At 41.7% G+C, this 57,671-nt stretch carries 49 protein-coding genes and 2 pseudogenes (1 of these 51 running past the window's edge); 26 read left to right on the top strand and 25 right to left on the bottom strand.

All coding sequences use genetic code 11. The features are described from left to right. Positions 1-203, top strand: a pseudogene (locus tag V7K44_RS18015) (hypothetical protein); the annotation flags it as partial. Between the two features lie 111 nt (positions 204-314). Here the strand turns inward: V7K44_RS18015 and V7K44_RS18020 are convergent. Both V7K44_RS18020 and V7K44_RS18025 read right to left on the bottom strand, forming a co-directional pair. Further along, a complete protein-coding gene (locus V7K44_RS18020) occupies positions 315-1,958 on the bottom strand; it encodes an acetolactate synthase large subunit (protein WP_334933339.1) in 1,644 nt (547 codons plus the stop codon). 145 nt (positions 1,959-2,103) lie between these two features. Beyond that, a complete protein-coding gene (locus V7K44_RS18025; protein WP_334933296.1) occupies positions 2,104-3,471 on the bottom strand; it encodes an NAD-dependent succinate-semialdehyde dehydrogenase in 1,368 nt (455 codons plus the stop codon). A 227-nt stretch (positions 3,472-3,698) separates the two neighbouring features. Here V7K44_RS18025 and V7K44_RS18030 point away from each other — a divergent pair, with 227 nt between their 5' ends. After that, complete coding sequence (locus V7K44_RS18030; RefSeq protein WP_334933297.1) at positions 3,699-4,322, top strand: Uma2 family endonuclease; 624 nt, start codon at positions 3,699-3,701, stop codon at positions 4,320-4,322. 83 nt (positions 4,323-4,405) lie between these two features. Here V7K44_RS18030 and V7K44_RS18035 read toward each other — a convergent pair whose 3' ends face one another. Together V7K44_RS18035 and V7K44_RS18040 are read right to left on the bottom strand one after the other, a co-directional pair. After that, positions 4,406-6,058: an adenylate/guanylate cyclase domain-containing protein gene (locus V7K44_RS18035; protein ID WP_334933298.1), complete on the bottom strand. Its 1,653-nt coding sequence runs from the start codon at positions 6,056-6,058 to the stop codon at positions 4,406-4,408. A gap of 185 nt (positions 6,059-6,243) precedes the next feature. Further along, complete coding sequence (locus V7K44_RS18040; RefSeq protein ID WP_334933299.1) at positions 6,244-7,584, bottom strand: DEAD/DEAH box helicase; 1,341 nt, start codon at positions 7,582-7,584, stop codon at positions 6,244-6,246. Between the two features lie 215 nt (positions 7,585-7,799). Between V7K44_RS18040 and infC the strand changes: the two genes are divergently transcribed. Continuing rightward, positions 7,800-8,312, top strand: a complete 513-nt coding sequence (infC, locus tag V7K44_RS18045) for a translation initiation factor IF-3 (protein WP_094352543.1) — start codon at positions 7,800-7,802, stop codon at positions 8,310-8,312. Positions 8,313-8,471: 159 nt separating this feature from the next. On the opposite strand, the gene V7K44_RS18050 is transcribed toward infC, so the two are convergent. Beyond that, positions 8,472-9,086: a TetR/AcrR family transcriptional regulator gene (locus V7K44_RS18050; RefSeq protein ID WP_334933300.1), complete on the bottom strand. Its 615-nt coding sequence runs from the start codon at positions 9,084-9,086 to the stop codon at positions 8,472-8,474. 404 nt (positions 9,087-9,490) lie between these two features. On the opposite strand from V7K44_RS18050, the gene V7K44_RS18055 reads away from it, so the two are divergent. From V7K44_RS18055 to V7K44_RS18065, 3 genes are all read left to right on the top strand, one after another. Next, complete coding sequence (locus tag V7K44_RS18055) at positions 9,491-10,798, top strand: ABC exporter membrane fusion protein (protein ID WP_334933301.1); 1,308 nt, start codon at positions 9,491-9,493, stop codon at positions 10,796-10,798. Next, positions 10,795-11,970 carry an ABC transporter permease DevC gene (devC, locus tag V7K44_RS18060; protein ID WP_334933302.1) on the top strand — a complete coding sequence of 392 codons (1,176 nt, stop codon included), beginning with the start codon at positions 10,795-10,797 and terminating at the stop codon, positions 11,968-11,970. Before V7K44_RS18055 ends, devC (V7K44_RS18060) begins: the two co-directional genes overlap by 4 nt. 72 nt (positions 11,971-12,042) lie before the next feature. Then, positions 12,043-12,741 (top strand): DevA family ABC transporter ATP-binding protein, encoded by a 699-nt coding sequence (locus tag V7K44_RS18065; protein ID WP_334933303.1) that lies wholly within the window; start codon positions 12,043-12,045, stop codon positions 12,739-12,741. A 102-nt stretch (positions 12,742-12,843) separates the two neighbouring features. Here the strand turns inward: V7K44_RS18065 and V7K44_RS18070 are convergent, their stop codons facing one another. The 4 genes from V7K44_RS18070 to V7K44_RS18085 all read right to left on the bottom strand — a co-directional run bounded on the left by V7K44_RS18070 (position 12,844) and on the right by V7K44_RS18085 (position 18,311). After that, positions 12,844-13,113: a hypothetical protein gene (locus V7K44_RS18070; RefSeq protein ID WP_334933304.1), complete on the bottom strand. Its 270-nt coding sequence runs from the start codon at positions 13,111-13,113 to the stop codon at positions 12,844-12,846. Between the two features lie 87 nt (positions 13,114-13,200). Continuing rightward, positions 13,201-13,764: a hypothetical protein gene (locus tag V7K44_RS18075; protein WP_334933305.1), complete on the bottom strand. Its 564-nt coding sequence runs from the start codon at positions 13,762-13,764 to the stop codon at positions 13,201-13,203. A 31-nt stretch (positions 13,765-13,795) separates the two neighbouring features. After that, on the bottom strand, positions 13,796-14,746 hold the full coding sequence (locus V7K44_RS18080) for a nuclease A inhibitor family protein (RefSeq protein ID WP_334933306.1): 951 nt from the start codon (positions 14,744-14,746) through the stop codon (positions 13,796-13,798). A gap of 112 nt (positions 14,747-14,858) precedes the next feature. Continuing rightward, a complete protein-coding gene (locus V7K44_RS18085; RefSeq protein ID WP_334933307.1) occupies positions 14,859-18,311 on the bottom strand; it encodes a HEAT repeat domain-containing protein in 3,453 nt (1,150 codons plus the stop codon). A 625-nt stretch (positions 18,312-18,936) separates the two neighbouring features. Here V7K44_RS18085 and V7K44_RS18090 point away from each other — a divergent pair. The 5 genes from V7K44_RS18090 to V7K44_RS18110 all read left to right on the top strand — a co-directional run bounded on the left by V7K44_RS18090 (position 18,937) and on the right by V7K44_RS18110 (position 24,280). Further along, entirely contained in the window at positions 18,937-20,136 is a 1,200-nt protein-coding gene (locus V7K44_RS18090) for an ABC exporter membrane fusion protein (RefSeq protein ID WP_334933308.1), read from the top strand. Between the two features lie 122 nt (positions 20,137-20,258). Continuing rightward, positions 20,259-21,431, top strand: coding sequence for an ABC transporter permease DevC (gene devC / locus V7K44_RS18095; protein WP_334933309.1), 1,173 nt, complete (start codon positions 20,259-20,261; stop codon positions 21,429-21,431). A 30-nt stretch (positions 21,432-21,461) separates the two neighbouring features. After that, entirely contained in the window at positions 21,462-22,160 is a 699-nt protein-coding gene (locus tag V7K44_RS18100) for a DevA family ABC transporter ATP-binding protein (RefSeq protein ID WP_334933310.1), read from the top strand. A 524-nt stretch (positions 22,161-22,684) separates the two neighbouring features. Then, entirely contained in the window at positions 22,685-23,620 is a 936-nt protein-coding gene (locus V7K44_RS18105) for a M23 family metallopeptidase (protein WP_334933311.1), read from the top strand. Between the two features lie 120 nt (positions 23,621-23,740). Further along, positions 23,741-24,280: a late competence development ComFB family protein gene (locus tag V7K44_RS18110; protein WP_334933312.1), complete on the top strand. Its 540-nt coding sequence runs from the start codon at positions 23,741-23,743 to the stop codon at positions 24,278-24,280. Positions 24,281-24,378: 98 nt separating this feature from the next. Here V7K44_RS18110 and V7K44_RS18115 read toward each other — a convergent pair whose 3' ends face one another. After that, entirely contained in the window at positions 24,379-25,023 is a 645-nt protein-coding gene (locus V7K44_RS18115) for a L,D-transpeptidase (RefSeq protein ID WP_334933340.1), read from the bottom strand. Between the two features lie 666 nt (positions 25,024-25,689). On the opposite strand from V7K44_RS18115, the gene V7K44_RS18120 reads away from it, so the two are divergent. From V7K44_RS18120 to V7K44_RS18130, 3 genes are all read left to right on the top strand, one after another. Beyond that, complete coding sequence (locus V7K44_RS18120; protein WP_334933313.1) at positions 25,690-25,842, top strand: hypothetical protein; 153 nt, start codon at positions 25,690-25,692, stop codon at positions 25,840-25,842. 365 nt (positions 25,843-26,207) lie between these two features. Continuing rightward, the gene (locus V7K44_RS18125; RefSeq protein WP_099101330.1) at positions 26,208-26,864 is read left to right on the top strand and encodes a sigma-70 family RNA polymerase sigma factor; all 657 of its coding nucleotides are present in this window, start codon (positions 26,208-26,210) and stop codon (positions 26,862-26,864) included. 166 nt (positions 26,865-27,030) lie between these two features. After that, positions 27,031-27,645, top strand: a complete 615-nt coding sequence (locus V7K44_RS18130) for an anti-sigma factor family protein (RefSeq protein WP_334933314.1) — start codon at positions 27,031-27,033, stop codon at positions 27,643-27,645. A gap of 16 nt (positions 27,646-27,661) precedes the next feature. Here the strand turns inward: V7K44_RS18130 and V7K44_RS18135 are convergent, their stop codons facing one another. Then, positions 27,662-28,117 (bottom strand): gamma-glutamylcyclotransferase family protein, encoded by a 456-nt coding sequence (locus V7K44_RS18135; protein ID WP_334933315.1) that lies wholly within the window; start codon positions 28,115-28,117, stop codon positions 27,662-27,664. Between the two features lie 186 nt (positions 28,118-28,303). On the opposite strand from V7K44_RS18135, the gene leuS reads away from it, so the two are divergent. From leuS to V7K44_RS18150, 3 genes are all read left to right on the top strand, one after another. Further along, complete coding sequence (gene leuS, locus V7K44_RS18140; protein WP_334933316.1) at positions 28,304-30,925, top strand: leucine--tRNA ligase; 2,622 nt, start codon at positions 28,304-28,306, stop codon at positions 30,923-30,925. Positions 30,926-31,178: 253 nt separating this feature from the next. Continuing rightward, the gene (locus V7K44_RS18145; protein ID WP_334933341.1) at positions 31,179-31,460 is read left to right on the top strand and encodes a DUF5615 family PIN-like protein; all 282 of its coding nucleotides are present in this window, start codon (positions 31,179-31,181) and stop codon (positions 31,458-31,460) included. Between the two features lie 1,218 nt (positions 31,461-32,678). Then, positions 32,679-33,833 carry a pyridoxal-phosphate-dependent aminotransferase family protein gene (locus tag V7K44_RS18150; protein ID WP_334933317.1) on the top strand — a complete coding sequence of 385 codons (1,155 nt, stop codon included), beginning with the start codon at positions 32,679-32,681 and terminating at the stop codon, positions 33,831-33,833. 312 nt (positions 33,834-34,145) lie between these two features. Here the strand turns inward: V7K44_RS18150 and V7K44_RS18155 are convergent, their stop codons facing one another. The 6 genes from V7K44_RS18155 to petM form a co-directional block, all read right to left on the bottom strand. Beyond that, entirely contained in the window at positions 34,146-34,373 is a 228-nt protein-coding gene (locus tag V7K44_RS18155) for a DUF2949 domain-containing protein (RefSeq protein ID WP_094352561.1), read from the bottom strand. A gap of 509 nt (positions 34,374-34,882) precedes the next feature. Continuing rightward, positions 34,883-35,389, bottom strand: coding sequence for a DUF192 domain-containing protein (locus V7K44_RS18160; protein ID WP_334933318.1), 507 nt, complete (start codon positions 35,387-35,389; stop codon positions 34,883-34,885). Positions 35,390-35,536: 147 nt separating this feature from the next. Continuing rightward, positions 35,537-36,223, bottom strand: a complete 687-nt coding sequence (gene nblR / locus V7K44_RS18165; RefSeq protein ID WP_334933319.1) for a response regulator transcription factor NblR — start codon at positions 36,221-36,223, stop codon at positions 35,537-35,539. 317 nt (positions 36,224-36,540) lie between these two features. Further along, positions 36,541-37,458 carry an NAD(+) kinase gene (locus V7K44_RS18170; protein ID WP_334933320.1) on the bottom strand — a complete coding sequence of 306 codons (918 nt, stop codon included), beginning with the start codon at positions 37,456-37,458 and terminating at the stop codon, positions 36,541-36,543. Positions 37,459-37,588: 130 nt separating this feature from the next. Next, the gene (locus tag V7K44_RS18175; protein ID WP_334933321.1) at positions 37,589-38,587 is read right to left on the bottom strand and encodes an SDR family oxidoreductase; all 999 of its coding nucleotides are present in this window, start codon (positions 38,585-38,587) and stop codon (positions 37,589-37,591) included. A 211-nt stretch (positions 38,588-38,798) separates the two neighbouring features. Beyond that, positions 38,799-38,903 (bottom strand): cytochrome b6-f complex subunit PetM, encoded by a 105-nt coding sequence (gene petM, locus V7K44_RS18180; protein ID WP_094344256.1) that lies wholly within the window; start codon positions 38,901-38,903, stop codon positions 38,799-38,801. Between the two features lie 205 nt (positions 38,904-39,108). Between petM and pdxA the strand changes: the two genes are divergently transcribed. Then, a complete protein-coding gene (gene pdxA / locus V7K44_RS18185; RefSeq protein ID WP_334933322.1) occupies positions 39,109-40,203 on the top strand; it encodes a 4-hydroxythreonine-4-phosphate dehydrogenase PdxA in 1,095 nt (364 codons plus the stop codon). 114 nt (positions 40,204-40,317) lie between these two features. On the opposite strand, the gene V7K44_RS18190 is transcribed toward pdxA, so the two are convergent. Then, complete coding sequence (locus tag V7K44_RS18190; protein WP_334933323.1) at positions 40,318-41,037, bottom strand: response regulator transcription factor; 720 nt, start codon at positions 41,035-41,037, stop codon at positions 40,318-40,320. Position 41,038: 1 nt separating this feature from the next. On the opposite strand from V7K44_RS18190, the gene V7K44_RS18195 reads away from it, so the two are divergent. The 3 genes and pseudogenes from V7K44_RS18195 to V7K44_RS18205 form a co-directional block, all read left to right on the top strand. Further along, positions 41,039-41,215, top strand: a complete 177-nt coding sequence (locus V7K44_RS18195; RefSeq protein WP_334933324.1) for a hypothetical protein — start codon at positions 41,039-41,041, stop codon at positions 41,213-41,215. A 520-nt stretch (positions 41,216-41,735) separates the two neighbouring features. Further along, positions 41,736-41,936 carry a hypothetical protein gene (locus tag V7K44_RS18200; RefSeq protein ID WP_334933325.1) on the top strand — a complete coding sequence of 67 codons (201 nt, stop codon included), beginning with the start codon at positions 41,736-41,738 and terminating at the stop codon, positions 41,934-41,936. 245 nt (positions 41,937-42,181) lie between these two features. Further along, positions 42,182-42,628: pseudogene (locus V7K44_RS18205) on the top strand (rhodanese-like domain-containing protein); the annotation flags it as partial. Positions 42,629-43,144: 516 nt separating this feature from the next. Here the strand turns inward: V7K44_RS18205 and V7K44_RS18210 are convergent. From V7K44_RS18210 to alaS, 7 genes are all read right to left on the bottom strand, one after another. Beyond that, positions 43,145-43,774, bottom strand: coding sequence for a ribonuclease H-like domain-containing protein (locus V7K44_RS18210; RefSeq protein WP_334933326.1), 630 nt, complete (start codon positions 43,772-43,774; stop codon positions 43,145-43,147). An 89-nt stretch (positions 43,775-43,863) separates the two neighbouring features. After that, entirely contained in the window at positions 43,864-44,412 is a 549-nt protein-coding gene (locus tag V7K44_RS18215) for a CAP domain-containing protein (RefSeq protein ID WP_334933327.1), read from the bottom strand. Positions 44,413-44,849: 437 nt separating this feature from the next. Then, positions 44,850-45,377: a CAP domain-containing protein gene (locus tag V7K44_RS18220; RefSeq protein ID WP_334933328.1), complete on the bottom strand. Its 528-nt coding sequence runs from the start codon at positions 45,375-45,377 to the stop codon at positions 44,850-44,852. A 427-nt stretch (positions 45,378-45,804) separates the two neighbouring features. Then, positions 45,805-46,092 carry a hypothetical protein gene (locus V7K44_RS18225; RefSeq protein WP_334933329.1) on the bottom strand — a complete coding sequence of 96 codons (288 nt, stop codon included), beginning with the start codon at positions 46,090-46,092 and terminating at the stop codon, positions 45,805-45,807. 134 nt (positions 46,093-46,226) lie between these two features. After that, entirely contained in the window at positions 46,227-47,384 is a 1,158-nt protein-coding gene (locus tag V7K44_RS18230; RefSeq protein WP_334933330.1) for a class I SAM-dependent methyltransferase, read from the bottom strand. A gap of 32 nt (positions 47,385-47,416) precedes the next feature. Continuing rightward, positions 47,417-48,652, bottom strand: coding sequence for a tryptophan synthase subunit beta (gene trpB, locus V7K44_RS18235; RefSeq protein ID WP_334933331.1), 1,236 nt, complete (start codon positions 48,650-48,652; stop codon positions 47,417-47,419). Positions 48,653-49,493: 841 nt separating this feature from the next. Then, positions 49,494-52,136, bottom strand: coding sequence for an alanine--tRNA ligase (alaS, locus tag V7K44_RS18240; protein WP_334933332.1), 2,643 nt, complete (start codon positions 52,134-52,136; stop codon positions 49,494-49,496). A 244-nt stretch (positions 52,137-52,380) separates the two neighbouring features. Here alaS and V7K44_RS18245 point away from each other — a divergent pair, with 244 nt between their 5' ends. From V7K44_RS18245 to V7K44_RS18265, 5 genes are all read left to right on the top strand, one after another. After that, positions 52,381-52,581: a heavy-metal-associated domain-containing protein gene (locus tag V7K44_RS18245; protein WP_334933333.1), complete on the top strand. Its 201-nt coding sequence runs from the start codon at positions 52,381-52,383 to the stop codon at positions 52,579-52,581. A 932-nt stretch (positions 52,582-53,513) separates the two neighbouring features. After that, positions 53,514-54,539 (top strand): GGDEF domain-containing protein, encoded by a 1,026-nt coding sequence (locus tag V7K44_RS18250; RefSeq protein WP_334933334.1) that lies wholly within the window; start codon positions 53,514-53,516, stop codon positions 54,537-54,539. A 291-nt stretch (positions 54,540-54,830) separates the two neighbouring features. Next, positions 54,831-57,092 (top strand): DEAD/DEAH box helicase family protein, encoded by a 2,262-nt coding sequence (locus V7K44_RS18255; protein WP_334933335.1) that lies wholly within the window; start codon positions 54,831-54,833, stop codon positions 57,090-57,092. A 261-nt stretch (positions 57,093-57,353) separates the two neighbouring features. Beyond that, entirely contained in the window at positions 57,354-57,572 is a 219-nt protein-coding gene (locus V7K44_RS18260) for a hypothetical protein (protein WP_334933336.1), read from the top strand. Beyond that, positions 57,565-57,671, top strand: partial view of a hypothetical protein gene (locus V7K44_RS18265; RefSeq protein WP_334933342.1) — the 5' portion only. The gene runs 76 nt beyond the window's last position; the window shows 107 of its 183 coding nt (coding positions 1-107); the start codon lies at positions 57,565-57,567; its stop codon lies beyond the right edge, outside the window. The genes V7K44_RS18260 and V7K44_RS18265 overlap by 8 nt, the downstream gene beginning before the upstream one ends.

Consider the following 57,671-nt stretch of genomic DNA (forward strand, 5'->3'; position numbering starts at 1 on the left):
CTTTGAGCTTCGTTGATGAACCTTTGAGCTTCGTTGATGAACCTTTGAGCTTCGTTGATGAACCTTTGAGCTTCGTTGATGAACCTTTGAGCTTCGTTGATGAACCTTTGAGCTTCATGGTTTTTTTTACGAACCGCAAAGGACGCATTCGCGTAGCGTCTCGTAGAGAAGAACGCAAAGAAAGAGAAGAAATATGTCTATAGTAAAGCGGTGTGTTATGCCAAAGGCTAACGCACTCTACCAAAACACTAAAAAAGTTAGGAATAAATAACTCCTAACTATTGTACAGACACGATTAATCTCGTCTCTAATTTTTACAACGCACAAGTCAACTCGCCGGCTTTTTGACTAAAGCGGTGATTTTCCCGATAATCTACGGGACAATCTATCACGGCGGGCACATCTTGAGCGAGGGCTTCTTTCAAAGTGGGAATCAAATCTAAAGCCGATTCAACTCGGTAGCCTTTTAAACCCATGCTTTCGGCGAATTTAACAAAATCAGGATTGCTAAAATGCACAAAAGATGAGTTTCCTTTGCCAAATTGATTTTCTTGCTTCCACTCAATTAACCCATAACCACCATCATTGAAAATTATGGTGACAAAGGGCGTACCGACACGCAAGGCTGTTTCTAATTCTTGAGAATTCATCATAAAGCCGCCATCGCCTGTGACAGCAACGACTTTGCGCTTGGGATGAACGAGTTTTGCTGCTAAAGCGCCAGGAATAGCAATACCCATAGCTGCGAAGCCGTTGGAAATTATGCAAGTATTAGGACTATGGCAATGATAATGACGAGCCATCCACATTTTATGTGCGCCAACATCAGAGATGACGATATCATCTGGGCCCATCACTTGGCGTAAGTCATAAATTAACTTTTGCGGCTTAATGGGAAATCCATCATCATGGGCATACTGTTCGTAATCAGCCCGAATCTCTGACCTTAAGCTGATAGCAAAGGGATCGGGTTTACCTTGTCGATCTGCTAATTTTAAGATTTCATAGAGGGAATCTGAAATATCTCCCACAACTTCGGCGTTGGGAATATAACTACTATCAATCTCCGCTGGACTTACCCCAATATGCACAATGGGAATTTCACCATTCCGATTCCATTTCTTGGGGGAAAACTCAATCAAATCGTAGCCGATCGCAATTACTAAATCTGTGTTATCAAAGGCACAGGTAATAAAGTCTCTTTGCTGTAATCCCACTGACCACAAAGCTAGTTGATGTGTGTAGGGAATCACGCCTTTACCCATGAAGGTATTGGCAACAGGTATATTCAGCAAGGTGGCAAATTGCGTTACGGCATCACTAGCATGAGTGCGAATTGCTCCATTTCCTACTAAAATTAATGGGTTTACTGCTTGGCAAATTGCGGCGGCTGCTGCCCGAATGCTAGCAAAAGATGCATAAGTTTTTTCGCTATTATCCTTACGCAAAGGTTTGCCTTCGACGGGCATGGCAGCAATATTTTCTGGTAAATCAATGTGAACTGCACCAGGTTTTTCCGATTGCGATCGCTTAAACGCTTTTCGTACTACTTCGGGTGTAATACTCGGTCGCACAATCTGCTTATTCCACTTGGTAACAGGTGCAAACATTGCCACCAAATCTAAATATTGATGGGATTCGATGTGCATTCTATCTGTTCCCACTTGACCGGTAATCGCCACTAAAGGCGCACCATCAAGGTTGGCATCTGCTACTCCAGTCATCAAGTTGGTTGCCCCAGGGCCAAGAGTAGAAAGGCACACTCCGGCTTTTCCTGTTAAGCGTCCGTAGACATCGGCCATGAATGCTGCACCCTGTTCATGACGAGTCGTAATAAATTTAATCGAAGAATGTTTTAAGGCTTCCAAAACGTGCAGGTTTTCTTCGCCAGGGAGTCCAAAAATATATTGCACTCCTTCATTTTCTAGGCACTGCACCAATAATTCTGCTGTATTCATTTTATTTTCCGACAACTCTATTAACGAATAAGACTTTTGTTTTTTGTCATTAGTCATTTGTCCTTTGTCTTTTGTCTTTTGTACTTTGACTAATACTTTGACTACGCTCAGTACAAGTGACTAATGACCAATGACCAATGACTAATCATTTAACCCACACGGTTTTAACATTGACAAACTCATGTATACCTTGGATACTCAATTCTCTGCCATATCCAGAACGCTTGATGCCACCAAAGGGCAACCGAGGATCGGATTTGACCATGCTGTTGATAAACACGGCACCGGCTTCAATTTCCTCAACCAAGCGATCGCTCTCTTGTTTATTGGTTGTCCAAGCACTTGCACCTAAGCCAAAGGGGCTGTCATTAGCAAGTTTGATGGCAGCATCGATATCTGGAACCCGGAATAACAAGGCTACTGGGCCAAAGAATTCTTCTTTTGCAATTGTTGTGTCGGTGGGGATATCTATGATAATCGTTGGCGGATAAAAGTTTCCAGGACGATCTGATAAAGGATGTCCGCCGATGATGACTTTACCACCGCTGCTAATAGCACCTTGCACTTGTTTATCTAAATCCTGGAGAATACCAGGTGTTGCCAGTGGCCCTAAATCGGTATCTGGTTGCATGGGATCGCCTACTTTTAGCGCCTCGAATTTTTCTAAAAGCAATTTTTCAAATTTATCTGCGATCGCATCTGCGACAATAAAACGTTTCGCTGCAATACATGATTGCCCGTTATTTAACATCCGCGCTGTAGTAGCTGTGACAACTGCTGTCTCTAAGTCAGCACTTTCTAACACAATAAACGGGTCACTTCCTCCTAATTCCAAAACTGTTTTTTTAATTTGTTTGCCGGCAGCGACGGCGAGGGATATACCTGCTGGTTCGCTTCCGGTCAAGGTAGCAGCTTTTACGCGGTCATCAGCCATTAAATCGGCAACTTTGGCAGCGCCGATTAATAGAGTTTGAAACGCACCTTCAGGAAAACCTGCCCGTCGGATAATCTCTTCGATTGCCAAGGCACACTGCGGCACGTTGGAAGCGTGTTTGAGTAAGCCGACATTCCCCGCCATCAGTGCTGGTGCAGCAAAGCGGAAGACTTGCCAAAAGGGGAAATTCCACGGCATCACCGCGAGAATCGCACCCATTGGTTGATAACGTACAAAACTCTGGCTGGCATCAGTTTTTACACTGACATTAGCCAAGAAACCAGGGGCGTGTTCGGCATAGTAGCGACAGACGGCGGCGCATTTTTCGACTTCTGCGATCGCAGCTTTAAATGGCTTACCCATTTCTAGAGTCATTAACTTAGCAAATTCTGCTTTGTCTTGCTCTAAAATGTCGGCAGCTTTTTGCAGCCATTGCGATCGTTGAGAAAAACTAGTCTGACGATACTTTTCAAAAGCCTGATTCGCCAAATCGAGTTTAGCGGCAATTTCTATATCATTGAGCGCCTCAAAGGTTTTGAGCGTCTCCCCAGTGGCGGGATTAATGGTGGCGATCGCCATTACCTGACCTCCCGTTAAAAAATAGCTTGAAGTTGGCTTCCTAATGTTATACATATAAACTAAGGAAGCTACCACCCAAATTCTAGTCTTTTAGCCAAAAATTAGCTGCTGAATATTACAATTTCGCAATTTTAATTGAATCAAACTATACCAATCAATAAGTATTAATATTGATGAATTAAATACAAATAAAGTTGCTATAATTTGCACAATTGAGGAATCAAGCTATGACTCAAGTCTTAGGCAAAGTAGTTACATTCGATGAGTTCGTTGCTAAATATCCAGATAACAGGGGACAACGTTACGAACTATATGATGGAGTAGTAGTAGAAATGCCTCAACCAACAGGCGACCATGAAGAGATTGTTGTATTTTTATCAACAAAAATTACTTTAGAATATAGTCGCCTCAGTCTAAGCTATGGTATACCAAAAACAGTATTAGTTAAACCACTTGAAAACGAATCAGCTTACTCGCCAGATTTGCTGCTCCTAAATCTTACTAATTTAGTTAATGAACCTCTGTGGAAAAAAGCATCAACTGTTACTAAAGCAGCATCAATTCTTTTAGTAATTGAGGTGGTAAGTACAAACTGGCGTGATGATTATCTGAAAAAATACGCTGATTATGAAGAAATGGGAATTCCTGAATACTGGATTGTCGATTATGGTGCATTGGGCGGTAGGGAATTTATTGGCAAACCCAAACAACCGACTATTTTAGTTTGTTGTTTAGAAGAAGGTGAGTATCGCGTTAGTAAATTTCGAGGAAATGACCGTATCCAGTCACCAATATTTCCAGAGTTAGATTTGACAGCAGAGCAAATTTTTAGTGCTGGCACAGTCAGGTAATTCGTAATTGCTAGCATTCATCTTTATAGGAGTATGTCACTAGATGGATTACAGAATCTAGACCTCAAAGCCCATGCTAATCCCTAAAGATTAATAATTGGAGCAATGATTGTTGGCACTGGCTGCAATTTTGTCTGATAAACCTTAACTAATCGCTCAATACCTTTGAAACGATAATCTCCCATTTCTTGGAAGTCTGAGGGTTCTGAAAGCATTTTATGGGTGGCTTCACTAATCACACATTCACTAGGGGGACAAACTGCTTCCATCCGAGCAGCAAGGTTAATCGTTGCGCCTAATGCTGTATAATCTACCCTTTGGGAACTACCGACATCTCCCACAACAGCCTTACCGCTATTAATCGCAATGCGTAATTGCAGGGGTTCGTGCCAAAAACCATTGGCATTAAGATGTTCGAGACGAGTGAGCATTCCCTTGGCAGCAGTAACAGCGCGATCGGCATGATCTGCTTGCGGTTCTGGAGCGCCAAAAAATGCCATAATACAATCGCCAATATACTTATCTAAAGTGCCGCCGCAACCAAACACTTCTTTTAGCATTTCTTCAAATAGTTTATTTAATAGTTGAGCGATCGCAGTTGGTGTTAACCTTTCAGAAATTGCCGTAAAGCCAACCAAATCCGCAAACAAAATACTGATTTCGCTCTCGGCGGGAGCTAAACGACCACCCGGTAATCCGCCTACAGATATCAACTGCTGTACAACTGCTGGAGAATGATAGCGTTCTAGTCGGTGACGAATCATCTCTTCAGTTTTGAGTTTTTCTACTAATAGCCAACGCTGCACGCTAGAAGCTACAAGGTTTGCCAAAGCTGAAAAAAAGCTCAATTCTTCTTCACCTTCATTTGCCCAATGGTAAGAAGAAAAATTGGCATCGGCATACAATACGCCCACAACTTTATTTTCATCCCATAAAGGCACTGCCATCGCGCTACGAATGCCTTTGACTAAAATACTCTGTTCGCTAGCAAACCTTTCGTCCTGATGAGTATCACCGGTTTGAATGACTACTTTTTCATCAAATACTTTTTGACAGATACTACGACTAATCCAACTACCATCAGAAGGGAGATGTTTCTGTTGAGAAATATTTCTAGTGGCAGCATTCATTAATTCTAACTGGCCACAACCATTGACATCAATCAATAATGCCAAGCGATCGATACTATCAAGGTAACGAAAAACTACTTGCTGTACCTGTGAAAAAATCTCTTCTATAGATGCGGCTGCACAAAGATTTTTCGCTATGTCCACTAAGTCTTTGAGACGGGCAATGGTTTTGTCCTTATTGCTGATGTTGCCATCCTTACTATCAGCTGCAATCCATTGCTGTTGTAATTGTTCGACATTGTGAAGGATGGTTCTTTGCTCATTAATGTCCGAAATTCCGGCATACTCTGGTGTCGGTTGAGAAACAGGGGTTGTGAGCAGCACTACCAAGCTCACATTGCCCAGCCAAACGATATCGCCGTGATGTAACTCTTGAGGATAGTTAACCAGATATTTATTGACTTGCGTCCCGTTTTTGCTGCCCAGATCCTCAATAGTCCACACACCGTCAGCCGTTTTTACTAGGCGAGCATGGTTGCGGGATACTCCACCAAAAGGTAAGTACAAGTTACATTCCGGCAAACGACCAATTGTAAATATATCTTGGTCAACTGCGATCGTGGTCTCGATATCTCCCTCTTGTAGGCGTAGCGTCAGTTCAGTCATGAGTGTGATAGATCCATCGAAGCTAGGGGTCAAGCAAGTCTAAGGTAAGTTATACCCTACAGGTTAACCTTCACCTTTTCTTTATGGCACTGTTAACTGCATTCCGACAACTGTATGTGACAGATATTACATTGAATGTTTTCCAGAACCCGTGAAAAATCAATCTATTGAACAGCTAACGAATATTAGCGATCGCGTTTAGCAGAACGACGCGATGCCGACGAACGAGCGCTAGGTTTCTCGCCATTGGTGGCAGGTGGCGCTGCTTTACGTTTAGCCGATGTCTGTGGTAACGGTTTAGGAGTACGAGCCGGACGCTTATCACTTCCGGGCTTGGCTCTATGTTGCCGTACATTTGCGATTGGTTCTGGGTTGGTATCGGGGTTGGGCGCAAAACCAGCAACCACTTCCTTCGGCAAGCGTTGCTCAATCAGTTTTTCGATATCTGTTAATAGATGCTGTTCATCGATACACACCAGCGATACAGCTTCACCTGATGCGCCAGCGCGACCGGTGCGACCAATACGGTGAACATAATCTTCTGGTACATTGGGCAAATCAAAGTTAACTACATGGGGTAGTTCGCTGATATCAAGACCCCTAGCAGCAATGTCTGTCGCCACCAATACTTGTAAGGTGCCATTTTTGAACTTGGCCAGAGCGTTAGTACGCACAGGCTGGCTCTTATTACCGTGGATTGCCAAGGCTTGAATGCGGTCTTCGCCCAACTGCTTCACCAAACGGTCAGCGCCATACTTGGTGCGAGTGAATACTAATACTTGATACCAATTATCTCGCCGAATCAGATGAGCCAGTAATTGGCGTTTCTTGTCACGGTCTACTTGGTAAACTTTCTGTGCGATCGTATCGGCGGTAACGTTGCGGCGTGCTACCTCAATCATTGTTGGGTTATTGAGTAACCCGGCGGCCAGTGCCTTAATTTTGTCTGAGAAAGTAGCGAAGAATAGCAAATTCTGTCGCTGTTTGGGCAGGAGTGAGAGGATGCGGCGGATATCATTAATAAAACCCATGTCTAGCATCCGATCGGCTTCATCCAGCACCAAAACCTCAATCTGCGATAGGTTCAGCGTACCCTGCTGTACGTGGTCTAGGAGTCGCCCTGGAGTCGCGACCAAAATATCCACTCGACTCCTCAAACGCTGTTTTTGCAGATTAATACTGACTCCGCCAAACATTACCATCGAGTTAAGATTTAAGTACTTGCCGTACTCGCGCACGCTTTCTTCCACTTGGGCAGCGAGTTCGCGAGTCGGCGTGAGAATCAGCGCCCGGATTGGTGGGTATCCATTAGGCGTACCTTTGCTCTTGTTAGACGACAATCGATGCAAGAGCGGCAGTGTAAAACTAGCGGTCTTGCCAGTGCCAGTTTGTGCCCCAGCTAATAAATCTTTACCCGACAAGACAGCAGGAATGGACTGCATCTGGATTGGCGTGGGTTCCGTGTACCCTCGTTCGGTAACAGCACGGATAATTTCATTGGACAAGCCGAGATCGGAAAAAGACATAAGACTCCAAAAATAACATCGGCCTGTCGCCAATGATGGCGTCAGTCTTAGGCGGACGGATAAAAATTATTGAAAAGCTGGATGGGCAGTAGCGCAAAGACTGAGAGCGAGTGCCGCAGTCCCTCATTCTATCAGATTGCCGTCTATTGTGTTGTTAAAGTTGCTCTGATTCAGTGTTGTGTTAAATTGGCATTACCTGCTTGTAAAGCAAAGTATTGAACAAATGGGAGAAATTCATTATCGCAATCCAAAAGCAACTGATTAATTCACAAATCAAATCACCTAGCGTCTTCTTGATTGACCATGAGAATAACAATCGTGGTCTGATCGACACCAATGAGGCGTTACAGCTAGCTGAAAGCTTAGAGCTTGACTTAGTTGTAGTCTCTCAAGGTAAAGACGCTCCAATCGCGAAGATTCTCAACTATGGGAAACTTCAGTATCAAAAGAAAAAACGTCAGAGCCAGAGTGCTAGACCCACGGTAAAAGAAGTTCGATTCGGTCTAAACGTGGGTATGGCTGATTACAATTTACGCATCGAACAAGCAGGTCAGTGGTTGAGTAAAGGCGATTCTGTTAAGTTTGCCATTCGTTTACGAGGCCGAGAACATCAATATCGTGACAAAGCGGGAGAACTGCTAGACCGAATTGCAAACGATCTCAGTCAAGTAGGTAAAATCCAGTCACTGGATAAACGCGCACTAGTTGTTCAAGTTATTCCTGCTTAGTTATCTGGCGATCGCTAGAGGATGTATTGGTGGCAGCTTGTAAGGAACGAAAAAAGCCGGACACAGTACTGTAGCTTCTATGGAAAAAACAGTCAACTGTTATTCAAGGTGAATTTGACTTTCCGACCAAACAAGCGCCACGCGCCGGGATATAACCAATCAATCGGCGCATTTTGCGATCAGGTGTGTCAAGGCATCAATCAAGCGATCGCTTTCCATTGGTACAATGTCTTGTCCATGCATCACATTTTGAGTAATATGAAAATGCACTAATGCTCCTAAGAGAATTCTCGCTGTCGCCTCTGGATCGGGTATCTTTAATTCTGGAGCCGCCAAGTAGTGGGTGAGAGTTTCCGCTACTGGCTTAATCATCACCCGAATACAAATTTGAGCTAACTCAGGAAAACGCCCAGATTCCCCGATTAGTACTCGCATAAATGCACTATGTTCTTCGTCGTTAAGCATCTGATCTAATGCTTTGGTTGCTACCTGGCGCAGTATGGTGGCTGGTTCTCCCTCAATCGGTTCTGTGCCAAAAATGGAGCTATTCTTTTTACTTGTTAGTTGCTCTAACAGTACTTTAAAAAGTCCTTCTTTATCTTGAAAGTGGCTGTAGACTGTCGCTTTAGAAACACCTGCTGCTACTGCTACCCGATCCATGCTTGTACCAGCATAGCCATTTTGGAGAAACTCTTGCATTGCACCTTGCAGAATTTGCTCTACTTTATCAACAGAATTATCTCGATCGATTTCGTCAGTTTTGATGCGTACCATTTATTAATTATCCTTTCTTCTCAACAATATTAATAGATGCGGCAAAATGCTTAAGTACAAAATTGCGAAAATAAATATACCCTTTGATAAAGCCCCAAACCCTCTATTATCAGCTTTCCTGTCCTCTACTTTTTTGTCGTAGATAATCCATCCCAATAAAGAATAGGATTTCGCAGCATAAAGGATTTCCAGTTAAAAAAATATCCCGTCTAGGGACGCAATACCTGTGCCCATACAAATCTAGAAATGATTGGGGATAATTTATTTTTTGCAAGTCCCTAATGCCAAGCAAATTGATTGACAAGTTTAGTTGTGTCCTATTGACTAAACTAGTCCGTTTAGTTTAGCATAAATTGAACTGGACAGTTTAGTACAGATTGCTACTGGTGGTAAGGGGGAATAGGATGAGGGAAAACAGGAATTCAGAGGGTTTAGGGTCTTCTCAGAATCTTTTGCGATCGCCACTTCTACTTGCAATACTTACATCTCTAGCGATAGGTGGAATCAGTGTTTATACGTTGATGAAGCTTCAGGCAACAGCTAATGAAAAGCAAACAGCACCAGTAGCAGTTCAGCCAGTGGTAAAAACAGTAACAGCATTAGGGCGGTTGGAACCAAAGGGAGAAATAATAAAACTGTCAGCGCCTTCTTCTAATGAAGGGAATCGAGTAGAGCAACTATTGGTGAAAGAAGGCGATCGCGTCAAAGCCGGTCAGGTAATTGCGATTATGGACAACCGCGATCGCCTACAAGCTACTTTGAGTGAAGCCCAAAAACAAGTTCAAGTTGCCAAATCCCGCCTTAACCAAGTAAAAGCTGGAGCCAAACAGGGAGAAATTGGAGCGCGTCAAGCTACGGTAAATCGTGTGCAAGTAGAACTACAAGGAAACATTAAAACTCAGCAAGCCACAATTAATCGTCTAGAAGCAGAATTCCTTGGGCAACAACGCAGCTTGCAAGCAACAGTGGCTCGCGTAGCAGCCGAGAGACGTAATGCTCAAGCTGAGGTACAGCGCTACGAGACTTTATATAAAGCAGGAGCAATTTCTAGTCAGGAAGTTGATAGCAGACGTTTAAGTGCCGAAACTTCCACTCAAGCGTTAATTGAAAGCCAAGCCACTCAGACAAGAACTGTTGCAACCCTACAACAGCAGATTAACGAAGCAAAAGCTAACCAGGCTCAAACCCTCGCCAGCTTGCAACAGCAGATTAACGAAGCAAAAGCTAACCTGAATCAAACTGCTGAAGTCCGTCCCACAGATATAGCAAATGCACAAGCAGAGGTAGACAGCGCTCAAGCCACCGTGGAGAAAATTAGAGCAGAACTGGCACAGGCATACGTTGTGGCTCCTAAAGCCGGTCGAATTTTGGAGATTAATACACGAGCCGGAGAAACTGTTGGCAATGAAGGAATTGTAGCTCTAGGCCAAACCGACCAGATGTATGCAGTAGTAGAAGTTTACCAAAGTGATATCAAGAAAGTGCGTCCGGGACAAGAGGTGCTGGTAAGCAGTGATTCCCTGCGCAATGAATTAGAGGGAAGAGTGGATTGGATTGGTATGCAGGTAAAGCGGCAAAATCTGATTAACACCGATCCCTCTAGCAATATTGATGCCAGAGTAGTGGAAGTGCATGTGCAACTGAATAAACTATCTAGCCAAAATGCTTCTAGCTTAACTAATTTGCAAGTCAAGGCGGTAATTGAACTGTGATTGGATTTATCCAGCAACTGCGGCGGCGAACGCCTTTAGGATGGCTGCAACTGAGTCATGAAAAAGGCCGTCTTTTGGTGGCATTGTCAGGTATTGCTTTTGCCGATGTTCTGATGTTCATGCAGCTAGGATTTCAGACTGCCCTGTTTGAAAGTAACACGATCCTGCATCGTAGTATGCAGGCTGATATGTTTGTCATCAGTCCCCAAGCACGTAACCTAGCAAATATGTCTAGCTTTACGCGGCGACGCCTGTATCAAGCAATGGATGTACCAGGTGTAAAGTCGGCAGAAGGAATGTATATCAACATTGTTGATTGGAAAAATCCCCAAACACATCAGAAAACGACAATATTAGTTATGGGGTTCAATCCCGATCGGCAAGTGTTTAACTTAGCAGATGTGAACCGCCAGATAGATGCTGTTAAGCTACCAGATACCGTTTTGTTCGATCGCGCCTCTAGGGGAGATTATAATGATGCGATCGCTAAAATTGACCAAGGTAAAACTGTCACAACCGAAATAGAACGGCGGACAATTACGATTAGCGGCTTATTTTCAGTCGGGGCTTCCTTCATCGCCGATGGTACTTTAATCACCAACGACCAGAACTTTCTGCGACTATTTCCTAGACGAGAAGCCAGCGGTGTCAGTCTCGGTTTGGTACAACTACAACCAGGCTACGACCCAAAGCAGATGAAAGCAGCTTTACAAGCTCATTTAGATAATGATGTCAAAGTTTTAACCAGAGCAGAATTTATCGAATTTGAAATAAATTACTGGAAAACAAATACAGCCATTGGGTTTATTTTCAGCCTCGGTGTAGCAATGGGATTTATGGTGGGCGTGATTATCGTCTATCAAGTTCTTTCTACAGATGTAAATTCTCATATCAAAGAATACGCCACTTTCAAAGCAATGGGGTATAACAATCTTTATTTATTAGGTGTGGTGTTTGAAGAGGCGATTATTTTAGCTATCTTGGGCTTTATCCCAGGAGCGATCGCACCTTTAGGACTTTATCATTTAACTCGTAATGCCACCAATTTACCACTTTATATGACCGTAGGACGAGCCTTGACGGTATTAACACTGACTATGATTATGTGTGTAATTTCTGGTGCGATCGCCACCCGTAAATTACAATCAGCTGACCCCGCAGATATGTTTTGAAAAATGGGGACTGGGTATTGGGAAGTCCCTAATCACCAATTCAAAATCTAAAATTTAAAATCTAAAATTAGTATGCCTGCTGTAATCTCTGTTAAAAATCTTGACCATTACTTCGGTCATGGTCAACTCCGCAAGCAAGTTCTCTTTGATATCAACCTGGATATTAACGCCGGCGAAATTATTATTATGACAGGGCCTTCTGGTTCTGGTAAGACTACACTTCTCACCTTAGCAGGCGGCTTGCGTTCTGCCCAATCAGGCAGTTTGCAGATATTGGAACAAGAACTGTGTGGCGCTAGCAAAGCACAACTTACCCAGGTGCGACGCAGTAACGGTTATATTTTCCAAGCACATAACTTGCATGGTAGCCTAACAGCACTCCAAAACGTCAGAATGGGCTTGGAAGTGCATAATAATATTTCACCGGCAGAAATGAAAACCCGGTCAGCCCAAATATTAGAGGAGGTAGGATTAGGAGAACGCTTGAATTATTATCCTGATGATTTATCTGGGGGACAAAAACAAAGAGTTGCGATCGCTCGTGCGTTGGTTGGTCGTCCTAAAATTGTCTTAGCGGATGAACCCACAGCCGCCCTTGACAGTAAATCGGGGCGAGATGTGGTCAACCTCATGCAAAAACTAGCTAAAGAGCAAGACTGTACCATTCTTTTGGTTACTCATGACAACCGCATTCTAGATATTGCCGATCGCATCGTTTATATGGAAGATGGCAAGCTAATAAATGACCGTGCTGTTGTTGCAGCATCTTAAGCAGATTCTTTCTGAGCAATTCTCAAAAATCAAATTTGTTAAGTAAAGAGATTTTACAACTGCGAATCAGACTTTTTAGACATTATATTTTTACCGCTCTTTCTAAGGATTGTATTCAAATTCGCCTTGCGATCGCTCCCCTATCCAATCTCCTGTGGGGGTTTGTCCGACTTCGTAGGTGTAGCCAACATCCCAAAAACTGATATTGTAACAAGTGCGATGAGCTAAACACTGGTTCATAAACTGGCTGAGTTTACGGCTATTGTAGCCATCATCAGCATATTCAACTGTTCGCTTCTCCAAAAAAACCATAGTTGCTGCTTGTAATGCGAGTTGAATTGCTATTATTTTAGTTTTGGCTAATGCACCCACAATTTGATGTTGGTAAGTGTAGTTGTATCCGCCGTGGTAGTAGCCGTAGTTGGTAATTGGCGTGAGATTATTAAGCAGAATTTGAACTTAAGTTATCAGAGTTTGAGTTGGTTGGTTTGGTAATTCTTCAGAAAAAATTTGTGTTTTGGGGTGATTGCGATCGCGGCGATTATAGTTTAGTTGATCGGGGACAGTGGGGGCAAGGCAAAAATAGTGGCGATCGCTAGTTTCTCCAACCACAATCGACACAGAAAAATATGGATGTTCCCACTCAAAGTATTGATGTGCTGTTTTGGGAACAGATAAATTATATGCTTGAATATTTTGTAAATGATTTTTAACTAACTGCTGGAGTTGTTGATAGTAATTTTGGCGTTCATTAGCAATACTTTCGTTCCAAGTATTGTCCTTGCGTTTAGAACGCGGCGGGGCGTATTCACCAAATTTTTGTTGATTACTAGGAGTTCCCCATTCTTCAATATTTTGCCAATGTTTAAAAGCAAGTTCTATGTCGGTTAGATGAACAAAACCTTCGGAAATCATTAAATTCCAGAGGTTAAATTCACCTTGATTTGCAGTTTCCCAAACAAACGAATTTGAGCCAATAAGAACTTGTAGAGTTCCAAAAATGCGTTCTGTTTCAGAGTGCATAAATTATCTTCTTGAGATGTTGTATGCAAAATTATGGATTGTAATCAAAATCACTTTCTATATAAATTCCAGTTATATCTCCAGCATTAGTTTCACCAACGACATATATATATTCACGATTCCAAAAGCTACATCTGATCATTCTTAAATCGGAAAGATTTTGTGTTAAAAACTTATTTATTTTTTGGTATATGGGATAAAATTCAGCAATTTCAGCCTCGTCCCATATCCAAGATAAAGCTTCTGGGTCAAACTCATGAAATTTAGCAATATCTAGCATTCCTGCTTGATGTAGAGCTAATACTAATGCTTTTTCTTTAGTGTGTGCTATACTTTGAACTAAATAATGATTAAATTTATAATCATAGCCACCACCATAATAACCATAAATACTAATCGGTTGTAATTGATTGATAATTTGCTGAAATTTATCTTTCAATTTAGTAGTACTGCTATCCAAAGATGGCTGCATTGTTAAATCAGGGAAATCAGAGCATTTTATTTCTCCTTCTAATCTTGTCTCTCTAGCAACAGTTTGAGAAAAACAAAACCAATTATTCTCTTGGTTTTTACCTAACACAACATAAAAATAATAGTAAGCAGTTTTACTGAATTTAAATACTTCTATAGTATGGAGTTTCTCTTGGATGGCATCAGCTAATTCTTGATATATATTTGCCCTTTCATCAGCTATTTCAGGACTGATAATATCTTCATCTTCATAATCACTTGGATCGTCATCTGGGTTTAAATAACCGCGACATTCTAATGCGTGCCAATTTTTAATGGCGACATCAATATCTGTTAGAGTTATCCATCTTTGCTCGCATCCAAGATTGAGTAAGCTAAAGTTGCCTTTTTCCTTTACATCCCAAACGAAAGGTACTAAAGAAGAATATTGATTACTGTGCAGACGAAACTCAAGGCGTTTTTCCGTCAAAACTTCAAGAGTACCTAAGATTTTTTCTGTTTCTAAATGCATAAATTTAGATATAATTAATTTTACAGTTTAATCAATTTACGTACGAATAGAGGTTGTATGAACACCAAGAAAATCATTTTCTGGTGTTTTTCCAATTATATAAATTTACGAATTACGAATTAGTATTAACTCTAGCGGCTGCGCGGACAATCCAGTTGCTATCTTCAGCAAGTTGCTGGCGTAAAACGCTTGGAGTTCCAGAATTATCAGCAACGGCGTAGCGTTCCAGCCAGGATGCAGACTGCGCTGCTTGTGTCAATACTTCACGGGGAGTTAGAGGATTAAGCAGTGTCACGAACCGCACAAAGGCATTTTCTGAACTCGCGTATTCTGCAAGTATGCTTACTAAATCATCAGTGCTGGGGTTGTAGAGGCGGTTGAGTCCGCGCAATGTGGGACTGGTTTGGCTGGTGGTGGGTTGGACAACTAAATCGCGGAGGCTTTCGCGGATGGGTGCAGGGGTGTTGGGATTTTGAACAACTGCGCGGCGGACTTCAACTTTTTCATCGTTTGCCAATTGTGTCAGTATTGTTGCAGTTAGGTTATAATTGCTAGCCGCAGCAGTGCGTACACTGGAGTTTTCGTCACCTGCAAGGAGTTGTAAAACAGTAATTGGTGTATTGCGGTTAGTCGCTACTTTGATTCGCACCTCTACTTGTTCGTCTCGCGTTAATAATTCCAAAACGCTTACAGGTGAATTGATTGCAGCAGCAACAGCTTCACGCACGGAGATTTCCGTATCTTCTGCTAAACGCAACCACAACGCCTCTGTCAAATTGGGATGTCGAACTAAACAAACACGCACTTCTACACAAGGGTCTTGGACAAGAATGCTCAGTAGTTGTGGTGTTAAGCTGGGGTTGTACGCAAGCGATCGCACTATACTATCATCAGTTGTAGGTGGAATAAACGAGCGAGGATCGGGTGTTGCACCAATAAATTCTCTTCTTGCTAAAATCTCTAGTGCTTCTATAGGTGTGCGAGGATTACCAGCTATTGAACGCAGCACATCATTATGATTGCCTGGAAATGCACTTTTGAGCATATCTACTGTTTGATTTGGCGTATTTCCTGAATTTTGGCTACTCAGAACAATTTGAGCAAGTGCGCGCGGTGGTGTGTTGGGATTGCGAACAACTTCCAAACGAGTTGTAAAATCTGGGTGACTAGCCAGCACTTCCAAAGTTTCAGGAAATGTATTAGCATTGCTGGCGACAGCACGAACTGTAGCTACATAAGAGTCTCTAGCTAACTGTCTTAAAACGGTGGCTGGTGTATTAGGGTGAGATGCGACTCGATAACGCACTGAACTATCGGTGTGACTTGCTAACTGTGACAAAGTTTCAACAGGCATTTGTGAACCTTTGACAGGATGTTTAATAAAATCAGCAAGATTTTTGCTACTCATGCTTTTAACAGCCTGGGTAAGCACAATTCCTGGTGTATTAGGATTACGTTGATTTACGAGATTTTCTTCTAAACCCAAACGAGTCAGAATTGTGACAGGAGTGTTAGGGTTAGCAGTCAGTTTCATTTTGACTTCACGGCTGATATCGTTGGCTAACCGCATCAAAATTTCAACAGTTGAATCGGGATGTTCTGCAACTCTAGCTCTGACTTGCTCAGATTCATCTTGCGCCAATATTTCTAATAATTGAATAGGTGTTGGTATTTTGCTATGAGATGATTTATACGCAAGTGCCTGTCGAATTTTTACACTGGAATCTCGTGCAAGTTCGAGTAAACGATTGAGGGGTAAATTGGAGTTTTGTGAGACAGCTTGACGCACAGTTTCATCTGGATATTTTGCCAGTTGTTCTAAGACTTGAATTGGAGTTTGGTTATTACGTGCTGCGGTCACTTTAGCTTTTTGATCTCCCTTTTCCACAACCTGCGATAAAGCATGAGGACTGTCGGGACGACGTGCAATTAGTTCGTTTGCTTTTGCAGTTCCTTCTGCTTCTAATTGAGCTAAAATCAAACGGTAATCTCCCAAAATCATTTGTTTGTATTCTTTTGCTATCAGCATTTGTTGATCTTCATCTAAGTAAGGTAAGTTGATATTTTTCAACGCGCATTCCCGTACTTCTATGTCACTATCTTTCACTAGCTCAATCAAAACTTCCGCGGGAATCGAGGGATTTTTCGCTACATAACAACGGATGATGCTATCTGATGATTTTGCCAGTTCTGCCAAGGTGTTAGGTGCTGTGTTTGGATCTTGGCTTTGTTGCTCTAAGCTTTGCTGTTTATCTTGTGCTCTAAATCCTGATGAAATATGATAAACATGGTCAGTTGACTTTGTTGCTAATACACGCTTTTTGATAGCTTTCGGTGTTTTCGGATTGCTGAGAACTGCTTCCCGTACTTGAAAGCTTGAATCTTGAGCCAATTGCTTGAGTGTAGTTCCTAATACTTGTGGGTGTTTAGCAATATTAATTCGCATTGACTCTAATGAATCATTTGCTAAAAGTTCGAGAATTTCTCCTGATATGTTCGGCTGATTGATTACCGAGTTGACGAAGTAGTAAAAATTTTTGTCACTGCGATCGCGTACCAGTTGCTCTATAATGCTTAGGGGTAAATTTTTCCTTTGAGTAATAATTGTACGTTTGTGTTTGGGATATAGTTTTAATAATGCTTGCTCTGAAGTCTTCGGATGTTTTGCTAGAGCCATTTGAATTTCGTTATCAGTATGGTTTGCAAGCAAATTGAGTGCTTCTGTTGGAGTGAAAGGATTCTTCGCTACCGCTAACTGAATTGCACATACTGCATTCCCAGCCAACTGCATCAGTGTCTCTGCCGATGTTTCTGGATTCTTCGCCACTGCTAACTGAATTTTGTACACCGCATCACCAGCCAACTGCATCAGCGTCTCTGCTGTCGCTGAGGGATTTTGCGCCACAGCCAACCGAATCCACGCCCAACGACTCTGCCCCAGCATCGCTAATTGTTCGCTATCGGTATTCCAGTCAGATGCAACGGCATAGTGTCTTTCCACGAGTTCAATTAATGGTGGTGGACAACTGGGATTAAATTTCACCGCCAACCGCACCGGTAATTCTAAATCACCCGCCAACTGTTCCAACACTGCTGACGGCGTTTCTGGCGACTCTGCTACCTGTAACCTTGGTTCTAAAGTTGGTTCCTGTGATAGCCGTTGTAATAATTGCAACCGATAACGCAAGGGCATTTGGGGATTTCGCAATCCTTGAATTAGTGGCTCGGCTGGAACCCACTCGCTGAGAAAGCAAGGAGGTACAGACCCGATTTTCAGAAGTTCTACCGCTAATCGGTCGTTTTGCCCTAGCTGACGTTGTTGCAGGATTTCATCAACTGCTTGCTGCCAACCGTCTGTTATTTCTCCTGCCAAATTTACGTGTAAGCTTGCTGCTTCTGCTACCTGTGCATCAGGACTATTGACTAGAATCTCTAAAAGACTTCGCGGTGTCTGGTGGAAACTAGCAACGGCTAATTGCAATGCTACTGACTGTTGCAATAACTGCTCTGGCGCTAACAAAAATCTTTGCAAATCCGATCCGCTAACTGGCTGAAGAGGTTGCATGGCTGTATAACTAAAGTTAGTGGTACATTTATACTATAAAGGGATGCGTCAAAACTATTGTGAAAGTTTTGTATCCGTATCTTTATAATTCCCAATAGCAAACAGACTTAAATACTGCAATCCTATTTGATTTGTGAAAATTGCAAGCTACAGGTATCCCAATGCGGTTTAGTTAACGTTTTAATCTTTGAATGGGAATTATAGCAGTTCTTGGTTGAGTGAGGTACATCATGTCATTAGGAAACACTATAATCATCAAAATTTGACATGAATTTCCACCGATCTTAATCACACCAAATATTTTTTGTTATTTACTTAATTTGGTTCTGATTGTTGGCGCTGTTACAACCCGGAATTTTAAAACCGTTTACTATACCTGAGTACTTTCATAAAACAAAAGTAGTTTGCTAAAAACATAAACCTCTAATTTGGTAGAGATATTCGTTGTTATCCTAACCAGATAAATCACTTTATCTAAGTAAAATCTCAACAATTTCCAAATTATTTTATAGATTTCGAAGTGATAAATCAAGAATAACTGACTCAAGAAGTAGGAATTAGCAAACAAGTACGGAGAAAAGCCTAATCTGTTCTTTTTTCTGCGCCACTAGTTAAGAGGTAATCTATGGTGCGAAACTCAAAGCTAGGGTATAGAACGTTCCCTAAGTCTATTCTGCGTCCATCCGTTGCTATAGGTATAATTGCATCTTTATTGATTGGCGGAATAAGTTTTTATATAGTAAAACGCTGGCAAAATTATGCAAATCCAGAGGCACAAGTACCAGCAACACAATTACCACAGTTAACAACAGTAACAGCTTTAGGGCGACTCGAACCACAGGGAAAGGTAATTAAACTCTCTGCTGCGGTGTCTGCGGAAGGAAATCGGGTAGAAAAGTTGTTGGTGAAGGAAGGGGATAGGGTAAAAGCAGGACAGGCGATCGCAATTTTGAACAGCCGCGATCGCCTCCAAGCAGCTTTAAAAGAAGCGCAAGAACAAGTAAAAGTAGCCCAGGCAAACCTAAACCGCACCCAAGCAGGTGCTAAACGTGGTGAAATTGCCGCCCAAAAAGCTGCGATCGCTCGCCTAGAAGCCGAACGCCAAGGTGATATTAATGCCCAAGCCGCGACAATTGAGCGATTCCAAGCCGAAGTGCGTAACGCCCAAGCAGAAGACGAACGCTATCAGCAACTATATCAACAAGGCGCAATTTCCGCCTCGCAAAAGGATAGTAAGCGTTTAAACTTGGAAACCGCCCAAAAAAGCTTGCAAGAAGCCCAGGCACAGTTAAATCGTACCCAATCAACTAGTCAGCAACAAGTTAAACAAGCCACAGCAACACTTGATGAAATCGCCGAAGTGCGCGGAGTGGATGTAGAATCTGCCAAAGCAGAAGTCAATCGTGCCCTAGCAGCCATGAATTTGGCAAAAGTTAATCTTGAACAAGCTATAGTGCGATCGCCTCAAAATGGACAGGTATTTGAGATCCATACCCATCCTGGGGAATTAGTCTCAAATGATGGTATTGCAGATATTGGACAAACCAGCCAGATGTATGTCATCGCCGAAGTCTACGAAAGCGATATCGGCAAAGTGCATTCAGGGCAGCAAGTGCGAATCTTTGGTGATAACCTCCCGATTGAATTGCAGGGAATCGTAGATCGCAAAGGCTTACAAGTGCGACGACAGAATGTCATTAACACAGATCCCGTCAGCAATATCGACAACAGAGTAGTAGAAGTCCACATCCGACTAGATGAAACTTCCAGCCAAAAAGCCGCCACCTTAACCAATATGCAAGTTAAGGCAGTAATTGAATTGTGAAAAGGGGATTGGGAACTGGGTAGTGGGGGCTAGGAGATTCTGAAGTCGATGAACAAGTCCCCAGTCCCTAATTTCCAGTCTCTAATCCCCAGTCCCTAATTCCCAGTCCCCAGTCCCTAATTATGAGATTGCTCAAACAACTGCGACGGCGAACCCCTCTAGGATGGCTGCAACTAAATCATGAAAAAAGCCGTCTTTTAGTGGCATTATCAGGCATTGCCTTTGCGGATCTTCTGATGTTCATGCAGCTAGGTTTTCAGACTGCGCTGTATGACAGTAACACAAGACTACATCGCAGTTTGCAAGCAGACATTGTTTTAACCAGTCCCCAAGCCCGTAATTTACCAAGCTTGTCTACATTTTCTCGTCGGCGACTTTACCAAGCAATGGATATACCAGGGGTGAAGTCAGCCCAAGCAATGTATTTCAACAACACAATCTGGAAGAATCCCCAAACACACCGTGAGACAGGGGTGTTAGTTATCGGCTTTAACCCAGACAAGCCAGCCTTTGACTTACCCGATGTTAACCAGCAATTGCAAGCAATCAAATTACCCGATACCGTGTTGTTTGACCGTGGTGCAAGAGGAGATTATCAAAAAGCGATCGATCAAATTGACCAAGGCAAAACCCTGACTACCGAAATAGAAAGGCGCACAATTACCATTAGTGGTTTATTCCAAGTCGGGGCTTCCTTTGGCTTTGATGGCAACCTGATTACCAGCGATCAAAATTTTTTGCGGCTATTTTCTGGGCGACAGTCCAACAGTGTCAGTCTAGGTTTGATTGTTCTCAAACCAGGCTATGAACCGAAAAAAGTAGCCGCAATGCTCAAAGCCTACCTCAAAGATGATGTCAGAGTATTCACCCACGCTGAATTTATTGAATTTGAGAACAATTTCTGGAGAACAAATTCCCCAATTGGGTTTATCTTCAGCCTGGGTGTATCGATGGGGTTTGTGGTGGGCGTGATAATCGTTTATCAAGTCCTCTCCACCGATGTTAATGCCCACGTTCGAGAATACGCCACCTTCAAAGCAATGGGATATCGCAATTACTACCTGCTAGGTGTGGTGCTTGAAGAATCGTTGATATTAGCAGCACTGGGCTTCTTCCCCGGATTGGGAGTGTCTTTAGCACTTTACCAACTGACTCGCACAGCAACAAATTTGCCTATGTACATGACTGCAATGCTCGCATTGCAGGTATTAGTGCTGACTATCATTATGTGTACCATTTCTGGTGCGATCGCCACCCGCAAACTCCAAGCCACCGATCCCGCTGATATGTTTTAAAAATTGTCATTGTAAGTAATCAAGCTATGTATGACTAGTCAACCTGTCATCTCTATTAAAAATCTAGAGCACCACTTTGGTCACGGCTCACTCCGCAAGCAAGTTTTATGTAACATCAACTTAGAGATTAATGCTGGTGAAATTATTATCATGACTGGGCCTTCCGGTTCTGGAAAGACTACTTTACTGACCTTAGTGGGTGGATTGCGTTCTGCCCAATCTGGTAGTTTGCGAGTGTTGGGACGAGAACTTTATGGTGCGAGCGCTGAACAATTAGTGCAAGCGCGACGCCGTAATGGTTATATTTTCCAAGGATATAACTTGCATGGTAGTTTAACGACGCTCCAAAACGTCAAAATGGCTTTAGAATTGCACAAACATCTTGGGTTAAAAAAAATGCGAGCTAGGTCAGCCCAAATGTTAGAGCAAGTAGGATTAGGAAATCATTTGCATTATTACCCTGATAAACTGTCTGGAGGACAAAAACAAAGAGTAGCGATCGCTCGTGCTTTAGTCAGTCATCCTCAAATAATTCTCGCGGATGAACCTACCGCCGCCCTTGATAGTCAATCGGGACGAGATGTAGTCAATCTCATGCAAAAACTAGCAAAAGAACAAGGCTGTACCATCTTGATGGTTACTCATGACAACCGTATCCTAGACATTGCCGATCGCATTGTTCAAATGGAAGACGGCAAACTCAAGTCAAAAGTAATACTATCAACCTAAAGTTAATTAGCGTATTCCCTGATTCAGAGTTGATTTATAAGGTAAATCTGAAGTGCGGCGTGCCAGACTCACATTTTTCCCTTAATATCATAGTTTTTTGGCGACTAAACCGCTATTCTCAGTAAATTTTAAAATATTTTTGAATGGTATGTATATAGTTTAATTTATCTTCACTGACTTACTTACCTAGTTTAAGTAATTTCCCCATACCGATTTCAACCTAACAATGTGATATTAGTGTCCAGTTGAAAAAGTGTCCAGTTGATTCCAAGATTTCCTTCAAGTATTATTTATGTAATCACAGTTAAATTTTATGCTCATTGCCAATGTCATACACCTTGGTTATTAGAGTTAAGACCAAATTCCTAAAATTACAGATAAAATGATTTGCCCTTGCAATCCATAAGTACCTGGAGAATTTCCGAGAATTTATGGTTGTCAACAACATCGGCTTCAAACAGGAAACACTAGCGATAATAAGCTAATCTATTTTCCAATACAAGCAAGGGTTTTTTTGTAATTCTATGATTATTGAGAATAGCACTAGTAGTTCAAACAAAAAGTTGCTCGGTTTTGATGTCAAAACTTTGACAGCCAATCGCCGTGGAATAAATGTGTTAAAGGGAATATTTGCTGTTCTCCCGATCGCCTTGGCATTGCCTGTAGATGCTTTGCAAGTAAAGGTGACTCCAACGAATCCGAAATTAGGGGATACACTCTCGGTGGAGATTAATTTAGATAAACCAGACAATAGTACAAATCCAACAGTAGCCAGTGGTAAGAATACATACCCAGCCTTTGAAATTGCGCCCAATCAATATCGGGCTTTTGTTCCCACAACTCCATTAGAAAAAGCTGGAACTAGAACACTTCGGGTTGCAGGGGATAATCAAGTGCAAAACTTGGCAGTGAATGTGCTGAATCGCAAATTCCCCGTACAACGCATTACTTTGCCACCTGGCAAAGCCGGAGTGGATGCCACAGAGTATGAACTTAAGCGTGTGGCGGCTTTTAAGGCGCTACAAACACCAGAAAAGTATTGGAATGGAGTATTCCTGAAGCCAAATGCAGGGCGGATGAGTACAAACTATGGTGTACGTCGCTACTATAATGGTACATTTGCAAAGGACTACTATCATCGTGGTCTTGACTACGCTGGTGCTGCCGGTTCACCAGTAATTGCCCCAGCCTCTGGGCGAGTTGCTTTGGTAGGTAGGGTATCGCAAGGGTTTCGGATACACGGTAACGTAGTTGGCATTGACCACGGTCAAGGAGTAACCAGTATTTTCATGCACCTGAGTCGTATTAACGTTAAAGAAGGTGATTTTGTGAAAGCTGGTCAATTAATTGGTGCAGTAGGTTCAACAGGTGCAGCCACGGGACCACATTTACACTGGGGTCTATATGTCAACGGACAATCTGTCGATCCAACACCTTGGCGAACTAAGGTCGTTAACTAGTAGAGGCAGAATTGATCGTGCTTTGCATAATTTGTGTATTTTTTGCTGAGAATTAGGCAAAATCAATTGGATTGATACCGTCCCTACCAAGCTTTGCCAACATAAATGATGATAAGCGTTATGAGTATCGAAAAAATTGTAGAACAAGCTCTCCAGGATGGTTATTTAACACCAGCAATGGAAGCAGAAGTCGGTAGAATCTGTGATAACGCCTCGGAACTCTCAATTGAAGAGTATATGGCGTTGGATCGCCTGATGGGTGCGCTATTGACTGGTGAGGTAGTGGCGGTACCTCGCAAACAATTCATTAACGTTATGGAAGAATTGGTGCTGACAGAAGCGATCGCACGAGTCGCAGAAATTGAAGCCACCAGCGAAAGTTCTTTAGATGTCGGGGATATTGCTGCTTACGCTCTCAATCGGCTACCACCTTTGTATGCTACTACAGAAGAAGGTGCTAACTTCCAGCGCCAAACGGCTCAGGCACAACTGCAAGACTTAATTTCTCAACAAATAAGTGAGGCAATTAACCGTTACCTCGATCGACCCGATTTCTTCCCCGAACGGCAAGCCTTGGGTAAAAATACTGGTAACGAGGTTGTACGCCAAGTCAGTGCTTTACTCCAAACATACGCGCCTAACTTTGAGCAAAGATTATAATTTTCAGAGTTACTTAGTCATTGGTCATTGGTCATTAGTCATTGGTCATTTGTTTTAGACAAAGGACAAAGGACAAAGGACTAATGACTCTTAACTAATTAATCACGCACTAACACTGTTGTCCCTAAACTCACTTGCTCATATAACAATCGGACATCAGAATTACGCATTCTTAAGCAGCCGTGAGATACAGCCGTTCCTACCAGGTCAACATCCGGCGTGCCATGAAAGCCAATTTCATTCCGTCCATCTGACCAAAAACCAATCCATCTATCTCCCAAGGGACTATCCGTACCAGCCTCAAATACTTTGCCAGTAATTGGGTGACGCCAGATTGGATAATGTCGCATATGGATCACCTGGAAAGAACCTGTGGGTGTTTCCCAACCTTTCTTGCCGACAGCAATCGGGTAGCTGGCGATCACCTCTTCTCCTGCATATACATAAGTACGGCGATCGCTTAAATCAACTACCACTTGCGTCTTGACATTTGCCAGCCTACTAGATGGTACTTGTTGTGCTGAAGCCTGAGACCACAGACCTTTTGGCCAACTATCTGCAACTGGATTTCGTTTTTCTACTTTCGCCACCAACTGCCTCTGAGTTGGTAGGTCGCTGGCTTTAGCTACATTATTCTTAATAATTTGGGGCTTAGTTTGAGGCTTAATGGTAGCAGGCTTGAGTTTAGAAGCCCTACGAATAGTTGCTTTCGCTAGATTATTCTTAATTATTTGCGATTTAATGGTAGAAGACTTGAGTGTAGAATCCCTACGAGTAGTTGTTTTAGCTAGATTCTTCTTAATTATTTTTGATTTAGTTTTAGGTTTAATAGCGGAGGACTTTGGTGTAAACGTCCTCTGGGCAGTCGAGCCTTGGGTAACTTCATCAGGTGGCACAGATCCACCCAGCGCAATTTCCCCCAAACTCACTTGGGAAAGATTCTTGTAGACTCCCTCTGGCCGGCTTCCTTTAAGATTGGTTCGGGTAGAATCTCGCCGCATCGAAGTAGATGCAGACTTCTCATACTGCCGTTCCGCCGTACTAATGCGCCAATGGACAGCTAAGGATAAAAATGCTGTGCCAAAACAAAGCAGCATTACCATACGTCCTACAGATTCGTTTCTTACCATTGCCATCGCCTATTGTTTATCCCTGACATATCCAGCCGAGTAATTGGATGAGTTCATCATCCGATCATCAAAAATTTATCAATACTTATCATTTCCGCTGTAAATCTGCCAACACCTCTGGGCAAACTAAGACTATACAAATTGTCCCAGCGGCAAAAATCCAAATAAGCAACCTCATTCCTCAAAAGTTTTGAGGGTCGTAAGCCTCTCGTCGGACTTTTTAGTGGAACTCTTGAAATGTAGCAATCAATCATTAATGGTGTAGGTGGATGAAAAACCATGTTTGAAAAACTATTGCTAGCGGCAACAATTACATTTTCCCTCAATTTATTTTTTCAAGTTCGCGTACCAGAGCAACATAACTCTAGTACTGCCTTCGGGACACAACCAGAACAATCAGCAACTATTCTGGTAACGAAATCAAAAAATTAAATCACCATCTTAGCAACCACAGCAACTTAACTTCCAGAAATTATTACCCGAATTTTAAAGGTATCAAGAAGTTAGAATTACAAAATTTTATCTTCATTTTTATAGCTAAATTTAACGATCTCGATCAAGCGTATATACCCAGTTGCTAAAAACACTAAAATGTGCATTACATCACGCCTTTGTTCGTTGATAGGTCTTAGGCAACTATGGGAGTAGTATAAGGAAAAGTGGCTCTGCTTATTGCTATAAATGTATCCAAAATTGTATGCTTCAGTGTTCCAGTCATAAATCCGTCACCTGAGCATGGAACTTCTACCCCATTAGCAGGTCTAATAGATAGGGATGATTTAGAGCCAGTACGATCTATGAGTCAATCGATTACTGTATCCTGGTCAACGGTTGATGCAAAGTATCCAGAAGCATCAGTGCAAGTTGACAAACTCCCTAACCACGATTTAATTTTGCGCTGTCAAGCCGGACTGCGACCAGATCGTGCTGCGTTTGCAGAACTATTACGCCGCTATCAAAGTCAAGTCGATCGAGTTCTATACCACCTAGCTCCAGATTGGGCTGACAGAGCCGATTTGGCTCAAGAAGTTTGGATTCGAGTGTATCGGAATATTAACCGATTACAAGAGCCTGCTAAATTTCGGGGCTGGTTAAGCCGCATTGCCACCAACTTGTTTTACGACGAGTTACGGAAACGTAAGCGGGTTATGAGTCCTTTGTCACTTGATGCTCCCCGTTCCTTAGAGGACGGCGAGATGGATTGGGAAATCGCCGGCGATACCCCAGGACCTGAGGAAGAACTGACAACTAGAGAATTTTACGAGCAATTGCGGGAAGCGATCGCGGATTTACCGGAAGTCTTCCGTACTACCATTGTCCTTAGAGAAATCGAAGGCATGGCTTATGAAGAAATTGCCGAAATCACTGGAGTTTCTCTAGGAACTGTGAAGTCAAGAATAGCCAGAGCTAGATCGAGGCTGCAAGCCCACTTGCAGAATTATCTAGACTCCTAATTTTCTTAATTTACAGTATCTTGCCTCTGCCCAATGGCAGAATTTAAGCATAGATTAAGAATTACTAGAAAGACGTAGATTATTTCTACCTTTAGGAGAAAAATTGGCTAATTTCCCCGAAATTCCCGCCCAGTTTACCCGTGAATGAATTGGTAATAATGTTAAGATGACTACTGATTCTCAGTTTTACGACCGTTCTCCTTTGCAACTTCCTCAAGATTTGTCAGATGGAATGGCCAAGCATACCAACGAATCAACGGGTCTTATGGATATGGTGAAGCGCGATCGCTTCGAGTTATTGAGTGCTTACCTCGATGGTGAAGTCACAGCCACCGAACGCAGGCAAGTAGAAGAATGGCTGGCAAATGATGCCTCGGTTCAGTGTTTATATGCCCGACTATTAAAACTGCGCCAAGGCTTGCGGACGCTCCCAGTGCCAGCAGCCCAACAGTCGCCAGAAGAGACAGTTGGGCAAGTATTGTCACGTTTGCGCCGCCGCTCCCGTTTAAACTGGATGGTGGGGAGTGCAGCCGTTGCTGCTTGTGCGATCGGTGCAATATCTGGCTTAGTAGGTGGTGGTTCGATGGTGCAACAACTAGCACAACGACCACAAAGAGAACCGATACAAACGTCCTCAGCGTCTATAGTTCCCCCTTCGCCGCTGATGGTGGGGCTAAATAACCCGGTAATTGAAATTCCGAAAGCAGCAGTAGCCTCTCCAGAAAATTCAATTTATCAGGTACAGCCGCAAGGACACGACCCCAAACAGGACATAAACTAATCGCAAAGTTAACAGTTTACAGTTGATAACTGGACTTTGGGGTTATACCACAGCCGCTCCACCAGCCCCCAGGTTGGAGGAAGCCGCCTAATCGATCGACTTGTTGTAAAGTCATTAAATAAATCCAAGCCCAACCCAGAGAGAGCGACTGTGCCTCATAAACCTCGATAATTTGTCGATTATAGAGGTTTTCTGGCGTTTGTCTATTGGGCTGGTAATCTTCCAGCACATCTAACTCATTTAAAATCTTTGGGTCGGAAAAAGAAAGTAAATATCCGTAAACTTGGCTATCCCCTAGCGTCATCGCTGGGTAGCCCATTGGCAGAGCAAATAATTTGCCTTGTACAAGAGCTATTTTGACATCAACGACTTTGCCAGCACAGTATCTTTTATAGTTAATTTCACCTGGTTTGAGCGTGCCGTAGACAAAAACCCGCACCAAATCAGAAAGTTTTATATTTGATTCAACCATTTAAACCTTTATCAAATAACTCTTGCTATACCTGAAAGGGTCTCAGTTTGGGCATAATCAGGCTGCTCCTTAACTGCACTTATATAAATCTGTCAGTAGTTGACCTACAATATTAGATTAACCTGCTATGTTGACATAGGTAGGTTGACATAGTAAGTAGACGTAGACCCAGTAGGAGAATTTTTGGTGGATTCCCGATATAACCCAGCAGCAATTGAGGAAAAATGGCAAAAAACATGGGTAGAACTTGGCTTAGATAAGACACCGACAGTTAGCAATAAGCCAAAATTCTATGCTCTTTCCATGTTCCCTTATCCATCGGGCAGCCTACACATGGGTCACGTCCGTAATTATACGATTACCGATGTGATTGCCCGCCTCAAGCGAATGCAAGGGTATCGGGTAATACACCCAATGGGTTGGGATGCCTTTGGCTTACCAGCAGAAAACGCTGCCATTGATCGTGGTGTACCACCAGCAAAGTGGACCTATCAGAATATGGCTCAGATGCGGCAACAATTGCAGCGTCTTGGTTTATCGATTGATTGGGAATGCGAACTTGCTACCTGTTCGCCAGATTATTACAAGTGGACACAATGGATTTTCTTGCAGTTTTTGCAAGCAGGGTTAGCTTATCAAAAAGAAGCAGCTGTAAACTGGGACCCGATCGATCAAACTGTACTGGCAAATGAGCAAGTTGATAACGAAGGACGTTCTTGGCGGAGTGGGGCAATAGTTGAGCGCAAATTATTACGCCAGTGGTTTTTCAAGATTACCGACTATGCCGAAGAATTACTCAATGATTTGCATAAATTGACAGGTTGGCCGGAACGCGTCAAGTCGATGCAGGCAAACTGGATTGGCAAATCTACAGGTGCTTACTTAGAATTTTCCATCATTGGAATAGATGAAAAAATCGGCGTTTACACCACCCGCCCAGATACCGTTTATGGTGTCAGCTACTTGGTCTTAGCACCAGAACATCCCTTAACAAAGCGCGTCACCACAAAAGAACAACAAGCAGCAGTAGAAACTTTTATTAAAGAGGTTTCTAATCAAAGTGAGTTGGAACGTACCTCTGAAGATAAACCGAAGCGGGGTATCCCCACAGGTGGTAAGGCAATTAACCCATTTACAGGGGAAGAAGTGCCGATTTGGATTGCTGACTATGTACTGTATGAGTATGGTACTGGAGCAGTTATGGGTGTACCAGCACACGATGTCCGCGATTTTAAGTTTGCCAAAAATTACGATTTGCCGGCTGATTTTGTCATTGTTTCCCCAGATGATGTTGCAGGTTTTGACTTAACCCCAACATCAGAGATTGATGAAGTCACACAACTCATTCAAATTGAATATAACCAGGCATACACTGAACCAGGAATTTTAATTAATTCTGGGGCTTTTACTGGTATGACTTCCACAGATGCTAAACAAGCAATAATTGAATCCGCCGAACAACAAGGTTTTGGTAAAGTGCGGGTGCAATATCGCTTGCGAGATTGGTTGATTTCGCGGCAGCGTTACTGGGGCGCACCGATACCTGTAATTCACTGTCCTAACTGTGGGATAGTACCAGTTCCTGATAAAGATTTGCCGGTACAGTTACCAGAAGAGGTGGAATTTACGGGACGTGGCGGTTCACCTTTGACTCAGTTAGAGAGTTGGGTAAATGTACCTTGTCCAACTTGTGGCACTCCAGCGAAGCGGGAAACCGACACGATGGATACTTTTATTGATTCCTCGTGGTATTACTTGCGCTTCCCTGACGCTAAGAATGAACAACAAGTTTTCGATTCTAGTAAAATAAACGACTGGATGCCAGTTGACCAATATGTGGGTGGGATTGAACACGCGATTTTACATTTGTTGTATTCGCGGTTCTTTACTAAGGTTCTGCGGGACAGAGGCTTGTTAAATTTTGACGAACCTTTCCAACGCCTGTTAACTCAAGGTATGGTGCAGGGTTTAACTTACCTAAATCCCAAAAAGGGTGGTAAAGATAAATGGATTCCTTCTAATCTGGTAAATTCAGCCGACCCCCGTGACCCCCAGACAGGTGAACCGTTGCAACGTCTCTATGCCACCATGTCTAAATCAAAGGGCAACGGTGTAGCGCCAGAAGATGTAATTTCCAAATATGGTGTAGATACAGCGCGGATGTTCATCTTGTTCAAAGCGCCGCCAGAAAAAGATTTGGAATGGGATGAAGCCGATGTGGAAGGACAATTCCGCTTTTTAAATCGGGTTTGGCGTTTGGTGACAGATTATATTGCTGTTGGGGTATCCCGTAAAAAAGCTCAACTCTCTGATTTAACTAAGGTAGAAAAGGAATTGCGGCGGGCAATTCACACAGCGATTCAAGCAGTAACGGAAGATGTGGAAGACGAATATCAATTCAACACCGCTATTTCAGAATTGATGAAGTTGAGTAATGCCTTAACTGATGCTGACGGCAAAAATTCACCAATTTACGCAGAAGGTATTCGGACTTTGGTGGTTTTACTAGCACCATTTGCCCCACATATTGCTGATGAATTGTGGCATTTATTGGGTGAAAGTGATTCAGTTCATACTCAAACTTGGCCATCATTTGACCCGGCTGCTTTAGTAGCTGATGAAATCACTTTAGTGATTCAAGTTATGGGTAAAACTCGCGGCTCAATTCAAGTACCAGCACAAGCAGATAAAGCAGCGTTGGAAAAATATGCTCGTGAATCAGAAATTGCTCAACGTTACATCGAAGGCAAAGAGATTAAAAAGGTAATTGTGGTGCCTGGAAAGTTGGTGAATTTTGTAGTCAGCTAAGTATAGCTTTACGTAAAATCGTGGCGAATTGAGGGTTGAAATTTAAACGCAGATGCGCTTCTCTACGAGATGCTACGCGAACGTCTTCCCGCAGGGAATTCGCGATGAATTAATGAAATGTTGTACTTAGCAATTAGAGTGTTCCAAAACCCGTCATTGCGAGCGAAGCGAAGCAATCCCAGTCTTTGCGATTGCTTCGCTTCGCTCGCAATGACAATTGGGCATTTTTTTACTTGGAGTAATCTTATGCGCTTTGGGGCATGATGTTTTGACAGTTCAAGAAGCAGAAAATGCAGACCAAGGTATACCTGATGAGGAAGTGCTAGCATTTGCCATAAGTCAAGAACGCTCAATATTAACTATCAACAGAGTTGATTTTATGCGTTTGCATCGTCGTGATTCTAACCACTTCGGTATTTTTGTTTGCACGAATAATCGTAATCGAGAACAATTTGCAGCACGGATATATGAGGCTGTGGCAACAGAAGAACCTTTGCAAGGAAAACTAATTCGTGTGGTACGTCCAGTAACTTAAAAAGGTTTTGACGGAACACACAAATTTTAAAGTCGTAAAGTATATGTCGTCACAATTTTTACAGCAGTAGTTTATTCCTCTGATAGATGTGTATTTAAACACAGATGTATAGCTATCCAGAGAGTAGGACTATTTTATTTATACACAAAAAAGCGCTTGAGAGTTTTGCTCGCTCAAGCGCTTTTCCGTAAAAGCTTATACCAACTCACTCGTTTGATGCAACATTTGAAATCTGCAACACTCCCTGAGGAGGGACTATTACGGGGATAACTTGTGACAAACATTTGGTGAAATGGTATCACTCCTTGCACTAACTAAGAATATCTCTTTTACAAGAATACCGGGGATCTAGTGAGTGACAGTTTATGAACTGAACACTAGTTAAAAACGACTCACCGTGAATAGTAACTAAGGAGACTAAGCATGATTGTAGCAATTTTGTAAGTATAGTATAAAAACTTATAGTTTCTTAGCATAGGCGTAGTCTGCCGTCGGCATCGCTTACCACTAAGTGCAGTATCAAAAAGTGCAGCAATTAGTAGCATAGATATCTCAACTTCTGCGTCAAATTAGTCACTATCAAATAAACCAGAAAAGGCTTGGATATTGGCATCGAAGCGATTTTGACTCAAATAAATCATAGATGAAGGTATTTTTTAGACAATGGAAACCCAAGAACAAATCTTTGACCCAAATAGATTGAAAAGTTTGGGTTGGGTATCTTCTATCTCTTAGCAAACGGTGACATTCAAGTCTTCCGTATAGTGTAGGGGGTTACTTCTTTCGTGGAAGCAAAACACAGCTTTTTCACCGAGAATTACCGCGATGTTCAAAACGATTTCGCATTTTTCTATAAAAACAACTGAGGCGGATTATGGGTAGATTTAATAATTTATCGTACCTACGCCTAATTTTAGATAGATGTTTCATCCTTGGCTAAAATAGCTGTTCGCCTACGAGCAGACACCTTAACCTAGCGTCTAGGTGTGTGGTAAGATTGCCTGGAACAGAGGTTTGATCTGAGTTAGAGTCTGGTATAAATTGCAAAGGTCAAGCTTACCGATTAACTCCCATGATACTTTTCCTATAAATTTGGAAAATATACAACAAGGTTGGTGACGATTTGAGTGGAATTTGTAGATGAATATCTAGGAATTGCTATCAGACTTAACCAATTTCCCACAATTTTGACTTTTATTTGACTTTTAGGATAGACACATGAACGATAAGCTGATGCTGATGATTCCAGGCCCTACCCCAGTGCCAGAAGCTGCCTTACTGGCATTAGCCAAGCATCCGATTGGGCATCGTACTAGTGAATTTAGCAACATATTGGCAGAGGTGACGGAAAACCTCAAGTGGCTGCACCAAACTCAAAGTGATGTGCTGATGCTGAATGTCAGTGGTACAGGCGCTGTAGAAGCAGGAATAATTAATTTTCTCTCTCCAGGCGATCGCATTTTAGTTGGCTCTAATGGTAAATTTGGTGAACGTTGGGTAGAAGTTGGTCAAGCCTACGGTTTGAATGTAGAAGAAGTTAAGGTGGAATGGGGAAAACCCTTAGACCCCGCAGTATTTGCCGAAAAACTCCAAGCAGATACCCAAAAGCAAATCAAAGCCGTAATCATTACTCACAGCGAAACCTCAACGGGTGTGTTGAATGACCTAGAAAGCATCAACCGCCACGTTAAAGAACACGGTGAAGCTTTAATTATCGTTGATGCTGTCACGAGCTTGGGTGCATTCAATCTACCCGTGGATGCTTGGGGTTTGGATATCGTCGCCTCCGGTTCCCAAAAAGGTTATATGATTCCGCCGGGATTGGGTTTTGTCTCTGTCAGTCCCAAAGCTTGGGAAGCTTACAAAACTGCGAAGCTACCGAAATATTATTTGGACTTAGGCAAATATCGCAAAGCCACAGCCAAAAATACAACTCCATTCACTCCGCCTGTGAACTTGATAGTAGCGTTACACACCACGTTACGAATCATGAAAGAAGAAGGCTTAGAATCAATATTTGCTCGACATGAACGGCTGAAGAATGCTACCCGCGCCGCCATTAAAGGGTTAAATTTACCTCTGCTTGCAGCAGATAATTCTGCTAGTCCGGCGATTACAGCTGTAGCACCGCAGGGAATTGAACCGGATAAGATTCGGTCATTGATGAAAAAACGCTTTGATATTGCCCTCGCTGGTGGTCAAGACCATTTGAGTAATAAAATTTTCCGTATTGGTCACTTGGGTTTTGTGAGCGATCGCGATATACTTAGCTGCATAGCATCTTTAGAAGTTACCCTCACAGAACTTGGGTATGAAGACTTTACCCCTGGTTCTGGTATAGCAGCAGCAGTTAAAGTATTTAGTCAGTCCTGAGTACTAAATCAAAAGAGTGAGTTAAATTAGCAACTCGCTCTTTTAATTTGTATGTAGAGTAGAAACCTTTGCATAAGTGTACAGTTGAACTGACATACCTCAATTCTTCTAAATGACACCAAGTTGCCCTAGATAGTATTATTTGCTTTGAAGAAAGTCGCACTGTATCTTTGACACCAAACAAAACTAACTTTGGCAACTTAGTATCATCCCAAATTGGTATAAATAGTATTGTTTGAGATTTTGCTAATAAGTATTTGGTAGAAACTTTTTATCCAAAGTCTAAAATCTACAATCCAAAATCGGTATAGTCTACGCCGTCTCCAGCCAATCATAAATCTGTTCTAATTGCTCTAGAGTAATTAACCCATATTGCCAAAGAATCATTGTCAAAGGTCCTGGGTCTTGCTCCCGATGGCGAAGTGCCACTGCTAGTGATGCTGTGGAAATTGCCAAATCTTCTTGCAAAAAATGAATCAGTCGAGAATATTTTGATGGTGACATTTGTATCTCACCTCCTTGTGCAGAATGTATTGTCATATATCAGTTCACCATTACTCGGTAGACAGTAGCCAGTATTTCATCTGTGACTGTGCCGTTATCGGTTATACACCCCAACACAGTTTTGTTAATCTGCCTTCAACAGAGGCTTCCTATAGATAGTCTGAGAAATAAAAAATCTCATACAAATCATCAGCTAGCTTATTAAGCAGTATTTTTACTTAATTAAATTGGCTTCATCTTATTTACCTTTGTATTTTATTTAATTACACAGGTAGTAATAAAGATTCCATAGCCTATACTCTCTTATTGGCGACTATTTACACTTGCGCCCAAGGGAATATTTTTGAGACTAAACCTGAAGACTGCGATTTCAGGTTTGAGACAGTAGAATTTTACATTATTACCACAGTTTTTAAATAGTAGCGTTACAAGTGCTATTTGACCACACACAGTGACATTTTTTACAGAAAAAACATATATTTCGACCGTATTGGCTCTCAACCGAGTAATTACCCAAATTTTTATCTCCGCAAAGCACCAGAGTTTCAAAACTCAATTTTGAGAATATCGCCCACTTTCAACTTTAATTCGGCAGCTCTTCCAGAACGAAGTTCAATCACCTTATCAATTGGTGTATTGGGACCATAGGTAGGACAAGGCTCACTTGCACAAGGAGGTGCAGCAACCTGAATATATTTAACTACACCTTTATGTAGAAATACCATATCTAGGGGTACCGGTACATTCTTCATCCAGAAACTGACTGGTTGTGCTGAAGGGAATCCAAACAGCATCCCTCGGTCATCTGGTAAAGCCGGTCGATACATCAACCCCATCGCTTGCTGTTTTGGCGTCTGTGCTACCTCTAATTGAATCGTTGTACCATTAGGCACGATGGCTTTAGCAGAAATTGGTAGTTTTTGACCTAAACTTTCTGGTGCTGGAGTTTTAGAACTAGAGGTAAGGCTGGGAGATTTAGCTGTTGTTGGCACAGAACAACCCATCAGAAAAATACTCAGCACTATCGAGAGCAAACTTAGCCGACGAGTCATATAGATTTTCGATTTTGTAATTTAGACTTCAATTTTACAGTGTTGTAGCCAGAAAAACCCCTTGGCTGGCAGGAGCACCGAAATTTACATTCCCAATCCGAAACTGGGAATGAGGCAAGGAGATAGGCAAACTCCCGCTACAGTATACTAGGATTCTCTTAAAACGTACCCTACGCCTCGCACTGTTTGAATGAGGCGCTTTTGACCTTCATCTTCGATTTTTAACCGCAAGTAACGGATGTACACTTCAATTACATTCGACTCACCCAGAAAGTCGTAACCCCAAACATTTTCTAGAATTTGTTCGCGGGTTAACACCTCACGAGGATGTTCCATTAAGAATTTTAATAGTTCAAATTCCTTCATTGTCAAGTCAATTGGTCGTCCGTTGTGTATGGCACGACGAGTTGCTATGTCTAAAATTAAATCCCCAAAGCGTAATTGCTCTGTGGTATCGACATCGGGTTTTAAGTAGAGGCGAATCAACTTCAAAAAGTCTTCTGAGCGGTAGGGTTTGAGGATGTAATCATCCGCTCCAGCTTCTAGACAAGCTACACGATCGTCAACTGTATCCCTTGCCATTAAAATCAATACAGGCGATCGCATACCAGTGCTTCTCATATTTTTGCACAATGAGAGTCCTGATTCTCCTGATAGCATCCGGTCTAAGACAATTAAAGCAGGCTGGCGATCGCGACAGTGTTGTAAACCACTCGTTGCATCATGAGCCAAAATTGATTCATAACCGGCTTCTTGCAAATCGCAAGAAAGCTGATTTGCAAGGCTCTCATCGGTTTCAATCACCAAAACACAAGGACTTTGAGCAACTGTCATAACAATTTGGGATATTGGATTTGGGATTGTAAAGATATTCCAGAGAAAATCTTTACATCAGTTATAAAGTGCAATTACGAGATTTTAGTGATGTAGCAATTCTGATTTGACGCGCTGCTAAAGATGTTTTAGCACGTTCAGGTGTCAGCTATCGAATTCTCGGATGCAATCTTAATAACTAACTCCAAATTCCATCTCCATACCAGTAATTCTGGAAGGAAATCAGTAAATTGGGGAGTAGGAAGTGGGAAGATGAGGGAGAAATCAATTGAAACTTAAAAACTCCTGCCTCCTGCCTCCTGCCTCCTGCCTTCTGCCTACGGCAATTCTACCGAAGTTGGTTTAGCGATATGTGGCAAACCCCAACCTAATTTTTCTCGCAAAATTCGGAAAAACTCAGGGGGTTGCAAGCGAATAAATCGGGCACTATATTGCGATCGCTCCATATATACTCGATCTTCTGGTAAGATATAGCACCCTCCATTCCCATCTACTACCATTACCAGCCGAGGGATATTGACTGGGTAGATATTGACCGATTCAGTATCTGGAAATACCAATGCTCTAGAAGCTAGGGAATGGGGACAAATGGGTACTAGCTGTAAAGCAGGTACGCCAGGAGTCACAACTGGGCCACCAGCGCTCAATGAGTAAGCTGTAGAACCAGTAGGCGTAGAAACAATCACACCATCTGCGGCAATATCTACTGGCGCATGACGCCCTATGGCAATTTCAAAATGGCACATAGAGGTCAAAGGTTCCCGGTGCAGTACCATTTCATTCAAGCAGAGGGCTTCCCACAGTACTGAATCTCCCCGAAACACTTTGACGGTGAGCATGGCTCGTTCTTCAATTTCATACTCACCCGCCATTGCCTGTTCTAGTGCTTGGGGCAATTGGTTCAGGAAAGTTTCCGTCAAAAATCCCATGTGGCCGGTATTCACTGTTAGCAGTGGAATCCCACAGGGGGCTACCTGACGAGACGCTGCTAAAACAGTGCCGTCTCCCCCTAATACCACTGCAAACTCCATATCTGAGTCAAAACCAGGGGGTGTTAGACCGTCAATGGGGGTGTGGCAAACAGGACTCTCCGGGTTAGGGTAGCCCAGTATACCACCAATACTCGATGTGATACATACATTCCAACCGGCTGCGGTTAGCTTGTCTTTTAACTCGATAGCGACACGGCTTGCTATCGGTTTAACGTCATTGTAGATAATGCCTGCTTTCGGCACACTCAAATATCCAATTTTAGGCGATGCTCTGTATTATGTAATCGTTACACATTTTTGGTCATGTAGTCATTAATCTAGAGTCAAATATCCAGAGTCTAGAGTTTTACGACTCATGTCTGTTTTGTAATGACTATTGACTGTTGGCTTTTGAAGACTGTTTGAAAGGAGTTTTTTTAGGTTTCTGCTTTTTATTTTTATTTTTTTGGTAGTCTACTTCTTTGAGCTTCTTCATGATTCGGCTGAAGTACTCTTGGAGATAACTTTCTAGGGTTGTGGTTTGTTGCGGATCTAAACCAAACACTGTGTATACATCATCCATTGAAGCATTTAACTGTTTACCACTAGCCAATACTTCTGTAAACGCCAGCCTGTCTGCTACGTTCCATCCCCACTGAAAGAATCGCATTATGCCCCGTACAGCACGCAGTAAGCTTATTGGCATCCGCGTTACTCTGGCATCTTTTCCAGATAAGCGTTCGCACAGGTTGATAATTTCTTCTGCACTCCATGCACGAGTACCGACTACAGGAAAAGCTTGGTTTTCCGTTTCTGGTACACTTAATGCCCGGATTGCAAACTTAGCAATGTCCTGAGTGTCCATATAAGCAATGGGAGAAGAATTACCTGTTACCCAAACTGGCTGTCCTTCCAAAATAGGAATCCCATACTGGCCGATTAACCCTTGCATAAACCCAGCTAGTCGCAAGATGGTATAATTCAACCCTGACTCAGCCAAGAATAGTTCTGTACACCGCTTAATTTCCATGAGCGGCACTTCTGGGTATTTATCAGCATCTAAAATCGAAAAGAAAATAAAACGCTCGACACCCGCTGCTTTTGCTGCTTGAATCAATGCTACTTTGCCTTCCCAGTCCACTTGTTTGATACTCAGTGAATCTGTAGGGCGAGAGGTTGAGGCATCAATAACTTGGGTTACACCAACTAAAGCTTCCGCTAGGGTATCGGGGTAACGTAAATTTCCGGGGACGAGTTCTGCACCCCATTCTTTAAGAAAAGCTGCTTTTTTACTGCTGCGGACAAGACAGCGTACTTTATATCCCTCATCGATAGCACGACGAGCCACTTGTCTTCCTAAGGTGCCAGTGGCACCGACGATTAATAATGTCATGAGGGTTGTAATAAATTTTAATGTTTTATGAAAAGAATGTTATCAGAATAACCTATGCAAACAAAAGTTTACATCTTTTCTCAGAAAATCAATTTATTTGGATGTACTCATGGGAAAATAGCTGTCCGATAAACGGACAAGCTTTTTTCTCATTTCAATGAAAAAGGGAGTGGGGAGAATAATAACTCCTAACTCAGAACTCAGAATTCAATTATTCTTCTGTGCCTTGAATTTTCAGTAACAACGCGCCTAAGCCCCAGCCTACGAAGATTAAACCGAAAGACAATAGAGCTGCATTCAAGATTTCGCCGCCCATTAGTATGATTCTCCTTATGCAAATTGGTGTGTAAACTAGGTCTACTAGAAGCTTTTCAACAGTTGCTAGGATTAGACCTGTGTAAACAATTTTAAACTAGTTTAGCAGGTAATCCCTACTGGCTTGGGGGGCAATCCCTACTGTTGACAGAAGGAGAGATGGGTAAATTGAAAAAATTTGATGATAATAATTATGAAGAGATTTTATGTATCAAAATAATCAAGGTAGTTTAAGAAATTTTGTGAAAGAGAATCGTCCGCGTTTGGCGCTGACGCTCGGAGATCCGGCGGGGATTGGGCCGGAGGTGATTTTGAAAGCTTTAGCCGATCCAGAAATTCGTCAAAAATATGACGTTACAGTAGTGGGTAACGGAGATTTGCTGGCACAGATTTATCACAAACTGAATTTAACTGAGAATTTAGTAGCTTTGGCAAATCCAGATGAGTTGTCAGTCAATGATGTGCAGTTGGATGGAAAAATTAAAGATCAAATTATTTCAGGAGTAGGTAATGCAGCCAGTGGTGCGGCTAGTTTTGCGTATATGGAATATGCGATCGCTCAAACACTGGCTGGTAAATTTGATGGTATTGTCACAGGGCCGATTGCTAAATCTGCTTGGAAAGCCGCAGGATATAATTATCCAGGGCAAACAGAACTTTTGGCACAAAAATCAGGTGTTGACCGTTTTGGGATGTTATTTGTGGCGCGATCGCCTCATACTAATTGGATACTCCGCGCCTTACTTGCAACCACACATATCCCCCTACGTCAAGTAGCCGATGTGTTGACACCGCAGTTGTTGACACAGAAACTGGATTTGCTGGTGGAGTGTTTAGAGAAAGATTTTGGTATATATAGAGGGAGAATTGCGATCGCTGGGTTAAATCCCCACAGTGGCGAACAGGGACAACTTGGATATGAAGAACAAGATTGGTTAATTCCCTGGTTAGAGCAAGAGCGACAAAACCGACCACAATTACAGCTAGATGGGCCGATACCGCCAGATACAATGTGGGTTAAACCTGGTCAAGCTTGGTATGGAAATTCTTTAGTACAAAATCCCGCTGATGGCTACTTGGCACTTTACCACGACCAAGGCTTAATTCCTGTGAAGCTGATGGCATTTGATCGGGCAGTTAATACTTCTATAGGTCTTCCTTTCGTTCGCACTTCACCGGATCATGGAACAGCGTTTGATATTGCGGGTAAAGGAATTGCTGATGCTACGAGTATGAAAGCAGCAATACATTTAGCCGCTGAGTTGGTTAGTCAAAGATTGGCTAAGAAAAATAATGAATAATCTTTAAGTACAGCTTTGCTTAAAATCGTCAAGACACGACCAAATCAGTTCCCAATATGGTTCAGTTAAGCATTTGTTTGTTATCTCAGTGTTGTTTGTACCTCTGTAGTAGTCTTAAAAACTAGTATTCTCGTCGGGCGCTTCAAACTTGTAACCATAGCCTCGCACAGTTTTAATAAACTCCGGTATGCTGGGGTCAACTTCCATCTTTTTGCGAAGCTGACCAATATGCACATCAACCACCCGGCCATCTCCTACGTAGTCGCAACCCCAGATTTTTTGGATTAGCTGTGGACGACTCCAAGCCTGATTAGGATGACTTGCCAAAAAATGTAAGATATTAAATTCCAGCGCTGTTAAGGCAAGAGTTTTATCGTTAAGTGTTACCTCGCGTCCCTCTGGATTAATTACTAGCTGCTTGAAAACGATACGTTGTGTTGGGGAGGGATTGATGTAGCGTATCCGCCTCAAAAGAGCCTCTACTCTAACTTCAACTTCTGCAAGACTAAATGGTTTAGTCATGAAATCATCAGCACCTGCGCTTAAGATTTTAATTTTATCAGCCTCGTCAGTCCTACTAGTGAGTATCAGCACTAAAACATTAGTACGACTCTGCATTTCTTGGCAAAGGCTATAACCAGTAACATCGGGCAAATTCCAATCCAGAATTACTAAAGCTGGGTTGAATTGCTCAAACAACGATAAGGCAGTCCTACCATCTGCTGCCGACTCTATTTGATATTTCCGACTTAAAAAACGATAGACGAGATTTCGGACGCCGAAGTCGTCATCAACGATCAGAATTTTGGGAGTAGTAGCAGTAACCATAACCATAATGCTATCTATTGTAAATTGGGCGATTTGCTGTTGTGCCAGCTTTACTTTACGTGTTTTTGTTGAGTACCACCGCTACTGTAGTACTTGTGTACATTTGATTTTCCATGAAGCCGATCGCAACCTCAGCCATCATCATGCCGATAAAATTTATAATTATGGCATGATTTTTGCATAATTTTGAATTTGTATTGTATAATATTAAATTTTTACATTTTGAATAAGTGTAATTAAAAACCATCTCCGTAATCGCAAATAGTCAAAAGACACATCCAGAAGCGGCGGCAATTGCTACAACTTTAAAAGAGATAACGCACTCCCTGATTAATTAGACCTCTACAAAGGCTCAGAAACTAACTTATCAGCCAATCTAGATTCTCAACTCCTACTTACTCGACTGTACTATAACCAACAGGTATGTTCTCTTGAAGAAGGTCTACGAAAATCTACCCTGGTGCATTTACATATAGCTGCCCTCTTAAGCATATACTATACTACAAGTTTCAACCTGAGCTATGACAAGCCCAAAGACTGAAAGCATCGCCATAAGGTATATAGGGCGTCAAAACCAGCTTTAACAGACAAAAGCAATAGCAAAAAGAATTGCTCTAGCAATATTATGATGTCAATAAATTGCTGGGAGCTTGTTTAAATAGTACTGATGACAGCAGAATTCAGAAGTAAAACACCCTTTATATTTGGGTAACAGATTTAGATTGTGTACCTCACAAACTTCTAATTTGTTGTATATAACTCTACAAGCGTGGCAGGAGATTGAGGAGAGATTCTTATTAGCGATCGCTGATATTAGAAATGTATTAATTACTATATTTGTCGCTAAATATTTTTCATTTCAAACTAATATTTTATCGATTCATGAAGAATTACGTAAAACCTAAAATATCTAAATAACTAAAATATATATCAAAAATATTTTCTTTAAATATATTGGATTATATTTAAAGAGAATATTGTCTCTTAGTACTATAAACTGTGATTATTTACAATTGATTAATTGGTTGATTTTCTGGAAAATACTCAGTCTATCTGAGGAGAGAGTTTAAGAATACTCATACCAGAGAAAGATCAATTAAATATCTTCAGTTGGCTAAATTACTATTAATATCGTCAGCAAGGAAAAATTATGGTCAATAATTTAGTAGGCGGCATCATTCCCCCACAACCACCAATAGAAGCACAAACTGATGCTCATGTCCTGAAGAGTCGTTTGGAATGGGGTGAACCAGCTTTTACAATTCTGGATGTGCGCGATCGCTCGACCTACAATGAAGGTCACATTATGGGAGCAATGCCAATGCCAGCAGATGAATTGGTAGAGCGTGCAGTAGCTTCTTTAGATAAGAGCCGTGACATTTACCTTTACGGTGCCAACGAACAAGACACTGCCCAAGCCGCACAACAACTGCGTTCTAATGGATTTGAGCATATCTCCCAACTCAAAGGTGGTCTTGCCGCATGGAAAGCGATCGGTGGCCCAACAGAAGGGATTGTTGAATCAAAAACTCCCCCAGGTGCAGATGACTACAATGTTGTAGATCGGCTAAAAAATCACCAAGAAAATCTGCAAAAGGGCGGTACTAGCGCCACAGAATCCATTAAACAGGGAGCAAGTAACCTTAAGGAAGGCATTCAAGAAGGAGCCAGTAACCTTAAAGAAGGCATTCAAGAGCAAGCAAGTAACCTCAAGGAAGGTATTAAAGAGCAAGCAAGTAACCTCAAGGAAGCTGGTAGTGAATCTAAAACTCCTAAAAACCCTGATGATTCCAATGTTGGCTCTTAGGCAAAAATGCAGCAGAATTCAGAATTCAGGAGCGGAGCCGTAGACGCTCCGCCTCTGGTCATAATCCAGAAGTAAAACAGCCTTTATACATACCTAGCTTTGAGACGAATCGTTGCTTACTTTACTAATTTGAAATCTGCTGTAACTTAGAATGAGGGTTTGTAGTAAGCACTTTAGTGCTTGGGAAATAACGACTTTAGTCCTTACTACGAACTTGCTTATCTATCAATTTCAACTTGGCATATAACTAGTCGGGATTGACGAGCGATAAAAATTTCTTGTCACTATTCCGTATTCCCTATTCAATTAGTGTTCAAATAGATCCTTGAATTGCAACAAATCTAAGGAAACTATCGTTGGTAGAAACTCAAAACATTCTTGAGCAATTTGCCAACGTTCTTCTCGTTTGAGCATTTGTATTAACTTCTGCTGCACGCTAAGTAAGTAGCGGACATCATTGGCAGCATAACTTAGTTGAGCTTCAGATAAGCTAACGGCGTTACCCCAATCAGAACTTTGAGAGCTTTTATCTAGTTCCACTTGTTCTAACTCTTGTACAACGTCTTTGAGTCCGTGACGATTTGTGTAAGTACGGGCTAATTTACTGGCAATTTTGGTACAAAAAATTGGCCTTACCTGAATCCCCAAATTGGCTCGCAAAGTGGCCAAGTCAAATCGAGCAAAGTGAAACACTTTCACAACATTGACTGCTTCCAAGAGTTTTTTTAAGTTGGGGGCCTCAGCTTGCCCTTTGGCTATGCGGATTGCAGTCACTTTCCCTTCAAGATTGCACAGCTGGACGAGACACAAGCGATCGCGCAGTGGCAACAATCCCATCGTTTCTGTATCAACTGCGATCGCTGTAGATTCTAAATACTGGCTAAGGGTTGCGTCACTGAGGTCGCGATCGCTCACCTGAAAATCTGGTAATGTCATCAATTGTTCAAAAATAATAGCAGTGTCCAGCAGAAAAAAGTCTTGTCAGACACTAAATTATTATTGTGCAAAAAAATCAGAAATTAAATCTACCTAGTGCGAAAAAACATTTGTGTCAGGTAGACTTCGCCTTGATTATTAGTCGCAACACCAATTCCAGTCAGGTTGTAATTTCCTTTAAGGTTCTTTAGGTGTCCAGGACTTTTGATCCAGCCAGTAACAGCTTCCTCTACGGGGTTGCTATATCCCCGGTTAAAAGCAACATTTTCCGCTGCACTGTTGTAGCGAATCGGGATAGCTTTGACTCGCCCTTCAAATCCCTGATGACTAAATGGGGTTTTGCCTTTAGCCATATTTTGACTATGAATTCTGGCCTGTCGAGTTAAATTTGTATTTAAAGTCAACTTTGGCAGCCCTTTAGAAACCCGATATCGATTAATTTGCTCAAATACTGATTTTTCTAACTCAGTAGTTTTAAAAGTAGGAGTCGATATTGCAACCTGACTAGAAAAAAGCGACAACAGCTTATTACGGGTGGATGTATTTGTAGAAGTATGATTTGGTATCGGAGCAGTCGTTAATCCACTAGCAAGGACAAGCGCACTTAAAGCGATGCCAAAAGCAGTTTGTCGGAACATGGAGAATTGCGTAATGTGTAGAGATATAAGACTTCTACTCTACCTTATTGTTCCGAGGATATATACCACAATACTATTAAGTAATGATGAATTTCGGCAATTTGGCTATATCCTTGACAAGTAACACAAACAATCATTTTCAATTGTCAGTACTTCAATAGGTCAGCTTCATGAAAATCATGGTTAATTTTGCTAATAATTTCAGATTTTCATAAATTATCAAGCAAAAGCTTTAGTAACAGGTTAAACTCGTCTGGGAAATTTGAGAATAAACCTCAACCTTACCAAATCTAACGCTGTGTGCAATTTTTACTCCAACCTAATCTCCTTGCCTAATAATAAGGAATGGGTAGAATTCAAAGTAGTTTTTCACTCTTTGCAGGAGAGAGGAATGGAAGTGAGGTCAGAATATTAAGTTGCACATCGCGTCAAACATATCAGCGAATGAACATTTGTGTGAAGTAGATTACGCCTTGACTGTTTTTGGCGACACCAATCCCCGTCAAATTATAATTACCTCTGATATTGGTAAGATGCCCTGGACTTTTGAGCCAGCCTTGAACAGCCATTGTGGCAGGATCGCCATATCCCTGGTTGTAAGCGACATTTTCAGCAGCTGATCTGTAAGAAACACCGGTTGCATTAAGACGTTGTGAAAATCCATTATGTCCAAAGGGAACAGTACCATTAGCCATGTTCTTACTGTGAAGCCTAACTTGATTATCCATAGCAGAATTACGAGTCAGCGCTGGTAGCCCTTGAGAAGCTCTGTAGTTATTGATTTGGTTAAAAATCGACTGTTCTAAAGCAGCAGTGTCCATACTAGATGCTGCAATTCGGTTAGTATTATTCGATACATTTGAAGGTGCTGGCGTACAAGCTGGATTTGTTACAGAAGTAGCGATCGCTCCACTACTGAGAGCAACTGTGCCTAAAAGAACGCTGTAAACTATTTGTCTGATCATTTGCTGGTGGTAAAGTTTTAGACAATGTAACCAACTAATATCAATCTGACAAATTGCTTATAGGTCTAAATAGCTCTATTTTTAGGCTTTTTTGCTCAAAAACTACTAGCAGACGTTTAAATTCACGATTTAACGCATAAATTTTACTATTTATTCAATAGTTGTCTTCTACCATTAGTATGATTCTTCTTATCCCTGATTCCGCACTTAGACTATCACATAGTGTAATTACTAAACTTTTTGGAATTTACGAGTTTCAGATTATGCTTAGCGCTCTTCATTAATCCAGCTATTTTACTGTACTTAAGTATTTTAAATAGCTTTTTCATGTTAAAAAAACAGTAAAAACCGATTGTGACAGTTCAAGATACGGAATGTCGGATAAAAATGGCTGGATTGATTCAGCAAAATTTCTACGTAATTTAAACTAGCTTTGTTTGAGGGTTTCTAACTCTTCCTGTACCACGCGCAACACACGTGCAATATATTCTGCACGCCACTGTTCCCGTTCTTTAGTTACTTTGGCATCCGGCTCGTAAGCTTCAATCTCACTAGCCGATAAAATACTTTTCACCTCTAGCAACCGTTCAATGGTGTCTAGCCGCTCATGCAGCACGGACACCTCACCAGTCAAAGCCATGACGATCGCTAACAATTTATCAGTTTGCGGATTTTCTAAGTAAACAGGTCGTTTACCCTTAGCTATTTTTGTCATCCTAATACCAATTCTCCAAAAATAAGACTAGACATACAAAATGAGGAAAGCCAGATAAAATCTGACTTTCTCAATTACGAATTACGTTAGCGTAGCAGGCCATAGCCCATTACGAATTACGAAACTTTCTTTGCTTACTTAGTTGCAGCAACCATAAACCAAGTGCCTTGGGTGGCTGAGTTACGATTTTGAAACATACCATTAGTTTCTTTTGCTTTCCATGCTCCATTCGGGACAAATTTCTCGAATGTCTTATCTGCTGCAAAACCAGCCTCAGTAACTAGGGGTAGCAAATCTAAATCGCGTACAGCGCTCCAGAAAGGTTCGTTGTTGTTAGCGGTTTCCCAATCATAAATAAACTGTGTATAAAGATCCATGTGATGATACAGGGGTGCTTCTAGATGAATCATCATCCCACCAGGAGCCAGTAGACGATAAGACTCTTGCATAACTTTACGCACAGATGACGGGGGGATTTCATGTAGCAAAATGTGAGAAACCACTAAGTCAAATGATTCATCGGGGAAGTTAGTATGTTCGGCATTTTGCTGAGAGAAGTGTACCCGTTTTTGTAAGGCTTCGGCTCTTGCATGAGCATATCGCAGTATAGATGCACCTATATCGATGGCATGGACTTCTGCATCTGGGAAACCATCCACATAAGGTAATGTGCTATTGCCAATAGAACATCCCATATCGAGGATTTTTTTGGGTCGAAAGTTGGGAAACTCTGCTAAAAGGTAGTTTTGGACTATAGATAGCCCCATATCATCGTTGAGCGGCCCCAACCAACCGAGTCCATAAACGTAAGCGCCGCGATCGTAGGTTGCACCTGCTGCGACATCATCGGCAGTGAATTCGCTGTGATATCCTCCGGGCATACAGTGAATGTCTACGGCCTTTTGATAAGCAGGTATTTGAAAATTTGGGTCGAGGGTTAAAGTACCCAGTTCACCACCCTTATCTTTGGCGCGCTCTATCAATTCTGGTAGTTGTCTGTCAACGTTGGCATTTACAGCATCCCATAACATTTCCTGGTTAATGCGCTTCAGGGCACTAGTCCAGCGGTAATAGGGTTCGTGCTGCATTACTTCCCGAATTTCATAACGATTCTGGGGAGAACGCTGATGTTCTTGTTCAAACTTCGGCTTGGCTAGTTTTTCATAAATTTCTTTATTACCAGGAGTGACATTCTTGAAAATGTGCATTTTCATAGTTTGCACAAAGTTTTGGCGTGCCAACTCATCGTGAGTGGGTTGCGGTAACATTGGGTGTTGGAATTGTCGATCCATTATTGTTTATTTCCCAAATATTTTATGTAGATTTACCCTGGATACAATAACTTGGCTACCGTTTGTACATCCTTGTCACCACGTCCAGAGCAGTTAATTACAATCCGAGGACTGCCGATTAGCTGGGGACAGAGGGTTTCGAGATAAGCGATCGCATGGGCTGTTTCCAATGCCGGGATAATCCCCTCCAATTTCGATAATCGCTGGAATGCCTCCAAAGCCTCTGCATCCGTCACACTATAGTATTCAGCGCGACCAGTATCCTTTAAATAGCTATGTTCTGGGCCCACGCCGGGATAATCTAACCCCGCACTAATTGAGTGTGCCTCAATGATTTGCCCATCTTCATCTTGCAGTAGGTAGCTCATGGCTCCGTGCAGTACACCAATTCGTCCTTTTGTCAAGGTAGCTGCGTGTTTTTCGGTATTGACACCTTCTCCGGCTGCCTCAATTCCAATGAAGCGTATAGAAGACTCATTCATAAACTCATAGAATAGTCCCATCGCATTGGAACCACCACCTACACAAGCCAAGAGGATATCAGGTAATCCACCCCACTTTTCCATTGCTTGGGCGCGGGTTTCTTCACCAATTACTGCATGGAAATCACGTACCATCATTGGGTAAGGATGAGGCCCTGCTACCGAACCCAGAATGTAGTGAGTCGTTTCTACATTTGTCACCCAATCTCGGATTGCTTCAGAAGTAGCATCCTTCAAAGTTCCGGTTCCCGCCTCCACCGGACGCACTTCTGCCCCCATCAGCCGCATTCTAAACACATTCAAAGCTTGGCGTTCCATGTCATGAACGCCCATGTAAATTATGCATTCCAGCCCAAAACGAGCGCAAACTGTAGCTGTAGCAACTCCATGTTGTCCGGCACCCGTTTCAGCAATAATTCGCTGCTTACCCATGCGTTTCGCCAACAATACCTGACCAACAGCATTATTGATTTTGTGAGCGCCAGTATGATTTAAATCTTCACGTTTCAAGTAAATTTGTGGCCCGGTGCGATCGGGTCGGGCATAATGAGCAGTCAGGCGTTCAGCAAAATACAATGGTGTCGCACGTCCTACATAGTCTCGTAACAACTGCTGTAATTCTGTTTGAAAACCAGGGTCATTGCGGTATTGCTGATAAGCTGTTTCTAGTTCAGCCAGGGCAGGCATGAGCGTTTCAGGTACATACTTACCGCCAAAGCGCCCGAAGCGGCCTAGCGTATCTGGAACCTGAGCGGTTGAAATTGGAAATAGGGGAGTGGTAGTCACAGGCTGTTTTTGATGACGGGAATCACTTAATCATTATAGAAAAGTCTGAAGCATATCTGGGGAATGGGGAATTGGGAATGGAAGATTAACAATTCAAAATTCAAAATGACGCTCTCCCCAAGAGGAGCAACTCCGGGGGATTTAAACCCCGACTGAAATGGGTGCTACATGTAGATTGCAGGTTCTTAAACCCTTTAATTTACGAATAATAGAACTTCGTGCAAAAGTACCTAACACCCCTGGCTACGGTGTACACACAAGTCCTTCTGACCCCCTCTAACTCCCCCTTGGTAAGCAGGGCTGTTTCATTCGATCCCTTAAGGATTTTGTCAAGAGTATGAGTCAGAAATTTGCTTGAGTGGGAGAAATAAAAACTACCACCTCAACCAGTAAATTTAAGTGTGAACGCCATTTTCTTGCCCAATCAAATTTTTTAGTCACTTGATTTTTTTGCTTGAAACACTTGTAAATCAGCGCCTTTTAGGGAATGAAACAGCCCTGCCTTGGTAAGGGGGAGAACCGGATATTTCCCCCAAAACATCGGGGGGATTAAGGGGGGTAAATCCAGGATTGGGGCTTCATTACCAAGATGTGTGTACACCGTAGCCGCTTGCGGGGAGGGGAGCGTTTGCTTTACTCAAATCCGGGGTGGGGTTCTTTATTTTTTATTTATGCAAGAGGTCTAATGGCATTGTCAGTCGAAACAATCGCATTGTCAGTCGAAACAATGGCGTTGCAGGTCAAGAAACTTGTGAGTACACTGTAGTTTTCTTCCCGCGTCGGGAATGGGATTCGGTTTCGCCCTCTTCTTTTCCAGATGACGCGAAAAGTCAGGAAGAGATTAACCCAAAGCGGACTTTAATTCACTTTCTGCTTGTGCCAACGCATCTGCTAATTTACTTGCATCCCGTCCGCCGGCTTGGGCTAAGTTCGGTCTTCCACCGCCGCCGCCGCCACAAATTTTAGCGATCGCACCTACAAATTTACCAGCTTGCAAACCTTTTTTGTTCACTTCTGGACTAAAAGCTGCAACTATACTCACTTTTCCTTCTTCAGGAACAGAACCCAATACCACCGCACCGTTACCGATTTTTTGCAATAAGCGTTCGGCTGCGGTTTTCAATGATTCTGGATCGACATCTTCTAATTGGGCGACAATAATTTTATGGCCGCCTATGGTTTCTGCTGTTTGTAACAAGCTGTCAGATTTAGCGATCGCTAACTGTACCTTTAATGTTTCTAATTCCTTCTGGCTATTCCTCAGTTCGCTTTGCAGACTTGTGATTCTGTCTGGTAATTCTTCGGGTTTAACTTTAAAGCGATCGCTCAAATCTTTAACTACTTTATCCCGAAGGTTGAGATAATCTAGGATTGCTGGCCCCGAAACAGCTTCAATCCGCCGTACCCCAGAAGCTACACCAGCTTCCGAGATAATCTTGAACACACCAATTTCAGCAGTGTTACTCACATGAGTTCCACCGCATAGTTCCATTGATACGCTGGGAAAGTCAATCACTCGAACTTCCTCACCGTATTTTTCCCCAAACATGGCAACAGCGCCCCTAGCTTTCGCCTCTGCTAAAGGTAATACTTCCACTTTTGCAGCATGAGCCTCAGCAATCCAACTGTTCACCTGTTCTTCAACTTGTTGAACTTCCTCTGCTGTCAATGCGCGGGGACAGTTGAAGTCGAAGCGCAACCTGTCAAAGGAAACCAGGGAACCTGCTTGAGATATGCCATCATCAACAATTTTCTTCAACGCCGCTTGCAATAGGTGCGTTGCGGTATGGTTAGCTTGAGCGCGACGGCGACAAGCCGGATCGATTTGGGCGGTGACGCGATCGCCTACGCACAGTGTACCGCGTTCGATGCGTCCGAAGTGAACAAAGAAATCAGATTCTTTCTTCACATCTTCAACCCGAACTACAATACCATCACCAGAGATATAACCGCGATCGCCGATTTGTCCCCCCGATTCAGCATAAAATGGCGTTTTGTCAAGGACAATTTGCACTTCTGTCCCCGCTTCTGCTTCCTCTTGGCAAACGCCTTCTACCAAAATCGCTTCAACTTTCGCAGTTGCAGCAGGTTGGGTATAGCCGATAAATTCGGTGACTTTAATGTGTTCTGCTAATTTGTCGAGGGAACCTTGTACAGTTAAATCGATGGTTTCATGTGCTGCTTTGGCGCGTTCCACTTGTTTTTGCATTTCGGTATTGAATCCCGCGTCATCGACTGTGAGATTATTTTCCTCGGCAACTTCTTGAGTCAGTTCGAGGGGAAATCCGTAGGTATCGTAAAGAGTAAATGCACTTTCACCGCTAATCTGAGTTTCCCCTCGCTGTTTCACCTCTTGGATGATTTCTTCTAGAAGTTTTTCGCCTCTATCCAGAGTTCTGAGGAAATTAGATTCTTCCCGTTGTAACTCAGCTTTAATTGCTGCTTCTCGTTGACGCACATTAGGGTAAGCTGATTCGGAAAGAGCGATCGCAGTTTCAGCAACTTGGGTAGTAAATTCGCCAGAAATCCCAATTAATCGCCCATGACGCACCACCCGCCGAATTAACCGCCGCAGCACATAACCCCGTCCCACGTTGGAAGCGCGAATTTCATCAGCAATCATGTGGATGACAGCGCGAATATGATCGCCAATAACTTTTAAGGAAGTTTTGGTTTTTTCATCACTGCTGTGGTAATCAACACCAGCAATTTGCCCTGCTGTTTGGATAATTGGAAAAATCAGGTCAGTTTCGTAGTTATTGGGCACTTTTTGGAGAATTTGCGCCATTCTATCCAAACCCATGCCGGTATCGATGTTCTTGTTTTGTAGTGGCGTTAAATTGCCTGAAGCATCCCGGTTATATTGCATGAACACCAGGTTGTAAAACTCGATAAACCGAGAATCGTCTTCTAAATCGATATTTTCGTCCCCGCGTTCTGGGTGGAAGTCGTAATAAATTTCGGAACAAGGACCACAAGGACCAGTCGGGCCAGATACCCAAAAGTTATCGTCTTCGCCCAAGCGTTTAATTCTCGCTATCGGCACACCGATTTGATCGCGCCAAATTGCAAAGGCTTCATCATCATCTTTAAAAACGCTGACGACAAGATTTTGGGGGGAAAAGCCAAAGACTTGCGTGGAAATTTCCCAACCCCAAGCGATCGCTTGTTCTTTAAAATAATCACCAAAGCTGAAATTGCCCAGCATCTCAAAAAACGTATGATGCCGTTTGGTGCGTCCGACATTTTCGATGTCGTTGGTGCGGATACACTTTTGCGAAGTCGTAGCCCGCTTAAATTCTGGTGTGCGCTGCCCTAAAAATATTGGCTTAAATGGTAGCATCCCCGCGATCGTCAGCAGCACGGTTGGGTCTTCTGGCACGAGGGAGGCACTGGGGAGAATTTGGTGTTCCCGTTGGGCAAAGAAGTCGAGAAATATGTTGCGAATTTCGTTACCGCTTAGGTACTGGGGATTTGAAGACATAGGTGTTTTTAACTTTAGGCTTGGGCGCAGCGGCACTGGGTAAGTGTATTTTCATCAATAGATTTATATATTCTTGCATTTTGTTTCATATTACTGCCAGCGAATTGTACCAGTCGGTAAGCAAAATGCAGAGATTAGGACGCTTTTATACCGTTATCTAACTCTAGTGGGATGCATAATTGGGTTTCAATGGTTATGATTAATTCTTAAGAAATAATTTAATTTTTTCATACGGAAGTAACAAATGGCACTAAAACTGAAGGTATCAAATATTGCTTGTGAGGGATGTGCAAATACAATTACTGAGTCTATCCACGTTATGGAACCTGATGCCAAAGTGGATATTGATGTTAACGCTAAAACTGTCATAGTGGAATCCGCAGCTTCAGAGGAGTCAATCAAACAGGTGATTGTTGCTGTTGGTTACACTGTTGAAGGTTACTAAATCAGTTCTAACTTGTCACAGAAGTTTAGATTTTAATATCTCAGGCGACATTAACAAAATTTTTTTATTTTTCTGCCCTTATACGCGCGGAATGTAACTAACTTCTGCACATTAGAGGCAAGTTTTAACATCAAGTTTTTTATTTAGCTTTTTTTCTGGATTTATGATCTTGCAGCAAATAAAAAACATATGAATTAACTAAATAAACAAACAGTTATAAAGCGTAGGCAGAAACATTTTCTTTCCCCTGCCAATATGTTGTTAACTAAAGTTTCATAACTCAGTTAAATTATGAATCTTTCACCCTATAAATTTGCTCTATAAATGTAGGGAATATTGGTGAAAACAAGCTAATAACCATAGTAGGAATTAGTTTTGCTGTCTATTTGACTTGCATTATTTTGTGAAATTCAACTCCTACATTGATACTCGATCAAAGCCTGATTTCCAAAGAAAAAGCTGAGGTTTTTTATGGGAAATAATATTTTTAATTCAACCATACGGTTTGAGTTTTTGTAATTTGATGAAAAAACTTTATATTTTCTTTGTTTTTCTACTTAAAAAGAAATTTAGCTACCTAATCTGAGGGTTATTACGAGCTATTTATTTTGGTAATTTCATCAGAAAAATAGCACTTAAGAAACTACAGTAATCAATTTTATACATATATATAATATTCAGTGTTTTTACTGTTTTAAAAACAAAGTGTAAAGAAGACATTAGTTGTCAGAAGCAGATATTTCAGAAAATTTAGTAGTAAATTTAAAGCCGTAAAAGGAGATTAAACTGGGAAAAATAGTGAAAATTTGGTGTTTTGAAAAATATATATCAAAAAATTAACTTAGCCTAGAACATCATATTTAGTATTAGGCAAAAGCATTAAGTTACTCAATCTAATTCTTTAAAATTTAAATAGGATAAAAAATAAAGCAATGAATATCTCTATTCTGGTCTTTGGAAAAAATAACTTTATCGCCACACTTCCAGATCAGATCCGTTATGCGACCGCTTTTAGTGTCGAAGTTATGGACAATTTGAATCAGGCAGTATCGCGGATTAAAACAACGGCCCCCGACATAATACTTGTGCAAGCTAGCCTAGATGGCAGCATGGAACTGTGCGCTTGGTTGAAAGACCAAACAAAACTATCATGGATATACTGCATTCTCTTTGAGGATCGTTTCCAGCAGCTAGCTGATAGAAATAAGGGTTGGCACAGGGAATTGGAAATGAGTGCTGCGGCCCTAAAGCAAGGAGCCGATGCATATATTTGGCATCTTATTGAAGAAAAAACAGACCATAGCTTGGCAGAGTTGACTGCCAATCATGGACTAATACTTGCTCAATTGACTGTTGGTTTGCGGAAAGCGCAAAAATACCGAGATTTGATTCGGACAAATGATATGTTATCTGCGATCGCCTTAGCAGATTCCTTGACAGAATTAAATAATCGTCGGGCTTTAGAATGGGACTTACCCAGACAAATTCAAAGAGCCAGGACTCAAAAAACTTCCCTGAGTTTGATTATCTTGGATGTAGATCATTTTAAGAAAGTTAACGATACTCACGGACATTTAGTAGGCGATCGCGTCTTGCAAATATTATGCCAGCGTTTGCGCCACAATCTGCGCTGTCAAGATACAGCATTCCGCTATGGTGGCGAAGAATTTGTGATTCTTCTGGCTAATACTACCGATGATGAAGCACTATTAGTAGCTCGTCGTCTCAATCGCGTAGTCAGCGACGAACCATTTGCACTCAATAATAAACTGACAATTAATATCACCATTAGTTTAGGCACAGCCTCTCTGCAAGCTGAGGATGATGAGAAAGGAGAGAGTCTGCTACATCGTGCCGATCAATGTCTGTTACAGGCTAAAACTTCTGGGCGTAATCGAGTTATTGACTCAAATTACTTATCTCATCATGCCTCACATTTGAAAGCTCTTTCTTCGTGAAACTGGGGAGCGTCTAAATCAGATATTGAGTTATGAAAGGTTCAGATTCCTAATTTATTTAAAGAAGCTAGGAATATTGTTGGACACTAATCGTACTTTCAAAAGTGCGATCGCCTAAATAAAAGTATTTATTAATACATTTAATTCTATATAAATATCCTGGTGTTAGTTAGACAATGCTTTCAGTTTGGGAATACTGAGAATTAGGGTAATGGATTGCAGCAACCTGTTCATTTAGCCCTAGTTCCAGCCTTTCCCCTAAAGCACTGTCTTTCTAGGATTTTAGATATTATGACAACTGTTCAAGTTACATACGCAGGTCTAATCAAAGTAAAAAGAGGTGAGGCTCCCAAAGAGCTATACTCCCACCAGAACGAAGCAATCATAGCGCTGAATAAGAAGAATCAATTTCCCTTTGAAGGCTTGCTAGTTCTACCCACAGGTGGCGGAAAAACTTTAACAGCAGTCCATTGGCTACTACGTAATTTCATTAACAACAAGAAAAAGGTTCTGTGGATTGCTCATCGTCATGAACTGCTTGACCAAGCACTTGAGACACTTCAACTTAATGCCTATTCATCATTATTGAGCAATGTATCAGGATTTAGATACCGCATTATCTCCGGTCATCCTAAACACGATCGACCTGTAAATATTGAAAAGACTGATGACATCATCATTGCCAGTAAAGATAGTCTAAACAGTGGGCTTGATCACTTATTGAAAAACTGGGTTGGTCACTTAAATGAAGTTCTTTTGGTTGTAGATGAAGCGCATCATGCAACAGCTAAGACTTATCGTAAATTAATTAATGCTGTCAAGGATGATCTAAGCAAACGAGGTCATCATAACGGTTTTCAAATGCTAGGGTTAACAGCTACTCCCTTCCGAACAGATGAGAGTGAGAAGGGGTTGCTAAAGTTAGTTTTTCCAAATGATATTATCTTTTCAGAACACCTGAGAAATTTAGTTGCTAGGGGAATCCTTGCTGAACCAATATTTGAAAACCTAGAAACGAAGATAGAAATAAAGCAAAAATTGACAGCCCAAGAAATCAAGGCAATTGAGAATTTTGACAGGCTACCACAAGATATAGCTAAAAGAATTGCTGAAGATAGTAAACGTAATAATCAAATTGTTGCTCACTATAAAAAAAATCAAGAGAGATATAAACCTCTTTTAGTCTTTGCTATCGATGTTATACACGCAGTTGCATTGAACAAAGTCTTTAAGGATGAAGGAATTAATTCTGATTTTATTGTAGCAGCAGTGAAAGATTTAACTACAGGTACTACAATTGCTGCAAAAGACAATAAAGAAAAAATACAAAAATTTAGAAATGGAGAGCTTGAGGTATTAATAAATGTAGAAATTTTAACTGAAGGAACGGATTTACCTAATGTACAAACTGTTTTTCTCACACGCCCTACTACATCCACAATACTAATGACACAAATGATAGGTCGGGCTTTGCGTGGGCAAAAAGCAGGCGGTACAGAAAAAGCTTATGTGGTCAGCTTTATTGATGAATGGGAAAACAAAATTAACTGGGTTAACCCAGAAAAACTTCATATTCAAGGCAGTGGATTTCCTGAAAAAGGCATTTTATCAAGTAATAGAACTGCTCAACTCATATCTATTGAGATGATTGAAGAATTCGCTCGCATCATGGATGACTCAATTGATACTAATGCTTTAGAAAAACTAGAATTTTTAAAGAGGATTCCTCTTGGAATTTATCATTTTTATATTTTTGAACCATCCGAAGGATATGAGCCTAATTCTAGACCTTATGATGTGTTGTTGTATGACGATACAGAAGAAGCATACGACAATTTTGTTAACGATTTAAAAGCTTTATTCCAAAAGATTGATTTACAAGACAGAGAAATATTGACCGAAGCAGAACTTGAATATCTTTTGCAAACTGCAAAGGAAATTTATTTTCCTGACTATCAAACTTTGCTTGGCTACAGAGATGATGATGTAAAAAATATCTTGCGTTTCTATGCTAAAAATCAAATTCCACCAGAATTTCTAGCTTTCAGTGAAAGGAGAAAATGTGATTTATCTATCGTAGCAAAACATATATACGACAACTCTCTTGGTGGTAAAGCACTGTTTGAGTATATCGAAATACTTTGGAATGATGGAAAGACTTTTTGGCAAATTATATTCAGTGATAAGAAATATTTCATGAACCAGTTGAACATTGAAATTAATAAGTTAGCAGGAATCTACCCTGATGTTGTAGTATCAATACCAACTTTAATTCCTGACACTGTACCAATAGAGAAGTTAACTCTATACGAAATCAAAGAGCGAGATATTCTTGAATACAGAAAAATTAAAAATGCTGTATTCGCCAAGCACACAGATGCAAAAGGGTTTATATCTTGTGCAATCAGTGGAGTTAAAAGCCAGATGCGGAGAGATTTTCAAATTGATCACATTAAACCTATGTTCCAGGGTGGTTTAACTACCATCGATAATTTGCAATTGCTGACACGTAAAGCCCATGTAGAAAAAACCCGTAGAGAGAATACAAGATGATAGCATTTTAGAGAATGTCTGAGAAGTATCAAATATTGGCTGATTTCCCTTTAAAAAATGGCTAATAAGAGTCTCAAAGTCCCCCTTTTTAAGGGGGATTTAGGGGGATCTCTAAGCGTTTGGTGTATGTAAAAAAATTTTTCAGACACCCTCTAAAACCTTACTTGACTGAAAACAAGTTACTAAAAAGTATTGTAGCTTATGGCTTCTCTCTTAAAACTATGCTCTAAAATTTATCTAAATTCATTAAAGCCTTAACTTATGCTTCTTAGCGAACTCATCCCGCTAGTTAAAGAATTATCCCACACTGATAAACTCTTACTAATACATTTCCTGGCAGCCGAATTGTTAAAGGAATCAAGTTTAGTCCCATTGGATGCTGAGGATAAAGTAGCAAGTCTTGGCTTATATGATTCTTTTGAAGCTGCTGCTGTTTTAGCGAAGGCATTAGCAGAAGAAAAAGCGGCAACACATGGTTGATAAACTTAGTTCTGGATTTACTGAAGTAAATCCAGAACTAATGTTGAGAAATTTCCGACAGGTAGAGCTAGCTTTTGCTTGGACAAGAGATAGAAACGC

It is taken from the genome of Nostoc sp., from assembly GCF_036917235.1.
Taxonomy (GTDB): Bacteria; Cyanobacteriota; Cyanobacteriia; order Cyanobacteriales; family Nostocaceae; genus Nostoc.

Bases quoted from the DNA above. Each gene is read 5' to 3' on its own strand.
- V7K44_RS18120 (WP_334933313.1), top strand. From the start codon at position 25,690: ATGTTTGAAAAACTATTGCTAGCGGCAACAATTACATTTTCCCTCAAT.
- petM (WP_094344256.1), bottom strand. From the start codon at position 38,903: ATGGGCGGCGAAATCTTGAATGCAGCTCTATTGTCTTTCGGTTTAATC.
- V7K44_RS18055 (WP_334933301.1), top strand. From the start codon at position 9,491: ATGAGGGAAAACAGGAATTCAGAGGGTTTAGGGTCTTCTCAGAATCTT.
- V7K44_RS18090 (WP_334933308.1), top strand. From the start codon at position 18,937: ATGGTGCGAAACTCAAAGCTAGGGTATAGAACGTTCCCTAAGTCTATT.
- V7K44_RS18195 (WP_334933324.1), top strand. From the start codon at position 41,039: ATGCTATCTATTGTAAATTGGGCGATTTGCTGTTGTGCCAGCTTTACT.
- V7K44_RS18065 (WP_334933303.1), top strand. From the start codon at position 12,043: ATGCCTGCTGTAATCTCTGTTAAAAATCTTGACCATTACTTCGGTCAT.
- V7K44_RS18130 (WP_334933314.1), top strand. From the start codon at position 27,031: ATGACTACTGATTCTCAGTTTTACGACCGTTCTCCTTTGCAACTTCCT.
- V7K44_RS18125 (WP_099101330.1), top strand. From the start codon at position 26,208: ATGAGTCAATCGATTACTGTATCCTGGTCAACGGTTGATGCAAAGTAT.
- V7K44_RS18100 (WP_334933310.1), top strand. From the start codon at position 21,462: ATGACTAGTCAACCTGTCATCTCTATTAAAAATCTAGAGCACCACTTT.
- V7K44_RS18085 (WP_334933307.1), bottom strand. From the start codon at position 18,311: ATGCAACCTCTTCAGCCAGTTAGCGGATCGGATTTGCAAAGATTTTTG.
- V7K44_RS18260 (WP_334933336.1), top strand. From the start codon at position 57,354: ATGCTTCTTAGCGAACTCATCCCGCTAGTTAAAGAATTATCCCACACT.
- V7K44_RS18105 (WP_334933311.1), top strand. From the start codon at position 22,685: ATGATTATTGAGAATAGCACTAGTAGTTCAAACAAAAAGTTGCTCGGT.
- V7K44_RS18245 (WP_334933333.1), top strand. From the start codon at position 52,381: ATGGCACTAAAACTGAAGGTATCAAATATTGCTTGTGAGGGATGTGCA.
- V7K44_RS18075 (WP_334933305.1), bottom strand. From the start codon at position 13,764: ATGCACTCTGAAACAGAACGCATTTTTGGAACTCTACAAGTTCTTATT.
- V7K44_RS18020 (WP_334933339.1), bottom strand. From the start codon at position 1,958: ATGAATACAGCAGAATTATTGGTGCAGTGCCTAGAAAATGAAGGAGTG.
- V7K44_RS18135 (WP_334933315.1), bottom strand. From the start codon at position 28,117: ATGGTTGAATCAAATATAAAACTTTCTGATTTGGTGCGGGTTTTTGTC.
- V7K44_RS18255 (WP_334933335.1), top strand. From the start codon at position 54,831: ATGACAACTGTTCAAGTTACATACGCAGGTCTAATCAAAGTAAAAAGA.
- V7K44_RS18025 (WP_334933296.1), bottom strand. From the start codon at position 3,471: ATGGCGATCGCCACCATTAATCCCGCCACTGGGGAGACGCTCAAAACC.
- V7K44_RS18225 (WP_334933329.1), bottom strand. From the start codon at position 46,092: ATGACAAAAATAGCTAAGGGTAAACGACCTGTTTACTTAGAAAATCCG.
- alaS (WP_334933332.1), bottom strand. From the start codon at position 52,136: ATGTCTTCAAATCCCCAGTACCTAAGCGGTAACGAAATTCGCAACATA.
- V7K44_RS18160 (WP_334933318.1), bottom strand. From the start codon at position 35,389: ATGACTCGTCGGCTAAGTTTGCTCTCGATAGTGCTGAGTATTTTTCTG.
- V7K44_RS18110 (WP_334933312.1), top strand. From the start codon at position 23,741: ATGAGTATCGAAAAAATTGTAGAACAAGCTCTCCAGGATGGTTATTTA.
- V7K44_RS18250 (WP_334933334.1), top strand. From the start codon at position 53,514: ATGAATATCTCTATTCTGGTCTTTGGAAAAAATAACTTTATCGCCACA.
- pdxA (WP_334933322.1), top strand. From the start codon at position 39,109: ATGTATCAAAATAATCAAGGTAGTTTAAGAAATTTTGTGAAAGAGAAT.
- V7K44_RS18035 (WP_334933298.1), bottom strand. From the start codon at position 6,058: ATGACTGAACTGACGCTACGCCTACAAGAGGGAGATATCGAGACCACG.
- V7K44_RS18190 (WP_334933323.1), bottom strand. From the start codon at position 41,037: ATGGTTATGGTTACTGCTACTACTCCCAAAATTCTGATCGTTGATGAC.
- V7K44_RS18210 (WP_334933326.1), bottom strand. From the start codon at position 43,774: ATGACATTACCAGATTTTCAGGTGAGCGATCGCGACCTCAGTGACGCA.
- V7K44_RS18080 (WP_334933306.1), bottom strand. From the start codon at position 14,746: ATGCATTTAGAAACAGAAAAAATCTTAGGTACTCTTGAAGTTTTGACG.
- V7K44_RS18215 (WP_334933327.1), bottom strand. From the start codon at position 44,412: ATGTTCCGACAAACTGCTTTTGGCATCGCTTTAAGTGCGCTTGTCCTT.
- devC (WP_334933309.1), top strand. From the start codon at position 20,259: ATGAGATTGCTCAAACAACTGCGACGGCGAACCCCTCTAGGATGGCTG.
- V7K44_RS18030 (WP_334933297.1), top strand. From the start codon at position 3,699: ATGACTCAAGTCTTAGGCAAAGTAGTTACATTCGATGAGTTCGTTGCT.
- V7K44_RS18175 (WP_334933321.1), bottom strand. From the start codon at position 38,587: ATGACATTATTAATCGTCGGTGCCACTGGCACCTTAGGAAGACAAGTG.
- V7K44_RS18230 (WP_334933330.1), bottom strand. From the start codon at position 47,384: ATGGATCGACAATTCCAACACCCAATGTTACCGCAACCCACTCACGAT.
- V7K44_RS18150 (WP_334933317.1), top strand. From the start codon at position 32,679: ATGAACGATAAGCTGATGCTGATGATTCCAGGCCCTACCCCAGTGCCA.
- V7K44_RS18220 (WP_334933328.1), bottom strand. From the start codon at position 45,377: ATGATCAGACAAATAGTTTACAGCGTTCTTTTAGGCACAGTTGCTCTC.
- V7K44_RS18040 (WP_334933299.1), bottom strand. From the start codon at position 7,584: ATGTCTTTTTCCGATCTCGGCTTGTCCAATGAAATTATCCGTGCTGTT.
- V7K44_RS18050 (WP_334933300.1), bottom strand. From the start codon at position 9,086: ATGGTACGCATCAAAACTGACGAAATCGATCGAGATAATTCTGTTGAT.
- V7K44_RS18155 (WP_094352561.1), bottom strand. From the start codon at position 34,373: ATGACAATACATTCTGCACAAGGAGGTGAGATACAAATGTCACCATCA.
- nblR (WP_334933319.1), bottom strand. From the start codon at position 36,223: ATGACAGTTGCTCAAAGTCCTTGTGTTTTGGTGATTGAAACCGATGAG.